Annotated in this window: 56 protein-coding genes and 2 pseudogenes; 18 read left to right on the forward strand and 40 right to left on the reverse strand. The window is 33.9% G+C overall.

What is annotated here, in order from left to right; genetic code table 11:
- The first annotated feature begins 310 nt into the window (after positions 1 to 310).
- Positions 311 to 685, forward strand: coding sequence for a global transcriptional regulator SarA (gene sarA / locus CD127_RS10450; protein ID WP_103297334.1), 375 nt, complete (start codon positions 311 to 313; stop codon positions 683 to 685).
- A gap of 167 nt (positions 686 to 852) precedes the next feature.
- Here sarA and CD127_RS10455 read toward each other — a convergent pair whose 3' ends face one another.
- The 15 genes from CD127_RS10455 to adhP all read right to left on the reverse strand — a co-directional run bounded on the left by CD127_RS10455 (position 853) and on the right by adhP (position 13,939).
- The gene (locus tag CD127_RS10455) at positions 853 to 1,662 is read right to left on the reverse strand and encodes an alpha/beta fold hydrolase (protein WP_103366669.1); all 810 of its coding nucleotides are present in this window, start codon (positions 1,660 to 1,662) and stop codon (positions 853 to 855) included.
- 162 nt (positions 1,663 to 1,824) lie between these two features.
- Positions 1,825 to 2,541, reverse strand: coding sequence for a hypothetical protein (locus tag CD127_RS10460; RefSeq protein ID WP_103297332.1), 717 nt, complete (start codon positions 2,539 to 2,541; stop codon positions 1,825 to 1,827).
- A gap of 300 nt (positions 2,542 to 2,841) precedes the next feature.
- A complete protein-coding gene (locus CD127_RS10465) occupies positions 2,842 to 3,348 on the reverse strand; it encodes an SA0570 family protein (protein WP_103366670.1) in 507 nt (168 codons plus the stop codon).
- A gap of 154 nt (positions 3,349 to 3,502) precedes the next feature.
- Entirely contained in the window at positions 3,503 to 4,297 is a 795-nt protein-coding gene (locus CD127_RS10470) for an alpha/beta fold hydrolase (RefSeq protein ID WP_103366671.1), read from the reverse strand.
- 1 nt (position 4,298) lies between these two features.
- A complete protein-coding gene (locus tag CD127_RS10475; protein ID WP_103297329.1) occupies positions 4,299 to 5,003 on the reverse strand; it encodes an HAD family hydrolase in 705 nt (234 codons plus the stop codon).
- Between the two features lie 54 nt (positions 5,004 to 5,057).
- The gene (locus CD127_RS10480; RefSeq protein ID WP_103366672.1) at positions 5,058 to 6,014 is read right to left on the reverse strand and encodes a FecCD family ABC transporter permease; all 957 of its coding nucleotides are present in this window, start codon (positions 6,012 to 6,014) and stop codon (positions 5,058 to 5,060) included.
- 114 nt (positions 6,015 to 6,128) lie between these two features.
- Positions 6,129 to 7,064, reverse strand: a complete 936-nt coding sequence (locus CD127_RS10485) for an ABC transporter substrate-binding protein (protein ID WP_103366703.1) — start codon at positions 7,062 to 7,064, stop codon at positions 6,129 to 6,131.
- 199 nt (positions 7,065 to 7,263) lie between these two features.
- Positions 7,264 to 7,758, reverse strand: a complete 495-nt coding sequence (locus CD127_RS10490; RefSeq protein WP_103366673.1) for a DUF805 domain-containing protein — start codon at positions 7,756 to 7,758, stop codon at positions 7,264 to 7,266.
- Positions 7,759 to 7,828: 70 nt separating this feature from the next.
- Positions 7,829 to 8,593: a MerR family transcriptional regulator gene (locus CD127_RS10495; protein WP_103366674.1), complete on the reverse strand. Its 765-nt coding sequence runs from the start codon at positions 8,591 to 8,593 to the stop codon at positions 7,829 to 7,831.
- 91 nt (positions 8,594 to 8,684) lie between these two features.
- The gene (locus CD127_RS10500) at positions 8,685 to 9,326 is read right to left on the reverse strand and encodes an endonuclease III domain-containing protein (protein WP_103366704.1); all 642 of its coding nucleotides are present in this window, start codon (positions 9,324 to 9,326) and stop codon (positions 8,685 to 8,687) included.
- Between the two features lie 95 nt (positions 9,327 to 9,421).
- Positions 9,422 to 11,083, reverse strand: a complete 1,662-nt coding sequence (gene argS / locus CD127_RS10505; protein WP_103366675.1) for an arginine--tRNA ligase — start codon at positions 11,081 to 11,083, stop codon at positions 9,422 to 9,424.
- Entirely contained in the window at positions 11,083 to 11,496 is a 414-nt protein-coding gene (locus tag CD127_RS10510; RefSeq protein ID WP_167409910.1) for a YwiB family protein, read from the reverse strand. The genes argS and CD127_RS10510 overlap by 1 nt, the downstream gene beginning before the upstream one ends.
- A gap of 340 nt (positions 11,497 to 11,836) precedes the next feature.
- Positions 11,837 to 11,974, reverse strand: coding sequence for a hypothetical protein (locus CD127_RS12700; protein ID WP_167409911.1), 138 nt, complete (start codon positions 11,972 to 11,974; stop codon positions 11,837 to 11,839).
- 160 nt (positions 11,975 to 12,134) lie between these two features.
- Positions 12,135 to 12,716: an excalibur calcium-binding domain-containing protein gene (locus tag CD127_RS10515; protein WP_103366676.1), complete on the reverse strand. Its 582-nt coding sequence runs from the start codon at positions 12,714 to 12,716 to the stop codon at positions 12,135 to 12,137.
- Between the two features lie 212 nt (positions 12,717 to 12,928).
- Entirely contained in the window at positions 12,929 to 13,939 is a 1,011-nt protein-coding gene (adhP, locus tag CD127_RS10520; protein ID WP_103366677.1) for an alcohol dehydrogenase AdhP, read from the reverse strand.
- A gap of 287 nt (positions 13,940 to 14,226) precedes the next feature.
- On the opposite strand from adhP, the gene larA reads away from it, so the two are divergent.
- The 4 genes from larA (at position 14,227) to larC (ending at position 18,476) form a co-directional block, all read left to right on the forward strand.
- Positions 14,227 to 15,489: a nickel-dependent lactate racemase gene (gene larA, locus CD127_RS10525; RefSeq protein WP_103366678.1), complete on the forward strand. Its 1,263-nt coding sequence runs from the start codon at positions 14,227 to 14,229 to the stop codon at positions 15,487 to 15,489.
- A 179-nt stretch (positions 15,490 to 15,668) separates the two neighbouring features.
- Positions 15,669 to 16,496 (forward strand): ATP-dependent sacrificial sulfur transferase LarE, encoded by an 828-nt coding sequence (gene larE / locus CD127_RS10530; protein WP_167409912.1) that lies wholly within the window; start codon positions 15,669 to 15,671, stop codon positions 16,494 to 16,496.
- 12 nt (positions 16,497 to 16,508) lie between these two features.
- Positions 16,509 to 17,267, forward strand: a complete 759-nt coding sequence (gene larB, locus CD127_RS10535; RefSeq protein ID WP_103366679.1) for a nickel pincer cofactor biosynthesis protein LarB — start codon at positions 16,509 to 16,511, stop codon at positions 17,265 to 17,267.
- Between the two features lie 15 nt (positions 17,268 to 17,282).
- The gene (gene larC, locus CD127_RS10540; RefSeq protein WP_103366680.1) at positions 17,283 to 18,476 is read left to right on the forward strand and encodes a nickel pincer cofactor biosynthesis protein LarC; all 1,194 of its coding nucleotides are present in this window, start codon (positions 17,283 to 17,285) and stop codon (positions 18,474 to 18,476) included.
- 93 nt (positions 18,477 to 18,569) lie between these two features.
- Here larC and CD127_RS10545 read toward each other — a convergent pair whose 3' ends face one another.
- The 5 genes from CD127_RS10545 to CD127_RS10565 all read right to left on the reverse strand — a co-directional run bounded on the left by CD127_RS10545 (position 18,570) and on the right by CD127_RS10565 (position 22,914).
- Positions 18,570 to 19,076 carry a YwhD family protein gene (locus tag CD127_RS10545; RefSeq protein WP_103366681.1) on the reverse strand — a complete coding sequence of 169 codons (507 nt, stop codon included), beginning with the start codon at positions 19,074 to 19,076 and terminating at the stop codon, positions 18,570 to 18,572.
- 69 nt (positions 19,077 to 19,145) lie between these two features.
- Positions 19,146 to 20,450, reverse strand: coding sequence for an HD domain-containing protein (locus CD127_RS10550; RefSeq protein WP_174694743.1), 1,305 nt, complete (start codon positions 20,448 to 20,450; stop codon positions 19,146 to 19,148).
- Positions 20,451 to 20,480: 30 nt separating this feature from the next.
- Positions 20,481 to 20,957: a GNAT family N-acetyltransferase gene (locus tag CD127_RS10555; RefSeq protein ID WP_103366683.1), complete on the reverse strand. Its 477-nt coding sequence runs from the start codon at positions 20,955 to 20,957 to the stop codon at positions 20,481 to 20,483.
- Between the two features lie 123 nt (positions 20,958 to 21,080).
- Positions 21,081 to 21,617: a flavodoxin family protein gene (locus CD127_RS10560; protein WP_103297314.1), complete on the reverse strand. Its 537-nt coding sequence runs from the start codon at positions 21,615 to 21,617 to the stop codon at positions 21,081 to 21,083.
- A gap of 361 nt (positions 21,618 to 21,978) precedes the next feature.
- On the reverse strand, positions 21,979 to 22,914 hold the full coding sequence (locus CD127_RS10565; protein WP_103366684.1) for an aldo/keto reductase: 936 nt from the start codon (positions 22,912 to 22,914) through the stop codon (positions 21,979 to 21,981).
- Between the two features lie 130 nt (positions 22,915 to 23,044).
- Here CD127_RS10565 and hypR point away from each other — a divergent pair, with 130 nt between their 5' ends.
- The 3 genes from hypR to CD127_RS10580 all read left to right on the forward strand — a co-directional run bounded on the left by hypR (position 23,045) and on the right by CD127_RS10580 (position 25,231).
- Positions 23,045 to 23,485 (forward strand): redox-sensitive transcriptional regulator HypR, encoded by a 441-nt coding sequence (gene hypR, locus CD127_RS10570; RefSeq protein WP_103366685.1) that lies wholly within the window; start codon positions 23,045 to 23,047, stop codon positions 23,483 to 23,485.
- Entirely contained in the window at positions 23,472 to 24,794 is a 1,323-nt protein-coding gene (gene merA, locus CD127_RS10575) for a hypothiocyanous acid reductase MerA (protein WP_103366686.1), read from the forward strand. Before hypR ends, merA begins: the two co-directional genes overlap by 14 nt.
- Positions 24,795 to 25,027: 233 nt before the next feature.
- The gene (locus tag CD127_RS10580; RefSeq protein WP_049426256.1) at positions 25,028 to 25,231 is read left to right on the forward strand and encodes a cold-shock protein; all 204 of its coding nucleotides are present in this window, start codon (positions 25,028 to 25,030) and stop codon (positions 25,229 to 25,231) included.
- Positions 25,232 to 25,770: 539 nt separating this feature from the next.
- Here the strand turns inward: CD127_RS10580 and CD127_RS10585 are convergent.
- The 6 genes from CD127_RS10585 to pta all read right to left on the reverse strand — a co-directional run bounded on the left by CD127_RS10585 (position 25,771) and on the right by pta (position 31,890).
- Entirely contained in the window at positions 25,771 to 26,112 is a 342-nt protein-coding gene (locus tag CD127_RS10585; protein WP_103297310.1) for a YuzB family protein, read from the reverse strand.
- 330 nt (positions 26,113 to 26,442) lie between these two features.
- Positions 26,443 to 27,519 carry a phosphomevalonate kinase gene (locus CD127_RS10590; protein WP_103297309.1) on the reverse strand — a complete coding sequence of 359 codons (1,077 nt, stop codon included), beginning with the start codon at positions 27,517 to 27,519 and terminating at the stop codon, positions 26,443 to 26,445.
- 12 nt (positions 27,520 to 27,531) lie between these two features.
- The gene (gene mvaD, locus CD127_RS10595) at positions 27,532 to 28,515 is read right to left on the reverse strand and encodes a diphosphomevalonate decarboxylase (RefSeq protein ID WP_103366687.1); all 984 of its coding nucleotides are present in this window, start codon (positions 28,513 to 28,515) and stop codon (positions 27,532 to 27,534) included.
- A 4-nt stretch (positions 28,516 to 28,519) separates the two neighbouring features.
- Entirely contained in the window at positions 28,520 to 29,443 is a 924-nt protein-coding gene (gene mvk, locus CD127_RS10600) for a mevalonate kinase (RefSeq protein ID WP_103297307.1), read from the reverse strand.
- Positions 29,444 to 30,058: 615 nt separating this feature from the next.
- Entirely contained in the window at positions 30,059 to 30,901 is an 843-nt protein-coding gene (locus CD127_RS10605; RefSeq protein ID WP_103297388.1) for a lipoate--protein ligase family protein, read from the reverse strand.
- A complete protein-coding gene (pta, locus tag CD127_RS10610; RefSeq protein ID WP_103366688.1) occupies positions 30,901 to 31,890 on the reverse strand; it encodes a phosphate acetyltransferase in 990 nt (329 codons plus the stop codon). The genes CD127_RS10605 and pta overlap by 1 nt, the downstream gene beginning before the upstream one ends.
- Before the next feature lie 174 nt (positions 31,891 to 32,064).
- On the opposite strand from pta, the gene hemQ reads away from it, so the two are divergent.
- From hemQ to CD127_RS10625, 3 genes are all read left to right on the forward strand, one after another.
- The gene (gene hemQ / locus CD127_RS10615) at positions 32,065 to 32,814 is read left to right on the forward strand and encodes a hydrogen peroxide-dependent heme synthase (RefSeq protein WP_103366689.1); all 750 of its coding nucleotides are present in this window, start codon (positions 32,065 to 32,067) and stop codon (positions 32,812 to 32,814) included.
- A 1,171-nt stretch (positions 32,815 to 33,985) separates the two neighbouring features.
- A complete protein-coding gene (locus CD127_RS10620) occupies positions 33,986 to 34,753 on the forward strand; it encodes a threonine/serine exporter family protein (RefSeq protein WP_103297391.1) in 768 nt (255 codons plus the stop codon).
- Positions 34,754 to 34,765: 12 nt separating this feature from the next.
- Positions 34,766 to 35,218: a threonine/serine exporter family protein gene (locus CD127_RS10625; protein WP_103366690.1), complete on the forward strand. Its 453-nt coding sequence runs from the start codon at positions 34,766 to 34,768 to the stop codon at positions 35,216 to 35,218.
- Between the two features lie 86 nt (positions 35,219 to 35,304).
- On the opposite strand, the gene CD127_RS10630 is transcribed toward CD127_RS10625, so the two are convergent.
- The 4 genes from CD127_RS10630 to CD127_RS10645 all read right to left on the reverse strand — a co-directional run bounded on the left by CD127_RS10630 (position 35,305) and on the right by CD127_RS10645 (position 38,320).
- Positions 35,305 to 36,783 carry an APC family permease gene (locus tag CD127_RS10630; RefSeq protein WP_103297393.1) on the reverse strand — a complete coding sequence of 493 codons (1,479 nt, stop codon included), beginning with the start codon at positions 36,781 to 36,783 and terminating at the stop codon, positions 35,305 to 35,307.
- 79 nt (positions 36,784 to 36,862) lie between these two features.
- Positions 36,863 to 37,231: a DUF423 domain-containing protein gene (locus tag CD127_RS10635; RefSeq protein WP_167409922.1), complete on the reverse strand. Its 369-nt coding sequence runs from the start codon at positions 37,229 to 37,231 to the stop codon at positions 36,863 to 36,865.
- A gap of 27 nt (positions 37,232 to 37,258) precedes the next feature.
- Positions 37,259 to 37,660, reverse strand: coding sequence for a DUF5327 family protein (locus tag CD127_RS10640; protein ID WP_103366691.1), 402 nt, complete (start codon positions 37,658 to 37,660; stop codon positions 37,259 to 37,261).
- Between the two features lie 3 nt (positions 37,661 to 37,663).
- The gene (locus tag CD127_RS10645) at positions 37,664 to 38,320 is read right to left on the reverse strand and encodes a uracil-DNA glycosylase (protein WP_103297396.1); all 657 of its coding nucleotides are present in this window, start codon (positions 38,318 to 38,320) and stop codon (positions 37,664 to 37,666) included.
- A 152-nt stretch (positions 38,321 to 38,472) separates the two neighbouring features.
- Here CD127_RS10645 and thiD point away from each other — a divergent pair, with 152 nt between their 5' ends.
- From thiD to vraX, 3 genes are all read left to right on the forward strand, one after another.
- Positions 38,473 to 39,303 carry a bifunctional hydroxymethylpyrimidine kinase/phosphomethylpyrimidine kinase gene (gene thiD, locus CD127_RS10650; protein WP_103297397.1) on the forward strand — a complete coding sequence of 277 codons (831 nt, stop codon included), beginning with the start codon at positions 38,473 to 38,475 and terminating at the stop codon, positions 39,301 to 39,303.
- Between the two features lie 560 nt (positions 39,304 to 39,863).
- The gene (locus CD127_RS10655) at positions 39,864 to 41,015 is read left to right on the forward strand and encodes an FAD-dependent oxidoreductase (protein ID WP_103366692.1); all 1,152 of its coding nucleotides are present in this window, start codon (positions 39,864 to 39,866) and stop codon (positions 41,013 to 41,015) included.
- 223 nt (positions 41,016 to 41,238) lie between these two features.
- Positions 41,239 to 41,409, forward strand: coding sequence for a C1q-binding complement inhibitor VraX (gene vraX, locus CD127_RS12705; protein WP_046309718.1), 171 nt, complete (start codon positions 41,239 to 41,241; stop codon positions 41,407 to 41,409).
- 665 nt (positions 41,410 to 42,074) lie between these two features.
- On the opposite strand, the pseudogene CD127_RS10660 reads toward vraX, so the two are convergent.
- The 7 genes and pseudogenes from CD127_RS10660 to hxlA all read right to left on the reverse strand — a co-directional run bounded on the left by CD127_RS10660 (position 42,075) and on the right by hxlA (position 48,119).
- A pseudogene (locus CD127_RS10660) lies at positions 42,075 to 43,480 on the reverse strand (MFS transporter).
- A gap of 193 nt (positions 43,481 to 43,673) precedes the next feature.
- Positions 43,674 to 43,934, reverse strand: a complete 261-nt coding sequence (locus CD127_RS10665; protein WP_103366693.1) for a hypothetical protein — start codon at positions 43,932 to 43,934, stop codon at positions 43,674 to 43,676.
- Positions 43,935 to 44,303 (reverse strand): protein VraC, encoded by a 369-nt coding sequence (locus tag CD127_RS10670; protein ID WP_103366694.1) that lies wholly within the window; start codon positions 44,301 to 44,303, stop codon positions 43,935 to 43,937.
- On the reverse strand, positions 44,275 to 45,417 hold the full coding sequence (locus CD127_RS10675; RefSeq protein ID WP_103366695.1) for a thiolase family protein: 1,143 nt from the start codon (positions 45,415 to 45,417) through the stop codon (positions 44,275 to 44,277). Before CD127_RS10675 ends, CD127_RS10670 begins: the two co-directional genes overlap by 29 nt.
- Positions 45,414 to 46,799: an AMP-binding protein gene (locus tag CD127_RS10680; RefSeq protein WP_103366696.1), complete on the reverse strand. Its 1,386-nt coding sequence runs from the start codon at positions 46,797 to 46,799 to the stop codon at positions 45,414 to 45,416. Before CD127_RS10680 ends, CD127_RS10675 begins: the two co-directional genes overlap by 4 nt.
- A gap of 136 nt (positions 46,800 to 46,935) precedes the next feature.
- Positions 46,936 to 47,484: a 6-phospho-3-hexuloisomerase gene (gene hxlB, locus CD127_RS10685; protein ID WP_103366705.1), complete on the reverse strand. Its 549-nt coding sequence runs from the start codon at positions 47,482 to 47,484 to the stop codon at positions 46,936 to 46,938.
- Positions 47,485 to 47,486: 2 nt separating this feature from the next.
- Complete coding sequence (gene hxlA, locus CD127_RS10690) at positions 47,487 to 48,119, reverse strand: 3-hexulose-6-phosphate synthase (RefSeq protein ID WP_103298238.1); 633 nt, start codon at positions 48,117 to 48,119, stop codon at positions 47,487 to 47,489.
- Between the two features lie 274 nt (positions 48,120 to 48,393).
- Between hxlA and CD127_RS10695 the strand changes: the two genes are divergently transcribed.
- The 3 genes from CD127_RS10695 to folE2 are packed head-to-tail and all read left to right on the forward strand — an operon-like array spanning position 48,394 to position 50,327.
- On the forward strand, positions 48,394 to 48,756 hold the full coding sequence (locus CD127_RS10695) for a YojF family protein (RefSeq protein ID WP_174694744.1): 363 nt from the start codon (positions 48,394 to 48,396) through the stop codon (positions 48,754 to 48,756).
- 13 nt (positions 48,757 to 48,769) lie between these two features.
- The gene (gene bshB2, locus CD127_RS10700; protein WP_103366697.1) at positions 48,770 to 49,435 is read left to right on the forward strand and encodes a bacillithiol biosynthesis deacetylase BshB2; all 666 of its coding nucleotides are present in this window, start codon (positions 48,770 to 48,772) and stop codon (positions 49,433 to 49,435) included.
- Positions 49,436 to 49,448: 13 nt separating this feature from the next.
- Positions 49,449 to 50,327, forward strand: coding sequence for a GTP cyclohydrolase FolE2 (folE2, locus tag CD127_RS10705; RefSeq protein ID WP_103366698.1), 879 nt, complete (start codon positions 49,449 to 49,451; stop codon positions 50,325 to 50,327).
- 130 nt (positions 50,328 to 50,457) lie between these two features.
- Here folE2 and CD127_RS10710 read toward each other — a convergent pair whose 3' ends face one another.
- Entirely contained in the window at positions 50,458 to 51,762 is a 1,305-nt protein-coding gene (locus tag CD127_RS10710) for an MFS transporter (RefSeq protein ID WP_103366699.1), read from the reverse strand.
- A gap of 415 nt (positions 51,763 to 52,177) precedes the next feature.
- Here CD127_RS10710 and sdgB point away from each other — a divergent pair, with 415 nt between their 5' ends.
- A complete protein-coding gene (sdgB, locus tag CD127_RS10715) occupies positions 52,178 to 53,668 on the forward strand; it encodes a serine-aspartate repeat adhesin O-glycosyltransferase SdgB (protein ID WP_103366700.1) in 1,491 nt (496 codons plus the stop codon).
- Positions 53,669 to 53,724: 56 nt separating this feature from the next.
- Here the strand turns inward: sdgB and CD127_RS10720 are convergent, their stop codons facing one another.
- Positions 53,725 to 54,294, reverse strand: a complete 570-nt coding sequence (locus CD127_RS10720; RefSeq protein WP_103366701.1) for a glycosyltransferase — start codon at positions 54,292 to 54,294, stop codon at positions 53,725 to 53,727.
- Between the two features lie 44 nt (positions 54,295 to 54,338).
- Positions 54,339 to 54,778 (reverse strand): annotated as a pseudogene (locus CD127_RS10725) (serine-aspartate repeat adhesin O-glycosyltransferase SdgA); the annotation flags it as partial.

Here is a 54,778-nt window from a genome sequence, read left to right on the forward strand (position 1 = left end):
CTTAATATTCAGACAATTTTTTATTTAATAGAGAGTAACAATAATTGTTCATAATTAATTGGTTATAAAAATTTGCTTGTTTTTTTAAACAAAGTAATAAATAATCAAAATATTGTTTTATTAAGTACTTTTTCGTTTACTTCTTAATTTTATTTAGTTATAATTAACTAAATAATATAGCATTAAATTAATTTATCAAAATTTATTTAATCTAAATTATTAAAAGTATTTTAACGACTAAATGACGTTATATATAGATTTAACGGGCGCACTTATTATATAGAGGATATTAATTAGGGAGGTTTCCAATATGGCTATTTCAAAAATAAATGATTGTTTTGAATTATTAGCGATGATTACTTACGCTGATAAATTAAAGAGTATTATTAAAAAAGAATTTTCAATTAGTTTTGAAGAATTCGCAGTTTTAACTTATATCAGTCAAAGCAAAGAAGACGAGTATTATTTGAAAGATATTATTAATCACTTAAACTACAAACAACCACAAGTAGTTAAAGCTGTTAAAAACTTATCTCAAGAAGATTATTTCGATAAAAAACGTAACGAGCATGATGAAAGAACTGTTTTAATTCTTGTAAATGCGACTCAACGTAAAAAAATCGATGACTTATTAAACAAAGTAAACAATCGTATAGAAGAAGCTAACAAAGAAACAGATTTATAATTTCTTGATGGCTTCATAAAGAATTGTCCGCACAGTTTTCGACTATGTGGACTTTTTTTATGCGCAATTTTCTATATTTTTGCGTATTTGATTTCCTTTTCTACATAAAAAATAAACTATACTCAATGATGTCAGATTGGTATAGTTTATTGAAATATTAATAAGTATTAATCATTTTGTTGTGTAATATGTTCTACATTTTTCAAAAATTCTAAATAGATAGTGAGAAATTTATCTGCCTCTTCTACATAAGGCGCATGGCCTGATGATTCAAATAGAACCTTCTCAACGTGTTGGAAGCGCTCTTCTAATTTATAATGTTCTTTATCATCAATGATTGGATCGTATCGACCATTGATAATAAGCGTTGGGACTCTAACAGAACGCGTGAACTCCCTGTTTGTGTTGACTGTATCTAAAAGCGCTCGACTCGCTATTGCGCTATCTTCAGAACATGGTTTACTATATAAGCGTTGGCGTTGAAACCACTTCATTGCTTCTTTCTGTTCTTTATAAATATAAGGAAATAATAATAATAGCGCTTCAGATTTATTAAACCCGGCGATTTCATCTTGGTGCTCAATCATTAATTTCGTAAAACCATGAACGATATCTTCTGCTTTGGAAGAAATGATGGTTAAAGATAAAACTTTATCTTCATGTTTCTCAGTAAATTCTCTGGCAATAATGCCTCCCATATCATGTCCTAAAATATGCGCATGTTGAACATTAAGTTTATTCATTAAAATATATAAATCTTTAACGTGATCCGTTAAATTATATGAATTCGGATGAGAAGATTTGCCATGACCTCTAACATCATAAGTAATCACTTTATATTGATCTTGCAGTTCCTGTTTTAATTTATGAAACGCAGCTGAATTACCATCTAAGCCATGAATTAATATAATGGGAAGACCTTGTCCTTCTTCTTGATAAGCTATCTTCGTTCGGTTTAACGTTTCGATCTTCTTCATATTGGCACCTCCCTTAGTTGTTACTATACCCAATTCAATAAATTTTACGCTATGAATGTAAATACTATTAATTCTTTTTTTATTTAATAATTTTGAAAATAAAATTCAAAAAAACTCAAGTGTTATCATACGTTAATAACACTTGAGTAATAAATAATCTTATTAAATTTTTGTTCTTGAGGACAGTCGCACAGTATAAAATACTACTAATACAACAATAAGTATCCAAATAATTAATGAAGCTATTTGAGCTATTTCCGGTTTTGTCAAAACAGCATCTATTGTTTTTTGGCAAAGTAATAAACCAATGCCAGTGTATTCTATTTTTTTAATAAAGAGTCCAGTTAAGCTAAAAATAATACCGACAAAAAAGACAAATTGATGACTATAAATAGTGATGGGAACAATGCCCCAAGTGAAATTAAATGCACGCATAATGATTAAAATCAAAGCAATCACTGCAATCACATATCCGATTATAATTTCAAATCGATTGCTATAAAGATATTTTTTCCTATCTATTCGAATATTGATAAAAATAGTTATAGGCAGTATCACAATACAATAAAAGATTGAAATCGCTGTTGCTGCTTGGAATGGCACATATTGTTTATCATATAAATAAGAAATTAAGATGAAATTCATAATAAAAAAGATGACTGGATTCAATTGTAACCCAAAGAGGTTACGTTGAATGATTAAAATAATTTGTGCTGGTGATTTACCTCTATATTCCAAATAATCTTGATCTTTTGTTTCAGATTTTTTTAAATCTGTACGCAAATTTTCTTTTATGTCATCAATTAAATTGGGCGCCATACCTTTATGACTAAAATAATCGTTAATATTTTCAAGTAACACTTTATCGTTAGTTCTCATGAGTTACTCCTTTGTTAGACTGCTAGTAATTTTCTTACTGAATAAGAAATAAGATTCAACTTTCTCTATCTCAATCATAATTGAATGATTCAATTAGAAATTTTATCATACATTTGTGCAATTTTCTTGTATATATCAAGTCCATTTAGATGTGACTCCAGGAAATATCGCTTACAAGACGAATACTATTTATATATAAAAAGCGACAATTCCTACATTATTCAATAGAAATTGTCGCTTTACTTTATTACAAATATTTAACTCTTAAGTGTTCCTTATAAATATTTAGAGTGCTTTTTATTATTGAGTAACATCAATACGGTATAATTTTAAGACTTTATCTTTTGGACCGTTCGAACCGAATTGATAGCTTGTATTACCTTTTTGAATGTAACCGAAGTTACCACTTACTTTGTTATATTGAGCGCGTGTAATCGCATTTTGACCAACACTTTGTTTAACTTGATTATAAGTTGGGCCATTTGCTGCGTTATAAGTCATAGAAATTCTTGTTACGTAGCCTTGGTTTTGTTTACCTTTAGCTGTTACTACAATTAAACCTTTAGCAGTACGATATTCGTAATAGCCTTCGTTAGTGTTTGGATTTTTAGAATAGATCGGAGTGCCATATTTATTATTTACATTTTTAATTGATTCACCAAGTGTAATATTCTCTAATGTTTTTTGTCCTTGAGTTAATTGTTGAACTGTTTGAATTGAATTTCCGCTAGCTGCTTCAGCATGGTTAACGCCTACTCCTGTCATTACTAGTCCTGAAACTAAAAATGCTGCTACTAATTTTTTCATAAGCACTCTCTCTCCTTTATCTCATTCTTCTCTTGTGCTTACTCATAGTATACCCCAATTATTACTAAAATAACACCTTTATTACAGATTTATTACAAATTTTTTCAATTTCTGTAACAACTAAATTTTTAGACTATATAAATCATCAAATTTTTTAGCGTTCAGGCATATTTTCCTTAATAAATGGTACGACATCTTCAACAAATTTTTCTTGTTCTTCTTCAAAAGGATATAAACTTGATTCGGTAAATACATCAAAACGTGCATTACCAATTAAGTCTGCAACTTCTTTTGATTCAATCGTAGTCACACGTTCTCCATATTCACTTGCAACAATGAATGTCGGTTTCATTACATGTTCAAATACTTCGCCAATGCCTTCTTGTTTGAAGACATCTTCAACCGCTTCCGTTTCTTCTTTAGTAGAAATTGCATTTGTATCTTCCACATGTTTTAAAAATTTATTAACTTTACGTGGTTTATAATATCTACGTTTTTCTAAGAATTTATCTTGTTTTTCGTCATCCCAGTTACGAATTTTATGTGCATATTTTCTAAATAAGCGCTCTTCTGGTAACTCTCCATCAATTGAAGTTGGTGTCACTAACACTAATGAAGAAACGTAATCTTTGTAACGATTTGCTAAGTCAGCCACAATATTAGCACCCATTTCATGTCCGATAAATGCTGCCTCATCTATATATAAATAATCTAATAATAGAATAATATCATCTGCAAATTCATTAAATTTGATTTGTCTAGGCTTGTCTGAATACCCATGACCTCTTAAATCCAATAATACTACTTGGAATGATTTTGCCAGTTCTTTTGCTACATTTTGAAAAATTGAAGCATTCTCATATGCAGTATGTACTAATACTACCGGGTAGCCTTCTCCCATCGTATTATAATTTAGAGAAAGTCCTCCTCTTCTAGTAAATAAATCCATCTTAGTTATCTCCTTTCTGTGTTATATCAATCGGTAAGATAGATAATAATTCTTCAACTGTTGTAATAATGTAATCTACCTCTTCTTCAAGAGGTTCTAAATCATCATCGTCATGTTTAAACCATACACTTACCATACCCATTGCGCGGGCTGGTGCAACATCATTTAACGCATCATCGCCAACATACATAATTTCTTCTGGTAAAACGTCTAATTGATCAATCATGTCTTCGAAAATACGCGGATGGGGCTTGCGATATCCTACTGTTTCGGAAGTAGATAAATAATTAATCACGTGTCCTATACCTAAAGAGTGTAAGCGAAATTGCTTAATTTTCGATTTCCCGTTTGCGATGACACCTAAAAGATAGTTACTTTCAGATAGCTTTTCCAACGTATAAAGTGTGTCATAGTATGGAAAGACATAACGGTAAAAATGCATTTCGAAATCGTGAAACAAATCTTTCCAAGTTAATCTATCTATGTGAAATTGTTTAATAATCGCCTTGTATAAATCAGGTTTATCGTTGTCTTCATCATCATCTAATTCGATAAATTTCTTTTTAAAATCAGCTAATTGAACATGCACAAAATAATCGTGAAAACGCTCATACTGCTCTTCAATAAATTTGTCTCTAGACTTTGTTCTATCTAATAAAGTACCTTCTAAGTCAAAGACAATCGCTTTTATATGACTTAAGTCCATTCTCATTTTCCCTCTTCACTATAATAGTATTCTTATTTTAGCAAATCGCGTCAGCTAACGTAATAGTTTGGACTGGGAAATTAAAATATAGAATAAAGCTGGTATTCCGATTAAAGCTAAAACAATACTTGCCGGAATTTGTATAGGATTAATAATAATACTCCCTATCCAATCAGCAAATAACATCATTGTCGCCCCAATCAAAATATTAAGAACCATTTGCGCCCCTATGGTATAACGCCAATAGTATCGGCGTATAAGTTGAGGTATAACCATACCTATGAACCCAATTACACCGACATACGCGACAGCAATAGCAGTCATAATTGAAGCCAATGTAAGTACGATAAATGTCACACGCTGAACATTTAACCCAAGAGATTGGCTCTTCAACTCGCCTAGTTGTAGCAACTTAATGGATGGTATCATGCCGAATAATATAGCTACGCTAGGTATCGCCACAGCACAAATATATATCATCTCTTTCGTTTCAGCTACCGCGAAACTTCCAAAGAAATAATTAGCAATTTGATTCATCTGACTAGGTTTAATTAACACTAGTATATATAACAACGCATTAAATAACGCTCCAATCATTAACCCAGTCACAATTAATATTTTAACGGGATAACCTTTAGAAACCATAGTCGCAATGGTTAAAACGATGATTAACGTCAAGATACTAAAGCCTATTGAAAAAATAGGGATCCAAATAAAGGAAAGCCCTAAAAATAGCGCTAAGCCTGAGCCGAATGTCGCGCCACTAGCTAGTCCAAGGGTAAAGCTATCAGCAAGAGGATTATTCAATACAGTTTGAAACATTTGCCCTGCTAACGTTAAAATAGCCCCGGTAATAAGCGCCTCAAGTGTTCTTGGAATTCTCACTTTATAAAGAATGGTTTGATTAAATGAATCATTTAACGATCCTAATTCCCAACATAAACTTAAACTCGTTATGACACATAAACACACAATCCAAATCATAAATGTAACGTAAATTTTCTTTGTCATAATCTCCACTCTGTCATATGTTTAATATATTGCTCATTATAACTAATATTTAAAAAGCGGTGTAGCTCATCAATACATTGAACTACACCACTTCAATACTTTAGTATTCAATATTTAACGTTTATAAATGGCGTCTCTTAACTGTTTTAATCCTTCATCAATACGTGGACCTGGACGAGAAATTTCATCGCCATTTACAGTTTCAACACGTTCATTTTTTATCGCATTAATTTGGCTGAAACCATCGCGTTGCTTAATAATTTTATAATAATCTGCTTTAGAAATACCTTCTGTCGAAATTAAAATATCAGGATTTTTCTTAATGATACTTTCTTTATCTACAGCTTTCCAACCTTTAATATTTGAAAAGCTATTTTCAGCGCCTAACTTTTCAAGCATATCATTAAAGAATGTATCTTTACCGGCTGTATAAATCTCAGGTTTAGAAGATACTTCCATAAAGACACTTTGTTTTTTATTATGTCTTGGAACTGACTTAATCACTTTATCGACATTTCGTTTTGTTTCATCTACTAAGTCATCGGCTTCTTTCTCACGACCAGTGACTTTACCAATTTGTTTAAATGTATCATATGTTTGATCTAATGATTGCGCATCTTTAACGTAAACTACCTTCACACCACTGTTTGCTACACTATCTAGAATTTTTTTAGAAGAACCTTTTTGAGATTCATGGGCAAGAATTAAATCAGGTTTCGCTTTAAGTAACGCTTCTTTATTTAGGTTCATTGAATCAAACTGTTTTTTCCCTTTTTTAACGTCTTTAGGGTAATCATCTACAGTTGAAACCCCTACAATATTTTTTCCTAATCCTAGTTCATACAAAATTTCTGTGTTACTTGGCATTAAGGAAATGATGCGTTTATATGATTTGTCATTTGCCTTATCATCTTTGGAAGATGTCTGTTCGGTTGTTTTATCTGATTGCTGATTTTGTTTATTTCCTTCTTTATGTTGATTGCTTTGACTACATGCTGCTAACACAAGTACTAATGCTAGAAGTATAAACCACACCTTACTATTCTTCATTGAAACATTAAACATTCCCTTCCTATTTCTATGTATATATTTATCATACCAAATTATTTTTCTCATTAAATTAAATTTTTAATATTTTATTGTATATATTTATATTATTGTTTGTTTTACTTAATTTTCCTGAAAAGAAGGCAAAATAAAGACACCGCTAACTTCTTAATGTAGAAATAGTCGGTGTCATTTCAATCAATTATTCACCTTTAGGATTTGGACCGTATTTATTCATACCTGGTCGACTATATGAAGCGCAATATACAACTGCAATAATTAGTAGTATTAATAAAGCAATCGAGATAGCCACAGATATAATACTTACGATGATGAGTCCCACCCCTGTATAGGAGCTGTCCAGAGAATAATCCACATAATCTTCAGTCAACATGCGTATGTTTTGTAACAACATAAAAATAAATAAAATGAGCGGAATAGTCATCGTCCGACCAACGTCATGAAAACGACGCACTGACATCGTGAAGATTCCTATAAAAATCACTAAATCAATAATGTTATAAATCGTATCGAAAAATGTTTCTGCCCCAAAACTCCAAGACAGTAAATCACAAATTAGACTTAAGACAATTAAAATTAGAGTGGTATCCAAAATCGCAAACCAATAATGGCGACGTCTTGTACGTCCATGAATGTTAAAATAATTCTTCCAAAATAATTGAAATGCTTCAACCATCGCTTAATCTCCTTTAAATATGTGTGTTGTTATTTTAATCATTACACATTTTAGAAGTTAAGCAAATAGTTTATTGAAGATACGCTTGAATTGCATCTGCAATAAATTTATTTAGGTTATCATTGCGTCCTTTATTAATATTTTTCGCAAAGCGTTCATCATTTTCATAAGTGAGAGCCATATACTCTAAAAATTGATTATCTGCATTAGGTACTTGTATGCGTAAAATATCTTTTAATTCTTTAATATATTGATAGACCTGTTCGTCATTAGCTTGATGCCCATTGTCTAAGAAAGTATTCATTTCATCGAAGAATTGATTAAATTGATGGCTTATTTCTTTATCAGTGCGTTGTTTATCTGTTTTATTTAATGTATTACGCTGCTCTTTAAATGCTTGGTAATATTTCGTATCACCATATTTCATTTCTGCTTCTTTATCATACTGTTGTTGAATATCATAATCATCAAATTTATCCATATTAATCTCCTCATTTTTATGGTTTTTGAGATGATGGTCTAGATAGTTAATCATTTGATTAAGTTGATCGCGTTTTTGTACAAGCTGACTAACGTTTTCTTCCAAAATTTTATTTTTTTCAGAAATACTTTTATCAAAATAGCTTTGAATGTCCTCAAGTGATAAATTCAGTTGCCTTAAAAATAAAATGGTTTGAAGTTTGGCAATGTCTTGCGTCGAATAATATCGATAACCATTGTCTGTAACAAGACTTGGCAGAAGTAATTTTATTTCATGATAATAATGTAAAGTGCGTGTGCTGACATCTGTAATTTGGCTAATTTCTTTAGGGGTAAAATAATCTTTCTTCTTCATTTGTTGTTATACCACCTTAACGTTTAATTCTTTATGATTAAATTATAGTCATCATCTACAAAGGAGTATGCGCTATGACGTAACGTTAAGGTCAACCTTTTTCTATAAAATATTTATCTAAAAAGGTATAGCGTTCTTCTCCTTTTCCATTAAAATAATTTTTCCCAAAATTATCCAATAACGCATGGAATTCATTCGCATCTTGATTTGTAAAATGAGAAGGCAAGGTAATTTGCTTTTTAAATTTATCGTAACTTTCTGTATGGGTATAGCCTAACTTACTATACAAACGTCTTGTGTAACTATCAGGGATAAACTCGACACCTTCAAAGACATAGACGAGTAAAACATCAGCAGTTTCGCTACCAATCCCACGAATTTTTAGTAATTCTTTTCTTAAGTTATCGCCATAATATTGAGCAATTTTTTCATAATCAAAATTAAATTGATTTAACCACTGAAATAAAGCGTGAATGGCTTTTCCTTTATTTTTATAAAATCCGCTAGATCGGATGACTTCTTGTAATTCTTCTAATGGGAGATCCAGAATCTTTTGAGGTTCAAATTGCGTTTCCTCTCTTAATCTTAATAATGCCATATCTGCATTCTTCCAATTCGTATTCTGTACAAGAATTGCCCCAAGCATCATTTCCTCCGGTGTTTCTGCTGGCCACCAACCTTGTGGGCCCATGTGCTTCAATAGTTCGTTATAAAGTGTTTCTGTACTAAGCATCTCTATTTCCACTCCATTCATCACATAACAACACCCTCACAAATCGAAATTTATGAGGGTATAACAAAAATATTTAAAATAATTTGATTATATAATTACATAGATTCTGGTGCAGATACACCTACTAATGCTAGAGCATTGTGGAATGTAATTTTAACAGCTTCTACTAATGCCACGTGTGCTTTTGTTTTTTCTGCATCATCTGTTAATACTTTTTCAGCATTATAGAATTTGTGAAATGCAGAAGCTAAATCTTGAATATAATTTGTTAAACGATGTGGTGCGCGACTTTCTGCTGCACTTTCAATTGTTGGTTCAAATTCAGCAACTTTCTTCAATAAGTCAATTGCTTTTTCATTAGTGATTGTTGAAAAGTCTGCGTCAGTTGTTACTTCGACACCTTGTTCTTTCGCTTGTTTCAAGATTGAACAGATACGTGCATGCGCATATTGTGCATAATAAATAGGGTTATCTTGTGATTGTTCTTTCGCAAGTTCTAAATCAAAGTCGAAGTGTGAATCTGGGCTACGCATTGTTAAGAAGTAACGTGCGGCATCAATACCTACTTCATCCATGATTTCACGTAATGTAATCGCATTACCAGTACGCTTACTCATTTTCACTTCTTCACCGTTTTGCATTAAACGTACCATTTGCATAATTTGGATTTCAAGACGATCACTATCTACGCCAAATGTTTCAAGACTTGCTTTAAGGCGATTGATATAACCATGATGATCGGCACCCATTAAGTCGATTAAGATGTCATTGCCACGATTGATTTTATTATAGTGATAAGCAGTATCTGGTGTGAAGTAAGTGTAATTACCATCTTTTTTGATTAATACACGGTCTTTATCATCTTTAAAGTCTGACGTACGTAGCCAAGTCGCACCGTCTGCTTCATATGTGTAACCTAATTGGTTCATTTTGTCTAAAGTTTCTTTAATCGCACCATTTTCATATAAAGATGTTTCACTGAACCAGTTATCGAAATGTACATTGAAATCTGCTAAGTCTTTTTTCAATTTATCCATTTCATAATCGACACCTAATTGTCTGAACGTTTTTAGACGTTCATCATCAGAGTAGTCTTTCATTTCAGGATGTTTATCTGCTAAATCTTTACCGATTTCAATAATATCTTTACCGTTATAGCCATCAGCTGGCATTTCGTGGTTAGTATCTCCAAGCGCTTTAAAGAAACGAGTTTCAATTGAACGTGCTAAGTTAGTAATTTGATTACCAGCGTCATTAATATAGTACTCACGAGTTACATCATAACCAGCAGCAATTAAAATATTTGCTAAAGAATCACCTACAGCCGCATTTCGAGCATGGCCAATGTGTAAATCACCTGTTGGGTTAGCTGAAACATATTCTAATAAGATTTTTTTATTTTTTGGTTCTTCAGAATAACCAAATTTATCGCCTTTATTAATTGCCTCTGGAATTACTGCAGTTAAATATTGATTATCTAAGTAGAAGTTAATAAACCCAGGACCTGCAATGTCTACTTTTTTAACATTGGCTTTACTTGTATCCAAATTATCAACGATCGCTTGAGCAATCTCACGCGGATTACGTTTAGCAATTTTAGTTAATACCATCGCGATATTAGTTGAATAGTCTCCATTTTTAGTATCTTTTGGAATTTCAATTTTAATTTCAGGAATATCTTCAGCAAGTTCAGCTTTTTTAATACTTGTTTCAATCTCTTGTACTAACGTTTGTTTTACTTGTTCAATAATATTCATTAGCCTATCTCCTTATAATTAATTTCATATTGATATGAGCCCATTTTTTCATCATTTTGATGTAACTCGTATTGAATTTTTAACTTTCCACCATTGTCATTAACGAAGTGAAGTATACTACGTGTTTTCACTGTTAATGGAATACGCCCAGCTGGAATGTCATAAAGTGTTGTTGTTTCTTGACCTTCGATAAAGTGGAGATTCATATTAATATCACCTTTGCGTATTAATTTTACACCACTTTCTTCAATCTTAATCGTCACATTAACAACCGCTTCTTCAATTTGTTCTTGATAACGAATGTAGTCAGCATTCTTTTTCTGCCAAGATCCTTGTGCTGCAAACTCAAATTTTTGCTTCTCACCATTTTGTTTTAAGACTTGTTTCGTTTGAATGTTTATATTCTTATCCAACGTTAGACTCACCTTAACTTCTAAATAATACAAATTATTATAGCATAGATTGAGTAGTGCTTGTAGTTGATAGATATAGGTTATTAAGGCATTTTAAAGAAATTTAAATATGTCTTTTTTTACAGCGTAAATTCGGAAAGACAACTGACTTAATAATGATAAATAGGCGACTATAGTCACGCCTAAAAATCCCCTCACTACTGCAATAGTGAGGGGATTGGTGTATTCATACTAGAATTCTTGTTAATTAAATTATAACACTGCTCAGTAGTGAAATGGAAAAAGTTACTTTTAATAGAGTGTATTTTTACAATATTAACTAATGTGGTGTTCTAACTCATTATTTACGTTTAGCTAAGTCTGCTTTAGACTCAATTTCTACAATATCATAATTATACTTTTCCAAAAGTATTGTATATTTCCAGAAATAAATGATGCCGAAAGTCAATGTTGTAACAAATAGTAAGAATTTATACATTTGTGTGTCCTCTTATTTCATATTTTAGTTAATTTAACTACTTTAATTATACCATTAAACTGGAAAATAATTTTTATATCATCGATTAATTTACTATAGAGCAAAATAAAAACACTTGCTTTCTCGTGTAAACGTAGAAAACAAGCATTTTAAACTAATATTAATTAACTTCACAAGCCGTGCCATCTTTGTCACGATCTAAACTATCGTCATAAGCTGGACTTCCTTTAGCAACACCATTTGGGTACACCTGTCTTAAGGCAGTACAATTTGCGAAACTAGTAGTGCTAGCAGATTCACTGGCATTTGCCACACTTTCTTCTTGAGTAGATTGAGGTTCATTACTATTTACTTCAGTTGAACTATCTTGTAAATTAGTATCTTTATTCTCTTCTTTAGTTAGTGGCTCTTTATAATAAGAATCATTGTCCTTTTCATTATTTTGAGAATTGTCATTCTCCTCGTTCTGCTCATTATCGTTTTCTTCAGCACTTTCTTGCGTTGCAGTTTCTTGACTGCTAACCTCTTTTAAATTGTCTTCTGAAGTCTCGTCTTCAACTGTATCTTCTTCAGTACTTTTTTCTTGAGTTCTTTTTTCAGAAGTAATTTTATCTTCATTATGAGTATCATCTTTTGGTGTAACAAATATAGCGTTACATCCACCTATTAACATAATTAATAATATTAAAACTCCAAAACAACCTAAACACCCACAACAACCTCGAGAACCGTTATTATCCATTTTTTATTCTCCCTTTAAAATAATATTATGTATAAATTAATTGTAAAATACATTATAATTAGTTTCAATTTTAATTTTACAAACGAAAAATTTAAAAAATGGATAAAAAGTATAGCTTTAACAAATAAAAATTAGCTCGTAAGAATATGTTTTTTAATCAAGTCTTACGAGCTACCACAATGTGAGTGAGAACTAATTATTTATATCTTCATTTAAAATTTAATTACCATGCGTCCGGTAATTGTTCCTTCTTCCATTTCCTCAAAAATGTCATTAATTTCTTCTAATTCACGAGTTTGAACTTTTGGTACAACTTTTCCTTCTGCAGCAAATTGGAAAGCTTCTTTCAAATCTTGTCGTGTACCCACTAATGAGCCAATGACTTCAATGCCATCTAGCACTAAACGTGGAATTTCTAAATCCATTTTTTCAACTGGTAAACCAACCGCTACGACACGCGCCCCTGCCTTAACAACATCTACTGCTTGGTTAAATGGTGTTTTAGCAACTGAAGTCACCACTGTAGCATCTAACCCTTTATTATCTGTTGCTTTATTGACTTCTTCAACGGCATCTTGATTAAGTGTATTGATTACTACATCTGCCCCTAATTCTTTAGCGAAATTTAATTTATCATCGTTGATATCAAATGCTACCACTTTAGCGTTAAACACATTCTTCGCGTATTGAAGCGCTAAGTTACCTAAACCACCCACGCCAAAGATACCAATCCATTGACCTGGTCTAATATTACTTACTTTCACCGCTTTATAAGTTGTGACGCCAGCACATGTAATAGATGAAGCTGCTGCTGGATCTAAATCTTCAGGAACTTTGACTGCATAATCCGCTGTAACAATTACTTGCTCAGCCATTGCCCCATCGACTGTATAACCAGCATTTTTCACGTCACGACATAGCGTTTCACGTCCTGTCGTACAATATTCGCAATGCCCGCAGCTTTCGAACATCCAAGCGATGGATACACGGTCACCTACTTTAAGTGACTCTACATCTTCTGCGACTTCAACTACTCGTCCAATACCTTCATGACCTAACACGCGTCCTGTAACATCACCAAAATCTGCATTTTTAACATGTAAATCTGTATGACACACGCCACAATATTCTGTCTGAACTAAAGCTTCACCAGGTTCTAATTGACGTAATTCTTTGTTCTCAACACTTACTTTATGATCTTGAGTTACTACTGCTGCTTTCATGGTAAACCACTCCTTGTTCAATAATTAAGATATTTTCAATGTGATTATATAATGAAAGTACGCTTACAAATTTGTAGATATTTCATCTTTATATTGTCTAAATTAGTAATTTTTATTTTGAAAATTAAGGCAAAAAATTCCATCATTTATTTTCAAAAATAATTTCCTAAGAAATATACATCTACTTACGGTTTAAGAAAAATAAATATTTAATATGATATAATTTAAAATGTAAGAAATATAGTTGTATTTACTAAAATACACCATAATAAAGGGAGGGATTAGCTGTGAAGACACACGTTTTATATGGTAAGTCTGAAATAGCAGTTAATGTACCTGATGATAGTACAGTCATTGAACCACAAAATATTGATGCGCTAGAAGATTATACTTCAGCGATTCAAGATGTTTTAAGACATCCTACTGGTACTAAACCATTGAAAGAATTAGTTAAGAGTGACGATATTGTTTCTATTGTAATTAGTGACATTACACGTCCAACACCTAACCATATATTAGTACCTTTACTTATCGAAGAGTTAAACCATGTACCACGTGAAAATTTCGTTATTATTAATGGCACTGGCACACATCGTGATCAAACACGTGATGAACTTATTCAAATGTTAGGTGAAGACATCGTTGATAGCGTAAAAATTGTTCATAATCATTGCGATGAAAAAGAAAGTCTAGTTAAAGTTGGACACAGTAAATATGGTTGTGACGCTTATTTAAATAAAGATTATGTAGAATCTGATTTTAAAATTGTCACTGGCTTTATTGAACCTCATTTCTTTGCAGGCTTTTCAGGAGGCCCTAAAGGCATTATGCCTGGTATCGCAGGACTTGAAACAATCAAAACTTTCCATAATGCGAAAATGATTGGCGACCCTCGATCTACATGGGGTAACTTAGAAGATAATCCTGTACAAGATATGGCTCGCGAAGTGAACAGAATGTGTAAACCTGACTTTATGCTTAACGTAGCTTTAAACAAAGATAAAAAAATCACTGCTGCCTTTGGTGGTGAAGTGTTTGAAGCGCATAAAGAAGGCTGTGCTTATGTTAAAGAACACGCCATGTTTAAATGTGATGACCGCTTTGATATCGTTATTGCTTCAAATTCTGGTTATCCTTTAGACCAAAACTTATACCAAACTGTTAAAGGTATGAGCGCAGCTAGTAAAGTTGTTAAGGAAAATGGAACAATTATCATGGTATCTGAATGTGCAGATGGCTTCCCAGACCATGGTAAATTCGCTGAAATATTTAAAATGGCGGATACGCCACAAGGTATCTTAGATCTTATCCATGATCCTAACTTTTCAGAAGTGGACCAATGGCAAGTTCAAAAACAAGCAAGCATTCAAACATTCGCAAATGTCTACGTTTATTCACAACTGACAGACCAACAATTAAAAGATTCAATGTTGAATCCAACTTCAAACATCGAACAAACCATTGCAGAATTAGAAGAACAAGCAGGACGTAAACTAAGTATCGGCGTTATGCCACAAGGACCATTAACAATTCCATACGTAGAAGAATAATTAGGCGTGTTGTTATATTAATCAAAAATAACAAGACGGATAGAAAGCCCTTGGCAATCGAGAAAATGCAATGTGTAATGAAGGGAATTTACTAGACGTAAATGAGCAATTTACGCATAAATTGCCGAAGAGTGAAAGGGCTTGTCTATTGTCTTGAATAATTGGAAGGAATGATAAACATGACTGAATTAAACAATAAAGAATTAAAATTAGACACATTATTAAAAGATATGAAAAGCGTTGTAATCGCCTTTTCAGGTGGTGTAGACAGTAGTCTAGTTCTTAAAAAAGCAATTGATGTATTAGGCACTGAAAACGTTAAACCAGTTGTTGTGAAATCTGAACTTTTCAGAAACGAAGAATTTAACCAAGCGATTGAGTTAGGTCGTGAGCTAGGCGTTGAAGTGATGGAAGCTGAAATGGCTGAATTAGAAGACGAAAACATCGTGAAGAATACGCCTGAAAGCTGGTATTACAGTAAACGTTTAATGTATGGCAAACTAGATGAAATTAAAGAACAATTAGGCTTTAATTACGTATTAGATGGCATGATTATGGACGATTTAGAAGATTTCCGTCCAGGTTTAAAAGCACGTGAAGAATTTGGCGTTCGTAGTGTCTTACAAGAAGCAAGCTTATATAAAACTGAAGTGCGTGAATTAAGCCAACAACTTGGTTTACCAGTATGGAATAAACCTGCATTATGTAGCTTAGCTTCACGTATCCCTTACGGCGAAGAGTTAAGCTTCACTAAAGTAAACAAAGTAAATGAAGCTGAAAAATATATCTTAAGCTTAGGCGTAAATAACGTACGTGTACGTTATCACCACAACATTGCACGTATTGAAGTAGCAGAAGATGATTTAATGACAGTGATTAACAACAATTCAAATATCACATTACGCTTAAAAGAACTTGGTTTCGACTATGTTACTGTAGATTTAGAAGGTTACAGAACAGGTAGCATGAACGAAGTGATAGATACAGATACAACTAAACTAGTATAAGGAAGTATACACATGAGTAAAGATTCTAACTTTATTAAAGACTTGCTCGAAAGTGTAAAATCAAATCAAATATCTATTGATGAAGCTAAAGCCCAACTCAGTCATTATGACGAATTGGGCTTTGCTAAAATTGATTTACATAGAGCAAAGCGCCAAGGCTTTCCTGAAGTCATCTTCGGTCAAGGGAAGACAAAAGAACAAATTAACCAGATTATTACAAGTTTACTTCACCATGAAACTACTATACTTGCTACACGTGTAAACGAAGCTAAAGCATCCCATGTTTTAGAACATCATCCTGAATTAGAATATCACCCTGAAGCGCAAATCATATGTACACCGATTGATACCATCAAAAAATCAAATCACTATATCTCAGTATTATGTGCTGGTACATCTGACTTTCCTATTGCTGAAGAAGCTGCTATTACTGCTGAAGTCATGGGGATACAAGTGAAACGTTTTTATGATGTGGGTGTTTCTGGTATTCATCGTTTATTTGAACAAATCCAAGAAATTCGTCGCGGTAAAGTTTCTGTGGTGATAGCCGGAATGGAAGGCGCACTCGCAAGTGTAGTTGGTGGATTAGTTGACCATCCAGTTTATGCAGTCCCTACAAGTATAGGTTATGGCGCCAATTTAAATGGTGTCACTACCCTATTATCAATGGTTAATTCATGCGCCCCAGGTACTAGTGTTCTTAATATAGATAATGGATTTGGCGCTGGCTATAACGCTGCAATGATTATTAATATGTTAGAAAATAACTAGAATGGAGTTATAAACATGAGTAATGCATTATATTTAGACTGTCATGCAGGTATTGCTGGGGATATGTTACTGTCTGCTTTAGTAGATTTAGGAGCTAATCCTCAAGCTATTGAAGATGAACTAAAAACATTACCTATCGATGATTTTAAGCTTCATTTTGAAAAGAAAATTAAACAAGGCATTCATGCTATGACTTTAAAAATTGAATTCCACGAACATCATCACCATCGCAAAGCTGCTGATATCTTTAAAATGATTGATGAAAGTAACTTAGCAAATCGCGTTAAAGAACGTAGTAAAGCGATATTTGAAACAATTGGCTATGCAGAAGCTAAAATACATGGCATGACAATTGAAGACGTTCATTTCCATGAAGTAGGCGCAATGGATTCTATTATAGATATTATCGGTGGCTGTATCGCATTGGAACAATTAGGTATCGATACATTATACTGCTCACCTATTCCTACGGGTAATGGCAAAATTAATATCGCTCATGGCATTTATCCAATACCTGCTCCAGCAACGGCTGAAATCTTAAAAGGTATTCCGTTAGCTGAATTCGATGTAGCAAGTGAATTAACAACACCAACAGGTGCTTCATTCGCTAAAAGCTTAGTGACTCAATTTGGACCATTTCCAGCTGCGACTATGAAAGAAATTGGATATGGCGCAGGAAATAAAGATTTCGACTTTCCAAATGTACTACGTGTTATTCAATTTGAAGATGCATCGCAACATACCAATGATCAAGTACAAGTCATTGAATGCCAAATTGATGATATGACTCCTGAAATGCTAGGTCACTTTATGGATACCGCCTTGCACGAAGGCGTATTAGATGTATACTACACACCTATTACAATGAAAAAGAACCGTCCTGCTGTTCAACTCACTATTATTTGTAAAACTAGCGATAAACAACACATTGAAGACTTAGTGCTAACACATACTTCTTCTCTAGGCGTACGTAGCTATTCAGTTAATCGCCAAATTTTGAGTAGAACATTTCGTAAAGTGAATACGTCATATGGAGAAATTACGATTAAATTTTCTTTAAAAGAAGGAAAAATATTAAAAATGAAACCTGAATTTGAAGATTTGAAACTAGCAAGTAAACACGCTAACCTACCACTACAAAGCGTATATAACGAGATTATGAAGACCGTTTATAACCAATTTAGCATTGAAGATACATTAGAAGAATAGAATTCGATGCAGTCTGGCTAACAAGCGACAATAAATACTATAAGTCTCCCCACCATTGCTCTATCAATGATGGGGAGTTTTAATATGATTTATCTACTCAAATGCTTTAAATAATTCATCACTTGAATTATTCCACATTTCTTCGTTATGTGAGTGTAAAAAGTCTTTGAGTACTTTTTTATTATCCTCACCGATTTGATCGATGATAAATTTATGTTTCATAGATTTATCCATCATGTTTACGTGTTCAGGCATACTTTTATATCCTCTACGGATACTTTTGTTAACAAGTAAATAACAAGCAGTAACGCCAGCATAATATGGACCATTTTCGCCACGTTCAGTAGTTACCCAACAAAGCCAATATTCCTTAGCTTCGTCACCTTCAACTTCTTCTTTCTCATTAATCCATTTTACGCCTTTTTCAACTTGAGCACGTGCATGCATGCCGCCAATATCTATAAATGCTTCTTTATTTGCTACATCTATAAACACAGGTGCAATATTATCTAAACTAATTGAGCCGATATTTGTACCTTTATGACCATCTAGAGGATCATTCTTAATAATATTAAATTTAAAACCTTTGTTCTCAGACACGTGTTACACCTCCAACAAACTTAAATTCCATAGCATATCATACGTGTTATATAAAAAAGTTTCAATTTCCTAATTTAGTTCGTTCAATAAATTGATAATTGAGCCTTTAACTTGTGGGTCTTCAATATTAAGTATCATTTCTTTAGGATAATACAGCTTATAATCTTCTCGGTTAATACCTGTAATACTTGAAATGACTAGAGATTGACTACTGATTTCCTTAATACTGCCATTTCGTCTTAATAAATGAATTGGCTTACGGTTAGAACCCGGACGGTCATAATCATATGGTAAATCAGAAAAAGCTTCACTAACAAAGTAATAATTCGGGTCTATGCCACCTTCAATAAATAATTCTTGTAGTTCAGTAATTGTAATAATTGAACCATCAAATGGAATATATTTAAATAAATCACGATTGATAAATCGTCGTGCTAAATCACTAAGGATGGCGTCTTCTTCGTCAATCCACTTTTTCAAATAATATAAAACTACAACTTCATCCAGTTCAACATATTGTTCAATCGTAATATTTCCTTCAAAGAAAGGTACAAAATCTTCTGGATACATCTTGAAATGATAACCCTCTTGATACAAGTGTTTCACTCGTTTCAAGCAATTATTTAAAAGCACCTCTCCCCCTCGACTAACCGGGTGGAAATAAATTTGCCAATACATTTGATAGCGACTCATAATGAAGTTCTCTACCGCATGCATCCCACTTTCTTTGATAAGCACTTCTTTTTTAGAAGGTCTCATTAAACGTAAAATACGTTCCATATCGAATGTGCCATAAGACACGCCTGTGAAATAGGCATCGCGTTGCAAATAGTCCATGCGGTCAGCATCAATTTGTGAAGAAATCATAGAAATGACCAATTTATTCTCATGTGTCTTATTAATGACATCAGCCACATCTTGTGGAAATGTCTCAGATACACGACTTAAAACTTCATTAACTTCAGTACCACCAGTAATAATTGCTTGCGTAAATGCTTCATGGTCTGTGTTAAATATCTTTTCAAAACTATGAGAAAAAGGACCATGCCCTAAATCATGTAATAAAGCTGCACATAAAGCTAGCGGTCTATCCTCATTATTCCAAGCTTCACGTCCTACAAATGACTCATCAATCATACGACGCACAATCTCATAAACACCTAAAGAATGACCAAAACGACTATGTTCCGCAGTATGAAAAGAAAGATAAAGGGTGCCTAATTGCTTAATGCGACGTAAACGTTGAAATTCTTTTGTCTTAATTAAATCCCAAATAAGCTGATCTTTAACATGAATATATTTATGAATCGGATCTTTAAATACTTTCTCTTCAGCTAATTTCTGTTCAACATAAGGTGTTTGCGTCAATGTCATCCTTCCTTTCATAAGAACATGCGCTTTTCTTTATAAATTTTTCTTCATTAAGGCTAAGTCTAATTGTTCACCGTACATTTCTGGTTGATAAGAACGTACAATTGCAAAACCATGATTTTGATAATATTTAATTGCACCTTCGTTCTTATTATCAACTTCAAGGTAAACAACATCATATTTATCTTGGAAATGTTCTAAACCTTTCTCAAGTAAACTTATACCATAGCCTTTGTGCTGAGATTCTGGATGAACGTAGTGTGCTGATAAATATAATTCTTTACCATAAATAAAATTAGCAAATCCTACGATTTCCTCTTCTTCTTCAGCTACTAAGAAAAGTTGTTCTTCTAAACGTTTTTTCAAATGTGTTTCATTATACGAAGCAGCAAGTAACTCGTTAATTGTTGATGCAGCATAAATGTTTAAATAAGTGTTATACCATGCTTTAGTAGCAACATCTCTGATAGCTACAACGTCATTTGCTGTCGCTTCTCTGACTTTAAACATACTTGATTCTCCTGACTTTACAATGGAATTAATAATCGAATTATATCATAGTCTGTAGTTAAACGCTTATTATGTAAGTGAACCTCAGACTTATAACTAAATATGAAATTACCTTTCTTTCACTTAGCCTAATGTCTCATTCCACTCTTTAGCTCTTCCTAAGGCGAAGGTATCTTTCATAATATCTCCTGGTCTTTCAGCCGTACCAATGATATAACCATTTAACTCGGCTCCTATAAAGTCCAACGTGTATTTCATTTGAGTAATACAAGGTTTAGCTTTAACTTTAGGACAGTCTCCCCCTACTAAAATTAGACGAAAATCTATTTTAGCCATCTTTTCCTTAAAGTCTTTATAGTTAGGATCAATGAGTGTTTCAGACCAGTGATCAATAAATGCCTTTAATGAAGCAGAAACACTATACCAATAAACAGGTGATGCGAAAATAACTGTATCACTCTCTAAAACTTTATCGATAATTTCTTTATAATCATCAGGATACGTTTCAATATCTTCATTCTCATGACGTAAATCGCGAACCGGATTTAATTGATATTGCGTTAAATCGATCCAATTATAATCTAAACCTTCTAAAGCATATTTCGTAATTTGTGCCGTATTACCTTCTGGACGACTTCCCCCAAATAAGACAGTTATCATCTAACATTCCTCACTTTCTTATAAACCCATGAACTTATTAATTAAATTCCTACAACATATATAAATTAATATAATTATTTTTAAACAAAATACTAAACTTCATTTATTTTACTATAAAAATAACAATAATTCGCTTCAAAAAATTGTAAATTCAAAAAATAACTAAAGTAAGTTTAAATTAACTTAATATAAAGTAAATAATTCTACAATGGTTTTGTACCCTGTTACTGCATTTTTATGTAATAAATTAATAAAATATTTAATCAGTCCTTAAAATTATCTATATTTAAAAGCTCCTACACCTTTATAAACGGGGCAGGAGCTTAAATTACTTTAAATCATTTAAATTTTTTCACCATTTTTATTCAATAGGGAAGAGTTCATCAATTTTTTTGATTTCCTCGTCAGTTAACTGCACATTCGCCGCTTCAATATTTTCCACAACTTGTTCAGCACGTTTCGCACCAGGAATTACAACATCTAGAGCTGGACGTGTTAAGTAAAACGCTAATACCACATTAGCAATTGAAGTATTATGTGCTTCAGCAATACTATTCAATTCTTTGACGCGACGTACATTATCTTTAAACACTTCTGGTTGGAAATCACGACGTCCCGCGCGATGATCATCAAATGTTTGGTTTTCTTCATATTTACCAGCCAAGATACCAGACGCTAATGGGAAATATGGCACAAATGTAATGTTATTTTCCGCTGCATATTTCATCACTTCTTCATTTTCACGATGCAATAAATTGTATTCTAATTGCACAACATCAACGTAGCCTTCTTTATTCGCTTCTTTAAGTTGATCTAATGTGAAGTTAGAAACGCCAATCGCTTTAATTTTACCTTCTTCTTTTAATTCATGTAATGCAGCGACAGCTTTATCTTTAGGCGTATCTTCATCTGGAAAATGAATATAGTATAAATCAATATAATCGACTTGAAGACGTTTTAAACTATTCTCAACTTGTTGTTTTAAATATTCAGGATCGTTGTTTTGAACAACCTCATCATTTTCTTTAATAACGTGAGAACCTTTAGTCGCAATTTGAACTTTCTCACGAGGATATTCTTGAACCACTTGTCCAACCAATTCTTCAGAACGTTCAGGTCCATAAATATATGCCGTATCTAACAAAGTAATGCCATTATCAATCGCTTTACGTACAACTTCCTTACCTTGTTCTTCATCTAAATTCGGATATAAATTGTGTCCACCTACCGCATTCGTACCTAATGCGATTGGAAATACACGTACATCTGATTTACCTAATTGTACTAAGTCTGCCATTCAATATCGCTCCTTTATCTTCAATTATCTACTAATAGTTTACCCCAATACCCATGATACATTCATCTTGACTAACTTGTAAAAATATACTTTAATGTAACTAATCAAGTTACATTAAAGGAATGACAATATGAATCTAGAATTTAATATCGCAGTTCACGTTCTAACTTTTCTAACTAAACATAAAGACCAACATTTCAATAGCCAAGACCTAGCCCAGCTTACCTGTCTCAACCCAGTCCAACTACGTCGCGTCACCACTATATTGAATCATCATGATTATATAGACACCCTTCGCGGAAAAGGCGGAGGCTACCGAGCTAACGATAGAACCCCCTCTATCAAGCTCTCTACACTTTATCAGCTTTTCGTGTTAGACAAAGCTAACACACAACGCATCTTTACAGGTAACGAGCAGAGTCATTGTAAAATATCAAGAAACATTGCCCACACAATGAATCGCTACAAAGAAGAAGAAATAGCTTTAGCCCTCGACTTTTATAGTAACTTGACGATTAATGATGTACTCAAAGAAACACTCCAGGAGGAAACAACAAATGACACATTATAATTTATTAATCATCGGTTTTGGTAAAGCCGGTAAAACACTCGCCAAATACGCTGCATCACAAGGACAACAAGTCGCTTTAGTAGAACAATCATCAGATAACTATGGCGGCACATGCATCAACCACGGATGTATAGCTTCTAAAGTACTCGTACATGACGGTATTGATGGTGCCGAATTTGGTCCTGCATTTTCTAGAAAAAAAGAAGTCATTAGTGCTCTAAATAAAAAGAATTACGCTAATTTAGCAAACGACGCAAATATTGAAGTTCTCGACTATAAAGCTCAATTTAAATCAAATACTGAAATTGAATTATTGAATGAAGATGGCACTGTTGCGCAGATAGTCACAGCAGATAAAATCGTGATTAATACCGGTGCGAAATCTAATATTCCTAAGATTGAAGGCATTGATACAGCGCAAAACGTGTACGATTCACGCGGTTTATTAAATATTGCGTTTCAACCTAAAGATTTAGTAATTATTGGTGGCGGTTATATCGCATTAGAGTTTGCATCGATGTTCGCAAACTTTAGCTCAAACGTTACTGTCGTGGAATATGGCAAACAAATTATGCCACGTGAAGATAGCGAAGTTGTGGAATACGCATTGAAAGATTTGAAAGAAAAAGGAATTACGTTTGTCACAGAAGCAGAAACACACGCGTTTAAAAATGCAGGTCCTCATACTATTGTAGAAACTTCGAAAGGTACATTTACAGCTGATGCAGTCTTACTAGCCACAGGACGTGTACCAAATACAGACTTAGCACTTGTAAATACTGACCTCCAACTTGGAGAACGTGGTGAAATTAAAGTTAATACGCATCTTCAAACTTCAGTCGAACATATCTACGCAGCTGGTGACGTTAAAGGTGGCCTGCAGTTTACTTATATTTCATTAGATGACTTCAGAATTTTAAAATCTGAATTATTTGGTAGTGGCGAGCGTACAACAGAAAATCGTGGTGCCATTCCGTATACTGTTTTTATTGATCCACCGCTCTCTCGCGTCGGATTAACTGCAAAAGAAGCAGAAGCACAAGGCTATGATTATATTGAAAATAAATTAGCTATTAATACCGTACCTCGCCATAAAATTAATAATGACCCACGTGGTCTGTTTAAAGTGGTTATCAATAAAGAGAACAATGAAATTTTAGGGGCTACATTATATGGCAAAGAATCTGAGGAAATTATTAATTTAATTAAATTGGCAATTGATCAACATATACCTTACCAAGTTTTAAGAGATGGCATTTATACTCATCCAACAATGGTAGAATCTTTTAACGATTTATTTAATATTTAAAAAAATTAATACTCGATAAACCCTGTTATGACAGTGTTATGCCAATAATAATTTTAATTTATCAATTTCTAAGAAAATAAAAAGCTTTACTTATTAAACGTAACCAGTTATAGTTAACCTTACGTAATAAAAGCTCGTGAATTTAATTGTAGTGTGTTTGTCTAGAATACTCTCTTTTTTATAAATGAATTTGTTACAAATATTTCGTGCAAAAGCACATGGAGGTATTCTATATGAATAACGGTACAGTAAAATGGTTTAACGCAGAAAAAGGTTTTGGTTTCATCGAAAGAGAAGACGGAAGTGACGTATTCGTACACTTCAGCGGTATTGCTGGTGAAGGTTACAAAACTTTAGAAGAAGGCCAAAAAGTTGATTTCGATATCACTGAAGGTCAACGTGGCGAACAAGCTACTAACGTAGTTGTAATGTCATAAGATTAAACTATAAGTTGAACGCTAGGAAGATGTTTGAATCTTCCTAGCGTTTTTTGTATTTATATAAGAAGTAAAACTCAGACTTTCTAAGATAGATTTTCACTCACTTAAGTTGTAAAGAAATTCTTAGATGGACAGTCACTTATTCTGTTGTGATGCTTGCCCAGGGTACAGTTTCAGCCAGAAATGCCTCACAGATAAATCTGTGGGAATTTCTAAGGTCTTCAACTTGTACTGTTCCCTCGGGCGTCACACAACGTCACTCGTTGCCCATCTTTAGAATTTCTTACCTAAGTGCTTTAGCACTTAGGTTCATTAAATTTATTGTTCCACTATGAGTCTTCATAATTCCACTTAGTAATCTATCATCAAGTGCCTTAAGTGAAAGCATGCAAGCTTATATACAATAATATGACTAACTTAATAACAAAAATAAGGTACCTCGTATAGTTTAATAAATATCATTAAACTATATGAGGTACCTTTTTGCTAAATTTTGTATGATATAGCCTAACTAGCTCTAATAATCTAAAATAATATTATTTAGCGGCTTTACGTTTGGCTAGTTTTTCTTTTAATTTTCTGTCTTGTTCTTCTTTGCGTCGTTTACGTTCTTCGTTACGTTTACGTAATCGCTCTTCTTCTTCAGGATCACGTGGTTTTTTCAGTTGTGCTGTAACTTTTTCCATTAATTCATCTTCAGTGAGTGCAGCTAGTGGGCGGTTGTTTACGAATGCGAATGTTTTACGACGTCCTGGGCCACAGTAAGACTGGCAACCCACTTCGATTTCCGCTTCTGGATCTAATTTTTCTAGTTTTTTCTTTAACGATTTAAGATTTACTGCTTGGCATTCGTCGCAGATAAGGAATTTGTTTTTCATTTTCCACCCACCTTTCATTCAGACTGTAGTCAAACCCTTTCCTCTTTGTCACCTTATGCGTGCCTAGGTCATTTACCTATAGTAAACTCCCGTCGTTACGCATTTCATTTCCTCGATTGACAAGGGTTTTCTCTCAGTCTTTACACTTTAAATTATTTTATGAACAAGCTTTCATTTTTATAATTAGTTATCGTTTAATTTAACTCTAATTATTTTACTCTTTTTATTGGAAAATTCAAGCACTGGTTAAAAAGTCCGACATTTTCCCAATAAAAAAAGCAAGACACTAACTTCCAAATCGAATTATGTCTTACTCGTTTATCTATTCTTTTATTGACCGTGATAAATTCTAAATTTAAGTGGTTTAATACCTTTAGCTTCCCATTCATCGTAAATGCGCTGTTTATCAATACGGTTATCTATGATTGTAATACCGCAGTCGCCTCCACCAGCGCCAGAAGTTTTCGCAGCGCCACCAAAGCGTTCTCCAATATCACATAATAATTTTAAATTCTCTGTTTCAATATCTACCGTTGCTTCATTATCCATTTGTTGGATAATGCCACGGTTTTGACGTATCATCTTTTGCACGCCTTTAATATTGTTTGTTTTAAATGCATAAATTAAGTTTTCAACGCATGTATGCGATTGGTCTAAGAATTTCCCATAAAAAACAGGGTCAGATTTAAGGCGTTTCACTTCACTTACTAAATGAGGTGAAGATGCAGGTGAACCCGTCCAACCTATTAACACTTCCATATTCTCAGGTGCTTGAAGTGGTTCAATATGAAGACCTGGCCAATTCTTCTCTAAAACATCTGTGACAGACGTTTCTTCCATCTGTTGTTTCACCCATTCATGATCAAAGGTGCTATACGCTAACCAGCCACTATACACACTTACAGCGATATCTCCGCAAGAACTTAAACTTTGAAGACGCATGTTCGCAATAACAGCTAATTTATAAATATATAAATTAGATAATTGCATATCATAAAATTCATTTAACACTTTCACGACAGAAACTAATACTGCAGCACTTGAACCTAAACCATATTTTTGACCTGAAGCATCATCTAAATTGCTATCAATCGTCAAATGGAAATGCTTTAAGTGGATATTACAACTTCTAGCATACTGTTCAAAGACTTCAATCGCCGTTACCACGTATTTCAATTGGTTTGCGGCATGTGCATCAGATATTTCAATTTTATCTTCATTGCGATAGAACGTTACTGGTTCGTAATGTAACGTTTTAGAATGAATGGTCCCTGACACTTCATTTGAAGCTTCAATTGCAGCCGTAACAAATCGGTCTACAGCAATTAAGACAGACTTATAGCCTGGCTCAGTTACTGCATATTCACCTGCTACATATAGTTTCCCGGGTGCTTTCACCTGAATCATTATATCTCTTCCTTACTTAATTATTTCGACGCCTGAATGTGTAATGTCGCTTGTGATGATTTGTGCTTGGTCAAATGTTTCTAAAAATTTATCTACAATTGCTTGTTGGTTTTTCTTTTCAATTAATACTTTTACATTAGGGCCTGCGTCCATTGTAAAGTAACAAGGTAAGTCCGCTTCTCTACATTCATGTACAATACGCATTGCTTCATAGCTTTCTGGTACTAAATATGTAAATGGAGGTTGTGCACCTAAATTAGTTGCGTGCATACGTAAGCCATTTGCTTCAATGACTTCACCCATACGTTTAAAGTCTTTCTTAGAAATCGCATCTTTAGTTTCTTTTAAATCTTCATCAACATGGTCTAACCAGTATTGGTAGAAACGAGATGTGTCACGTGTTAATGACATTCCTGAACGACTTGAAACTTTTTTAGATTTATTATTGATGACAACAAAAATCATGGCTAGGTCGTCTTCCCAACCATTTGCATCAATACTATGCGCATATGATGTAGCATCATCATGTCCCTTTTCCCATTCAGCGAAGCCACCGAAAATACTACGTGAAGCTGAACCAGAGCCACGACGTGCTAAACGTGATAAATCTTTATCAGATAAACCTAATTGTAGTGCTTCATTACAAGCACCAGCTAAAGCAGCATAAGCACTAGCTGAAGACGCTAAACCTGCAGCTGTCGGTACGAAATTCTCACTTTCAATTAAAGCATGCGTTGTGATTCCTGCTTCTTTACGAATCATGTCCATATAACGTTGAATCTTTGCGCTTTCTTTCGCATCTACTTCTTCTCCGTTAAGGATTAATTGATCATGAGATAATGTTTCGTCAAAGGTTACTTTCGTTTCCGTATAAAAACGGTCTAACGTCACCGATAAACTGTTATTCATTGGGATGATTAACGCTTCATCTGCTTTGCCCCAATATTTAATCAGTGCTATATTCGTGTGTGCACGTGCTTTACCACTTTGTTTCAATGGTTTATCCTCCTAACTTTTCAATCCACGTATGTTGTGCGCCAGCTTTCTCAGCTGCTGAAACAATCGCTTTCGCTGTATTTAACTCTTTAGCTAAAATCAGCATACTGCCTCCACGACCGCCACCTGTTAATTTACCTGCCACAGAGCCATGTTGTTCACCTAATTTCAACAACATTTCAATTTTATCATGACTCACTGTGAGCGTGCGTAAATCTGATTGGCATGCGTTAAATACTTCTGCTAATTGATCAAAGCTATGATGTTCAATTGCTTCACTTGCCGAATAAACTAAACTTCCAATATGTTCAACGACTTTCATATACTCTTCATCGTTATCACATAAACGATGAACATCTTCTACGGCTTGTTTTGTAGAGCCCTTAATTCCTGTATCAATGACTACCATATAACCATCTAAATCAAGAGATTTTAAGATTTCAACTTCGCCTTTTTGATACCAAACTGGCTGATTAGTTACAATCGTCTTCGTATCGATACCGCTTGGTTTACCATGCGCAATGCGTTCTGCCCAATCCGCATGTTCCAATAATTCTTTATCTGTTAACGGTAAGCCTAAATAATCATAACTTGCTCTGATGAATGCAACTGCTACTGCAGCACTTGAACCTAAGCCTCTTGAAGGCGGTAAATTAGCTTGAATTTTAACTAACAACGGTTCTTCAACTTTTTTATTTTCAACAAAATGCCCAATTAACGATTTCAAATGTTCTGGCGCATCATATAATGGACCATCGTATACATCACTTTGAATCGCTGAATAGTTACCTTTTTCTAAACTTTCAATAAGCACTTTGACTTTTCCTGAAGTAAATGGGATTGCAATTGCCGGTTGCCCGAAAGTGACCGCATGCTCCCCGATTAATATTATCTTCCCGTTAGACTCCCCATAGCCACGTTGTACCATGATATCTCACCTTTAATATTCTTTCTGAAAATTATTTCGAGGCACGCATACGCATTTAAATGGCATATAACCTCAATTATGATAACGTACTCTTACGTTTTTTTAATTACCGTCAATCTATTTTCTGTTCTATAACAATTATGTTTTATGCCGGTATAGTAAGTTCAAATATCCAAAATAAATTTAATAAAAATTTATGTTATAAAACTCATATCAATAAATAGTATAAAACTTTGTCAAAATTAGTTCAAAACTTAAAAATATTTATACCCTAAAAATCGATTTTATTAACATCGTTACAACACTTATTCTGTGTTAAACACTACTTTTTTAATTATCTTAGAGTTAATCATTGGAATATTATGATGATTTCAATTCATCTTGAAAACACGCGATGACATTGTATTTATGAGTTTTCAAATCAGAAATTCCAATTTAACTTAAATTAGTCCACCTAAATAATATTACTATAAAAATAGGTAGGAATATAGCACTTTATAATAATTCCAATATATTATTCTACTTATTTTAACTTTTTCCTCCATTAAAAAAAGAGGCTAATTATTACCTCAAAAGTAATAAAAAACCTCTTTTTTATATCTATTCAATTAACGCTTACTTCTTATCCATTGAACGTGTCATTTTTTCATTACGATCAATCATTTTATCGAAATAACCTTCGTAACGTGTCCATTCATCATTAGTAATCTCATCCATATTGAGATTACCGCCTAAATCTTTAATGGCATGCAATAATTGGAACATCACATCTTGAACTTTAATTTCGCGTCCAAGTAATGTTTCCAATGAAGCCATACATTCAGGTTGAATATCTGGATATATAAACTTAGTTGTTTCACCTTTAAGCGCACGTTCATAAAAGACACGCATCATTTCAGCACGTTCAGAACCAGAACCTTCAACACAAAGGTAGATTTGAACGGCTATACCGCCACGTACACGACGTTGTGAAATACCTGCAAATTTCTTGCCATCAATGCTTAAGTCGAACTTACCTGGACAATACGAATGTTCAATTTCTTTCGTATCAATTTCGATATCTTCATTCTCAAACATTTTACAAATCAATAAATACATTACAGTGAATGCTTCATCAATTGTCGTTTCAGTTTGACCTTTAAAGATAAGTGAAATATTTAAAACACCTTGATCGAGTACTACACCAAGGCCTCCAGAGTTTCTAACTATCGCATTATAACCGATTTCATCAGTTAAATACTGAATACCATCTTTAAGAAATGGCAAACGTGAATCATGAATACCTAGAATAACGGTATGTTGATGAATCCAAGTTCTCACAACATTACATGACAGGTCTTTACCTACGCTTTCTGAAAACGTGTCATCAAATGCAAATGACTGCATTGGCGCTAAACCAGAAGTATGGTCAACATAGCGCCAATCAATGTCATTAAAATATTTGCTTGCTAAATCCATTATTGTAATGTTTGAGCAGCTGTGATGATTGATAAGTTATAAACGTCTTCAGTTGAGCAACCACGAGATAAGTCGTTAACAGGTGAATTTAAACCTTGTAATACAGGACCAACTGCGTCGAATCCGCCTAAACGTTGTGCAATTTTGTATCCAATGTTACCAGCTTCTAAGCTTGGGAATACGAATACGTTTGCATCACCTTGGATTTTAGCGCCTGGTGCTTTTTTCTCAGCAACAGCAGGTACGATAGCAGCGTCGAATTGGAATTCACCATCGATAACTACGTTGTCTACTCCTTCAGATTCAACTTTTTCTTGAGCTAATTTAACTGCGTTAGCAACTTTTTCAACATCGTCAGATTTCGCAGAACCTTTAGTTGAGAAGCTTAACATAGCTACGCGTGGGTCCATGCCAAAGCTTTTAGCAGATTTAGCACTTTCAACAGCGATTTCAGCTAAATCAGAAGATTCTAATGTTGGGTTGATTGCGCAATCACCAAATACATATTGTTGGTCATCTTTAATCATAAAGAAAATACCAGAAGTTTTAGATACACCTGGTTTTGTTTTAATGATTTGTAATGCAGGGCGAACAGTATCACCAGTAGAATGTGCAGCACCACTTACTAAACCTTCAGCATGACCAGCATAAACTAACATTGTACCGAAGTAGTTAACGTTATCTAATAATTCTTTAGCTTGTTCTTCAGTTGCTTTGCCTTTACGACGTTCAACAAAAGATTTAACTAATTCAGGTTTTAATTCGCTTGTAGAAGGATTGATTACTTCGATATTTGAAATATCTAATCCTTTTTCTTCAGCTAATTGTTTCACTTTGTCATTGTCACCTAAAACGATTGGTGTTACGTAGTCAGTTGCTTGTAATTTTGTAGCAGCTGTTAATACACGTTCATCTTCACCTTCAGGTAATACGATTTTTACATTTTTTCCTGAAAGTTTTTCTTGTAATACATCTAATAAACTAGACATAATGCCCTCCTAAATAATTTCATAATAATATTTTGCAACCTAATTATACTGCATTTGTAGCGAGATTTCCATTTCACCAATTTGTAATCATTTAGGTATGTTTAACATTTCTCTTTATGATAAAATTTAACCTGTATTAAATGATAAATATCATATTTAAAGGAGCGATATATTATGAGTGAAGCAGCCGAAACATTAGATGGTTGGTATAGTCTTCATTTATTTTACGCTGTAGATTGGGCAACTTTCCGATTAGTGCCTGAAGATGAGCGTGAAGCAATGATTAAAGAATTTAAATCATTTATTAATGATAAAGCAAGTGCTAGAGATGAACATGCTGGCGATTACGCGTTATATAACATTACTGGACAAAAAGCTGACATCTTATTATGGTACCTACGTCCAGAAATGAAAGAATTAAATGCGATTGAAAATGAATTAAACAAACTTCGCATTGCTGATTTCTTTATTCAAACTTACTCATATGTATCAGTTATCGAATTAGGTAACTATTTAGCTGGTAAATCTGACGAAGATCCTTACCAAAATCCACATATTAGAGCACGTTTATATCCAGAATTACCTAGATCAGAATATATCTGTTTCTATCCAATGGATAAACGTCGTAATGAAACATATAACTGGTATATGTTACCAATGGAAGAACGTAAAAAATTAATGTATAACCATGGTATGATTGGCCGTCAATATGCTGGTAAAATCAAACAATTCATCACTGGTTCAGTAGGTTTCGACGATTTCGAATGGGGCGTAACATTATTCGCAGATGACGTTCTACAATTCAAAAAAATCGTTTACGAAATGCGCTTTGATGAAACAACAGCACGCTACGGCGACTTCGGTAGTTTCTACATCGGCCATATCTTAAAAACAGACGACTTCGAAACATTCTTCTCAATTTAATAACATGTATAAGTTGAGACTAACCTCTCAAAAATAATTGCATATAAAGTTTGATTTAAATGGTTTCTATCTTAAGGTAGAAACCATTTTTTATATTGAACATAAATATTTTAAGTTTCTAGGTAAAGAATTCTAGAAACGAACTACAAATAATGATGGATAAAAGTTGCGTCGTCTTGGATTATTGATAAATTTAATTGTTCACATACTTAAATACGTAGCTCTAGATGAATAATGAATGACTTGCTCGACTCTTGGCTTATTTATATATATTGAATACGCGTACAATTGTCCATGTGTTAGGCGTTCTAAGATAGATAACGAAACGTAGTTGCGAAGACTCCTATGTTGATTATTAATGAACCTAAGTAGTTCTAAATGGATAATGGAACGTAGTTGAGCGACGCCTGAGGGGTTTTTATTGATGAACGTAAGTGTATAAACACTTACGTAAGTAGTTCTAAGATGAATAACGAATGTCGTTGCGCGACTCTTGGCGGAAAAGAAAGAGCCTCAAGACTACAGGCTTGAGCCTTTCCCGCAAGAAAGCGTCGCAACAAAATGAGTAACATTCATCTAAGAACTGCTTTAGAAGACCTTAGAAATCCCCACAGATTTATCTGTGAGGAATTTCTGGCTGAAACTGTACCCTAGGCAAGCGCCTCAACTTAAGTGAAATGACAATCCATTTGAGAACCACTCAACTTAAGTGAGTGAACATCTATCTAAGAACGCCTTTTAAAGTAAATAAAATCACAATAGCCCGTAGATTCTGCATCTACGGGCTATATCCTATAATCTATATATATATAAGTATTATTTGTTAAAGGAAAGTACACTTCTATCTCAAAGTGTACTTCGTGTAGTATGTTTGGGAGAACTTAATTACTACTCTGAACGTTAACACTATGAAAAATATTGTCGCTACCCAATATTATTCACAAATTGTTAACTAATTATTATTTAACCGAATTGTAATATTTTGAAACATTATAGAGAAATGTTGTTAATTATTTTTTAATTAAGTATATTACAACATTATGTTATTACCTTCTTATTAATTGTTGTTAACGAATTGTAATCATTTTATTTTTTAATTTTTCGTTAACGTAGTAGTCTTTTCAGTAGGCATCAACTATAATTATGTTACATAAATACGAATGGTGATGAAATGAAACATATAGATACAAATGAAAACGCAAATGAAAAATTAATAAAAGACGTGGTTATGATCGCTGGACGTATTTTACTTGAATCCGGCGCTGAAGGCACACGTGTTGAAGATACAATGACCCGTATTGCACGCAAATTAGGTTATTCTGAAAGCAATAGTTTCGTTACAAATACAGTCATACAATTCACATTACATAATGAATCTTATCCGCGAATTTTTAGAATTAATTCCCGCGACACAAATCTAATTAAAATTTCACAAGTTAATGAAATATCACGACAAATTACAAAAGGCAAAATCTCGCTCGAAGATGCAAAGGCCAAACTCGAACATATTTATGTGGCTAAAAGAGATAGTAGCCTAACGTTCAAAGGTATTGCCGCTGCCATTATCGCTATCAGTTTCCTTTATTTACAAGGCGGCCAACTTATCGATGTGATCACTGCCCTATTAGCTGGTGGTTTGGGTTACTTAGTAGTTGAAATTTTAGACCGTCGATTACATGCTCAATTTATACCTGAATTCATAGGTTCATTAGTTATTGGTGTTATTTCAGTTTTAGGGCATTCTCTCGCCCCTAGTGGTGATTTAGCAACGATTATCATCGCTTCAGTAATGCCTATCGTCCCTGGAGTACTTATCACAAATGCCATCCAAGATTTATTTGGTGGGCATATGTTGATGTTTACGACGAAATCACTTGAAGCACTTGTTACCTCCTTCGGTATCGGTGCAGGTGTAGGTTCAGTGTTAATTTTAGTTTAGGAGTGTACACACATGTTTTGGTTATTAAATTTACTTTTTAGTTATACCGCTTCACTGTTTTTCTGTGTTATATTCGACGCTCCTAGAAGATTATATCTTTCCTGTGGTTTTGTAGGGGCATTTGGTTGGATGGTTTACATCCTTTTCTATCAAGGACTTAGTATCCATACGATTTATTCTAGTTTCTTTGGTAGTTTTGCTTTAGGCCTTATCAGTCACTATATGGCACGTAGAAAAAGAGAACCTGCAATTATATTCATGGTGCCGGGAATCATCCCTCTCGTACCTGGTGGTCTCGCATTTGATGCCACTAAGAATTTAGTATTATTGCAATTTGGTAGAGCCATTAATACGATGCTCGAAGTAACATTAATTGCTGGCGCCATTGCGCTTGGTTTATTATTTGCTGATCAAATTTCTAAGATTGTCGTATCAGGATTTGATCGTCGACGTAAACGTATTTAATATATAAAAAATAAGTGCATGATATTGAACGTAGTGTTGTTCAACATCATGCACTTTTTATTTGTGATTTAACAATGTCACAATATTTATTTGTTTGTATCTTCTATCATATCTTCGACCTCATTTTCAGAGCGGTTTAAAATCAAGCGACTTAATTCATCACTATCAATACGTTTCAACTTAGGATAACGTATAACGAAGAAGATTAAGCCAATGATTAACCAACCACCTAATGCGATATATGATGGCATTGAAAGTGAGGCTGGTGAACCTGGCACTAATAATAATAGAAGGAATATGAATGATACGATAGAACCTAAAATTGCAAACGTCTTGTAAACAGGGCCGTACGTATTACTATTCTTATCGTAGCTAAATAATTTAGCTGCAGATAAACATGTAATAAAGTAAGCAATTGATACACCTGTTGAAGACATATCTACAATCCAAGTTAGAGCTGTACGGCCTAACCAAGGTGCGATAAGCGTTACTGCGACTAAAAAGATAATCGCAACATAAGGTGTTTTGTATTTAGGGTGCAATCTGCTAAATGCTTTAGGCATAATGCCTGAACGTCCCATTGAGAATAACAGACGACTTGCACTCATTAAGAAACCATTTAAACCTGTAAAGATTCCCATAATAATCGCAATCGCTAATACGCCTAAACCAATGTAACCGAAGGCCGTTTGTGTTTCAGAGCCAGTTAACCATAAATTACCGTTAAGACTAGCATTATTAGTACTTAACCAACCTGTATAAAGAATCATCACTACATATGTTAATGATGCTGCTAATAAACTATAAACGATTAATTTAAACGTTTTATTAGGTGAAAAGTTAAATTCCTCTGCAGTTTGAGGAATGTTATCGAAACCTACATAAGCCCACGGTGCTACCGCGACAATCATAATGATAGATGTAAACCATCCGGACTTAGGATTCGCTAATGGCTGTAAATTACTAAAACTAAAGTTATGGCCAAAGAATGAGCCAAAGAACATTAATAAGACTACAATCACCATTGCTACACAGAAATAATATTGTAGCGATCCTGAAACGCTTGCACCACGAATAGCGATAAACATAAATACAAGTAATAAGACTGTTGCAATAATAATTTCAGTGATGTAAACATCCCATCCAGCAACTGTATAAAGCTTTCCGTTATTCAATAAATTAGGTAATAAGAATTTTACTAACAAACTAAATGCCGTAGCATTTAAAGCAACTACACAGACATATCCGAATGTTAAAAACCAAGATGAGAAGAAACTCACATATCTTCCGAAACTTAAGTAACTGAATGCAAATGCGCCACCTGATACAGGAAATTTCTCAACTAGCGCGCCATAACTTACCGCGATTAAAATCATCAGTAATGCACCAATGACAATCCCTATTGATGCTGCAATAGGGCCAGATTGTTTAATCCAATCCCCTGGTAAGATAAATGCGCCCCAGCCAATACAGGAACCATAGGCAATCGCCCACACAAACTTTTCTGAGAGGTTCTGTTTTAAATCTCCTCTATCTATATTCTGATTTTGATTTTTATCTTCCATAAAATAAACTCACCTCAAGTACCCTATATACCCTTGAAGTGAGTTTTTTAATCTACGAATATTCAATTTAAAAATGAATTTAACCTACAAATTTAAATGTAGAAATGATTAACATTAACCAACCTGCAATGAACAGTACCCCACCAATCGGTGTTATAGCACCTAATATGCGAATTTGTGTTAATGCTAAAATGTAAAGTGAACCACTGAAGAAGACTACGCCTAAGAATATAAGCCATCCAGCCCAATTAACATTAATTGAAGTAGTACCACTGATTACACCAATAATTAATAAGCCAAGACCATGATACATTTGGTAATTCACAGCTTTTTCCCACACAGACATATATTTGTCTGATAGTTTACCTTCTAAGCCATGTGCACCAAATGCGCCAGTACCTACTGACATCATCGTGCATAAAGCCCCTAAGATTATAAATACTTTCATCATTTATCTTCAAACTCCTTATTTCTTTTAGAAATCAAATATAGATTCGCCATTACCGATTTCATCATCTGTAACCATTGTATCCGATGGCAAACTATTATTTTGTGACGATTTCATTGAATTTGGCACCTTGCCACCCATCGCTTCAATTTCCGCTGCAGTAACCGTTGACTTACTTGATGAAGCAGAATGACTCATTCCCGAGCTAGTCATTGTATTATTATTTTTTGAAAACGAAGGCGCCGTTACTGTATCAGTAAAATCGTGCGTTTTATTGCGACGTGTACTTGGCGCACTTTCCTGGTTAGCATACAGGGATGTCAATGTGTGAATCGCATACATATGCTTTTCAAATTCGTGATTATTGTTAGATTCATCCGCTTGTACAAGTTCACGTTCGATTAATTGAATAATTTGTTCTTTATCCATCTATTATTCCTCTCTTTCACACCAGTGAATTGGAGATTTCCCTTTCGATTCTAGAAACTCATTGGCACGTGAGTATGGTTTCGAACCGAAGAAACCACGATGCGCTGACAATGGACTAGGATGCGTAGATTTAATGATATGGTGTTTAGAAGTATCAATTAATTTTAACTTTTGTTGGGCAGGTTTACCCCACAGAATAAATACTACATTTTCTCGATGGTCTGAAATCGCTTGAATCACTTCATCAGTAAATGTTTCCCAACCAATGTTTTTATGAGAATGCGCTTCGCCTTGTCGTACTGTTAATACAGTATTTAACAATAATACACCCTCGCGCGCCCAATCTTGTAAATGTGGCGATGTTCTATGACAACCAATATCATCCTCTAATTCTTTATACATATTTCTTAATGATGGCGGGAATTTCGCATTTGGTTGTACAGAGAACGCTAAACCGTGCGCTTGATTAGGTCCATGATATGGATCTTGTCCTAAAATAACTACCTTTATATCTTCAAATGGCGTTAAATCAAACGCTTGATAAATATTCTCTCTATCTGGATAGACGATTTGTGTCGTATATTCTTTTTCTAAAAAATCATGCATTGCTTTAAAATCATGTCTTTCTGTAATGTCATGAAATATTTCTGACCATTCCATCGCTTTCACCTCATGCCATATTTTAACATAATGTGCATATCATCAGTTATCAATTTCCTACTATTATATGTATTAACGCTCGCGCTAGTACCCTTTGTAAAAAACATGTTATGATAAGTAATAGATTAGAAAACTGTCGGGAGTGAATCAATATGGCTTTAAAAAAAGTTTTAACTATTGCAGGTTCAGATACTAGTGCGGGAGCTGGTATGCAAGCGGACCTTAAAACGTTTCAAGAATTAGATACTTACGGCATGGTAGCTTTAACTGCTGTCGTGACAATGGATAAAGAAACTTGGTCTCATGATGTGACACCTCTTTCAATGGATTTATTTGAGAAACAATTAGAAACAGCTATCTCAATTGGTCCAGATGCTGTTAAAACTGGTATGTTAGGTACGCAAGAAATCATTAAACGTGCTGGCGAAGCATTCGAAGAATCAGGCGCAAAATATTTCGTAGTTGACCCAGTAATGGTTTGTAAAGGGGAAGACGAAGTACTTAACCCAGGAAATACTGATGCTATGATCGAATATTTATTACCTAAAGCAACAGTAGTTACACCAAACTTATTTGAAGCTGGTCAACTTTCTGGTTTAGGAAAATTAACTTCAATCGAAGATATGAAAAAAGCAGCTAAAGTTATCTACGATCAAGGTGCAAAACATGTCATCATTAAAGGTGGTAAAGCGCTAGATCAAGATAAATCTTATGATTTATACTTCGATGGCGATAAATACTATCAATTAACTACTGACATGTTCCAACAAAGTTATAACCATGGTGCAGGTTGTACATTTGCAGCTGCGACAACAGCTTACTTAGCAAATGGTAAATCACCTAAAGAAGCAGTTGTAAGTGCGAAAGCATTTGTTGCTTCAGCAATTAAAAATGGTTGGAAAATGAACGATTTCGTAGGTCCAGTAGACCACGGTGCATACAACCGTGTTGAACACATCGACGTAGAAGTAACTGAAGTTTAAGGAATCTATATTTTAACTGTCCTCAAAGTCTATGACTTTGCGGGCAGTTTTTTTATTTTTGTATATAGAGAAGTTCTTAAGGGGGCTAGGTTGTAAAGAAATTCTTAAATGGACATTTACTCATTTTGTTGTGTTGCTTGCCCAGGGTACAGTTTCAGCCAGAAATGCCTCACAGATAAATCTGTGGGAATTTCTAAGGTCTTCAACTTGTACTGTTCCCTCGGGCGTCACACAACGTCACTCGTTGCCCATCTTTAGAATTTCTTACCTAAGTACTTTAGCATTTAGATTCATTTAATATTCATACTAGGTGTCTTCACAACTACACTTCGTAATCTATTTTAGAACTACTTACTTAAGTGTGTAAGCAGTTAAATTCATCAATGATTCTAACCTCCTTATTATCTCCAACACTCAACGTCATTCGTTGTCTTAGAACTATTTACCTAAGTGTTTTAGATTTTCTACCCATTAGTGGGGGTTAAATATGTTTAAAGTATATATTTTTGACGTAAACTATGAGCGTATTGAAAACTTTTTAAAAATAAGGAGTTAATATGATGAGTGAATTAAATAAAGATGTAGAAGTAAAAGAACCTGTAACAATTATTGGCGGGGGCATTGGCGGTTTAACGTTAGCGCGTGTACTATATGTTAATGGTATTCCTTCAAAAGTATATGAAGCTGACGCATCACCTGAGGCACGTACGCAAGGTGGTCAATTAGATATTCATGAATATAATGGTCAAGTCGCTTTAGAAAAAGCTAATTTAATGGATGAATTTCATTCAATTATCCATGAAGGTGCTGACGCAGCTCGTATTGTTGATGAAAATGGCAAGTTATTATTAGATGTTCCAGCTGGTGAAGATAATGGACGTCCTGAAGTATTACGTGGAGATTTACGTCAAATTTTATTAGATTCTCTTCCAGATGAAACAATCGAATGGAATAAAAAAGTGGATCATGTAGAAGAAATTCAAAATGGTCAATATCGCGTTGTCTTCAGAGACGATAGCGAGGTTACTACTAGCAAATTAATTGGTGCTGACGGCGCATGGTCTAAAGTACGCAAGCTATTAACAGATGTGACACCAGACTATGTTGGTACAACATTTATCGAAACTTATTTACATGATGTAGACAACAAATATCCTGAAACAGCTAAATTAGTTGGTCAAGGTGCTATGTACGCTTTAGCTCCAGGAAAAGGCTTTGTAGCTCACCGTGAAGCTAACAACATCATTCATACTTATATCGAAATGAATCGCGATTTAGAATGGATTGATAGCATTGATTTTTCAAATAAACAAGAAGCTATCGACGCAATTAAAGCAGAATTTAAAGGTTGGTCACCTGAAATTACTGCCCTATTAACTGAAGCAGATTCAGATATTGTCGCACGTAAAATCAACGCTTTACCTGATAAACATCGTTGGGAACCTAAATCAGGCGTAACATTAATTGGCGATGCTGCACATTTAATGGCACCATCTGGTGAAGGTGCTAACTTAGCAATGTTAGATGCTGCTGAATTAGCAGAAGGTATTGCTAAAAATTATGATAATATCGACGAAGTAATCAAAGAATATGAAAGTCGCATGTTCCCTAGAAGTGAAGAAGAACAACAAGAATCTCATGAAATTCTAGATATTTGTTTAGGTCAAGATAGCCCAGACAGATTCGTAAAATTATTCAAAGGTGAACTTTAATTTTCATAAATACTAAACTCTAAATTTTAATTAACCTCCCTATCAAGCACTAGATAGGGAGATTTTTTATGTTCAAAATAAAGTATTTTTAAAACTACTCATTTAGTCGTAGATACATATCGGTTATACGTCGTATGAAAAGTTGGTACTTGGGGCTCATGTTTTCAGTAGAAAAATCTATTACTATATTAAGTGTAGAGAGACAAAGGAGGTAACACACATCATGATAATCTACAAGCAAAATATAGAAAACGGTATCCCAATGTATGAAATCATTACAAAAACCTTCAAGACGATTACGGTAAAATTTGATGAAACGTTTAACAAGAATGAAATCTATAAATTGCTCTCTCTACTAGAGAATGATCTTGATAATATGAAATTAAGTTATTAAGACATTTTCACAAAAAATAAAAAGTGTTTTTCCAAATGAGAATTCAAACAGAAGTATATTCCCAAAATTGATTTTTTAAGTGCTTGGCCCCCTAATATAAAGTAACTTTAAAGGTCATAAATCATTCCTAAACTCACCTTATTCAATATAGCGTCAATGTTAGCCAAAGATGTCCCACTTTGAAAGCTTAGAGAGTACCTTTAAGCCCAGCTAACATCGACGCTATTTTTGTTTATACATATTTGTGCTACAACAATTTAAAATAGTCGAAATGTCAAAAAATAATAAAGTAAATTAATGAACTCAAGTGCTTACACACTTAGTAAGCAGTTCTAAAATGGATAATGAAACATATGTGTTCACTCGCTTACGTAAGATATTCTAAGATAGATAACGAAACGTAGTTGTGATATTCCTATGCTAAATAATAATGAACCTAAGTGCTTTAGTATTTAGGTAAGAAATTCAAGAGATGAACTACGAGTGTTGTTGCGCGACTCTTGGCGGAAAAGAAAGAGTCTCAAGACTACAGGCTTGAGCCTTTCCCGCAAGAAAGCGTCGCAACAAAAATGAGTAAATGTTCATCTAAGAATTTCTTTTCATTTTCCCCAAAATAAAAAAACGCATTGATGAGGTTGCTCTCAACAATGCGTATAAAAGTTATATTATGCTTTTCTATTTTTCTTCTCTTTAATCCACCATAATGCTTTTTTAGGATGCTCTTCAAAGTAATGAAGATCTTTCTTATTATCAACATTAGGGTAAGAACCTTTAAGTGATTTACCTGCAGTACTTGTATGAAGTGCCGCAATCACGATAAAGCCGATTAAACTAATGGCAGTTAAGTAGTAAGCTGGCGCATAAACATTACCAGTTGATTCTACTAACCAAGAGTTAATTAATGGTGTTGTACCTCCAAATAATGATACAGACACGTTAAATGTTACCGCTAATGTACGATATCTAATATGTGTAAAGAACATTGTTGGTAATGAACCAGGCATTGTTGCTTCGTATGTTGATAAGAAGAAACCTAAAATAAATACACCTAAGATAATAAGTGGTAATGCTTTAGTATGAATTAAACTAAATGCCACAATACTTAATAAAGTAAGACCACCTGTACCGATTAAGAATACTTTCTTCTCACCAATTTTATCTGCCATTTTACCAAAGAATAAAGCTAATGGAATCATAACAGCCATAACACAAGTAATTAAAACACTTGTAGTTGTTTCATCAATCTTAACGATTTGACCTAAATAAGTAGGTAAATAAGCTGTTACTGTATAGTTTGTTACATTAAAGAATACAACAGCTACGAAACATACTAAGATGTCTTTAAAGTGATAACGTAAAATAGTAAAGAAACCAACATTATCACGTTCTGGTGTTTGAACATCATTTTCATAAACTGGAGATTCTTCAAGTTTACGACGTAAATAAAGACCAAATAAACCAAGGAATAAACCTAGAATAAATGGAATTCTCCAACCCCAAGCTTGCATTTGCGCATCTGATAAGAAGAAACTTAATAATGCAATCATAATTGAGGCTGCAATGTAACCAGATAGTGTACCAATTTCAAGACCACTACCTAATCTATTACGTTTTTTATCTGGTGAAATTTCTGCAATATATGTCATTGCACCTGCATATTCTCCACCAGTTGAGAAACCTTGTAAGACCCTAGCGAGTAACAAGAGTGCGGGTGCCCATAAGCCGATCATGTCGTAGTTCGGTAAGATACCGATTGTCAATGTTGATAAGGCCATAAGATAATTGTCGTTGTTAATACAACTTTACGTCCGTATTTATCCCCAATAATACCAAATACTATTCCGCCAATTGGTCTAAGTAAGAACGCAATGGCTAAAGCAGCAAATGTAAATATTTGTTGAATTTGAGGGTTCTGAACTGGTGAAAAGAAATTCGCTCCGATATATGCTGTCGTATAAGCGTACACACCAAAGTCGAACCACTCCATGGCATTACCGATACCCGTAGCAAATACTGTTTTCTTCGCTGTTTGAGCATCGACCATGTTAATTTTATCTTTCTTAAAGTTCATGACCTGTAACACTCCTTCTATTTATGTTACATAATTATACAGAACTAATGCATGTTGTCAAACTTATTAAAATTAATTTAAATTAAGAAATACAATTTTATTCAATTGACAGAATTTAACAATAATTAAACGAATACGCTTTCAGATTAAATTCCAAAATAAAAAAAGTTATAATTAAGAAATAATTTTTTTATCAATTCTCAATTATAACTAGTTTTACCCCATTTTCTTCAGAACAAACCACAATTTCATTTTCCGACTTTACTAAAACGTCTACAACCTCATCAACACCAATGGTTTGAAGGTATTTAACTTTATAACTCTGCCACTCAATTCCATATACATTCATCACATAATCTATGACAAGTTGTCCAGGAACGATAGTATTATGAAATGGATTTTGATCATTAACAATAGTTAAATATTGGTCAACTTGTGATTGACTAAACTTCATTCACTCTCTCTCCTTAATGAACGTTTGTTCAATAATAATACAAGTTTTGTTATTTTTATTTATTTTCAATTCAAAAATATATTGGTCAAATTGCTTTACCTTATTAGTGCGTTTATGCGTTAAATATACACAATACTGTATGTTGCATTCCAACTTTTCATACTGATTTACTCGGGTACGCTTTAACATTATCTTTTTCCCCGTAAATGATTGAAAAAGATTAAATTCTGGCCAAAGTTTCGCACACATTAATGGTGGCACAGTGCCATCATAGATGCGCCCTATCAAATCACAATAATGTCGCACATCTTCTTCATGAAAGGCGACATGACGGGTTTCACTAGTGCCACTTTTCAAAGAGAATTGCATTACCCATACCTCCTCCAATACCCATCGTCGCAATGCCTAGTCGCCACGTAGTTAAATTGAACAAACGTGCTACTAACGCTGCGCCACTAGCTCCATAAGGATGGCCTGATGCAATAGCGCCACCCCATTGATTCACGCGCGCTATATTTAGATGCAACTCATTTATTGAAGCTAGCACTTGCGAGCTAAATGCCTCATTTAATTCCACCGCATCTATATCCTCGATTTGTAACGCCTGTCGCTCCAATAAACGTTTCACTGCGGGCACTGGGCCGATGCCTAACAACATTGGATCTACTCCCGTTGTGACCGCATCTCTAAATGTTAATCCTTGCGTGAAGCCATGTTCTATCGCCAGATCCTTCTCCATGACAAGCACTAGGCCCGCCCCATCATTCTTCATGCAACTATTACCCGCTGTCACTGTTCCACCAGCCAATAAAGGACGTAGTCGATTTAAACGTGCCTCCGTCAATGTCGACTTAATGCTCTCGTCTCGCTCAAAATATTGCCCTTTCACCTTTAACGGCACAATCTCACGCTGAATATTGCCATCATCAAAGTGCTTCGCCGCTAACTGATGACTTCGAATCGCAAACGCATCTTGGTCCTCTCGCGACACACGATAGTGCTTCGCCACGTTCTCAGCCGCTTCAATCATGCTCGGATCCTGACCTTCTGGCGCAAACGACGCACGCTCATAAAATTGCGGCAACTGCGTCTCATAAACCGACTGCGGACGCTTAATCTTCCACGGCGCCCGACTCGTACTCTCGACGCCACCTGCCACATACACACGCCCCGCACCACACTGCACCATCCGACACGCATATATAATGCTTTCCAGACCCGAACCACACTGCCGATCCACCGTTAAACCCGGCACCTCATTAGACAGCCCTGCTTCCAACAACGCCTTACGCGCAATATTACCTCCATTCCCCACAACATTTCCTAATATGACATCCTCTATTTGCTCCATAACCTCAGGAAATTCATTTTTTATTTTTTGAAAAAGGGGTAATAATAATTGCTCAGGTTCTAAATGTCTTAGCGCCCCACCGTACTTACCAAACGGTGTCCTTTTAGCCCACACTATGACCGCTTCTTTCATATTTCTATCTCCCCCTTTAAATAAAGCTCTCGCAATGTGCCACGCGCCACTTTACCACTATTGGTAAAAGGCATCGTACTTACTTTCAAAAGCTTTGAAGGCACCTCATATCGCGACAATGTTTGTAATAAATAGCGTCTTAAACTCAAATAATCAAGTTCGCGATGCCCCATATAAATAAGCACTGCAATTTCACCGAAGCGAGTATGCGGTTTCCCAATCATCACTGCTTCGTCAATGCCATCCAACTGCTTTACACGTTGTTCCACGGCAATCGGGTAAACATTCTTACCACCTATAATAAGTCGCTCACTTTTGCGACTCACTAAATAAAGTTTTTGATCTTTTACGTAGGCGTAATCGCCTGTCTCTATCCAACTTTCTGGTTGAATCACTTTACGGTTCACATAACCTGAAAACGTCATATTGCTTTTAACATGCAAGAGGCCGATTTGATCACTATCTTGTTCTTCTAATTGATACGATACATTAGGGAACAGTTGGCCAACTGAGTCTATAGGTGCCGTTTGATTAAAGTTATAACTAATAAAACTCGCTTCAGAAGTACCAAAAAACTCTATGATATTCGCTCGTGAAAATGTAGTAGTGACATCTTGAAATAATTGAGGTGAAAGTTTAGCTCCACTACTTAATATAGACGTAAGCATCTTCGTTTCACTTGGTATATGAACGAGTTGCGACAACATTGTTGGAACGAGAAACAACGCTATCGATTGTGTTTGTTGTTGGATATGTTGCATTAATTGTTGGGCATCAAAGTGTTGTTGGCCGATGAATGTTCTTCCTGACCATAAAGCATAAATGCAAGTGTACAATGACAAAGAATGTGCCAGTGGACCCGGCGCGATGAAGATAGATTCGTTGTGATGTAATAGCTTTTCATTTTCAATATAAGAGGCAAGCCACGATGGTTCGTTACGATAATATGCCTTAGGAAGCCCCGTCGTGCCTGAAGTAAAACCAATATGTAATAAGTCATCCACTTGCGACTGTTCTTCAAAGAATGATCCTTCCAAATTCAGCGACTGTGTTTTAAATAACTGTGTCTCACCGTTAACAATATATTGAATATTGTAAGTGTCAACAAGTTGATCAATCGTTGATGTCGGCCAACTCGCATCTAAAAAACACGGCACCGCCTCTTGCATCAACACAGCAAAATAATGAATCATATTCATCAATGGCGAGTCACTCAATAACCCCACTCGCGTACCAGATGAAATCTCTTGAAAGTTGTCTAGTGCATCTTTAATAGCTTTATAGAATTCGGCATAGGTTATCTGCTCATCATCAAATTGTAGTGCAATAACGTTTGGCTGTTCTTCTGAGTAAATTTGTAATTTCTTCACAATCTCTAACATGATTCTAACCTCTTAATGTTAACTAATTTAAATATAATGTTAACATTTAATTCAACATAATTCATTTATAAAATAAATAATAAAAATCCAGCCTTCCCTAAAAGCTGTAGGAATGGCTGGATGAAATTTCAATTATCTATTCTAAGTTCGCATGATTTTGTTGCATTGTTTCTTCATCTATATTGAACGTACCCATTAAACCTAGTACGACACTATCTAAGAATAATAATGACGCTTGTTCAAATAAACTACCTAATGGTTGTTCAGAACCTTCCGCATCATGTTTCGTACCAGCAGGAAGTTCAATTACAGTTTCAGCTAATTCACCGATAGGAGATTCCGGTTTTGTTGTTAATAACACTACTCTAGCTCCTACTGATTTAGCTTTATCAGCTAATAAGCGTAAATGCTCAGTTGAACCTGAACCTGATAAGATAATGAATAAATCATGTTCTTTAATAGATGGCGTTGTAGATTCCCCTACAACAAATGCTTCTTTACCTAATTGATTTAAACGCATAGCAAAGCTATTAGCGATAAACCCTGAACGACCTTTACCAGCTGTGAAAATGCGTTGCGCACTGTTCACATCATTGGCAAAGCGGTCATACTCTTCATCTTGTACGTGAGATAACGTACGCTCTAATTCCTCAAGAATAAGGCGATAATTAGTAAATTGAGACATCATTACTTACCTTCAATCGCTTCACGACATTGTTTAGCCGCTTCTACAGGGTCATCTGCGTTAGCGATACCGCCACCTACGATTACTAAGTCAGGTTCTTCAGCTACGATGTCTTTAATAGTTTCTGGTTTAATACCACCAGCTACAGCAACTTTAGAGTTTTTAATAACTGATTTCACTGTACGTAAGCTTTCTAATGGAGATTGTCCTTCAGCTTGTAAGTCATAACCAGTGTGTACTGCGATATAGTCAGCACCCATTTCATCTAATTCTTTCGCACGTTTTTCTAAATCTTGAACTGCAATCATATCAACTAATAATTGTTTGTCATGTTTATGCGCTTCTTCAACTGCTGCTTTGATTGAAGCATCTTCAGCAACACCTAAGATTGTTACAACGTCAGCGCCAAATTTGATTGCTTGGCTAACTTCGTAGTCTGCTGCGTCCATAATTTTAAGGTCAGCTAATACTTTTGCGTTATTAATATTTTCATTTAAATGTTGAACTGCTGGTAAACCTTCATTGATTACGATTGGTGTACCAATTTCTACGATATCTACATATTCCTCTACTTTTTTAGCTAATTCTGCTGCTTCTTCTTTATTTAATAAATCGATTGCTAATTGTAATTCCAATGCAAACATCCTTTCATTACTAAAGTATTTCATTCACTTTAGTTCGCGTTTTTATCTTTCACATTTGGTTATTTACCCATCTAAGATTTTTTTAAACGATAGAATATTTTTCAATGTTCTAATATCCCTTTTTTTGAAAATAAAGATTGTAAATCAACTCAAATGTAGTATTAATACCATTTTTTCTAAATAAATTGAGCAGAGATATACAATTACTCCTATCTTTTTAGTAAAATAAATAGATAAACACATTGTATGGTTGCAAGGAGTGAAAGTGTTGGAACTCATTAATGCTGAAGAAGTACAACGACTATTAACATCATTTGAAAATAAACCAGTATTCCTACACGTTGAAACGACTAATGGTGCATATGCTAACCATTTCGATCAACGTGTCTTTAATGCGGGGACATTTTTAAGAAATATACAAGTCACTTACGAACATGCACAACTTAAAGGCGGAGAGAAAGACCCTTATCGTGTTGGGTTAAAGCTACGTGATGGCGGTTGGGTGTATGTTCAAGGATTGACACATTACGAAATTAACGACAACGATGAATTTTTAATTGCAGGGTTTAATTACGAAGGACAATTGGCTGCTACACTCGAAATTAGTGAAAAGCCATTTACAATATAGAGGAGGCTTATTCATGAAAGATGAAAGACATGTATTAGTGATATTTCCACATCCTGATGATGAGACCTTCTCATCGGCAGGCACCATTGCAAGCTATATCGAGAATGGCGTACCAGTAACTTACGCTTGTTTAACATTGGGGCAAATGGGACGTAACTTAGGGAATCCCCCTTTTGCAACAAGAGAATCATTACCCAATATTCGCGAACGTGAATTAGAAGAAGCGGCGAAAGTGATCGGTATCACTGATTTACGCAAGATGGGGTTACGTGATAAAACCGTAGAATTCGAACCGCATGAGCAGATGGATGATATGGTGAAGAATTTAATTGAAGAAACGAATCCTTCAGTAATTATTTCATTCTATCCTAAATTTGCAGTGCATCCTGACCATGAAGCGACAGCAGAAGCTGTAGTTAGAACAGTAGGTCGCATGCCGAAAGAAGAACGTCCACGCTTACAACTCGTTGCATTTAGCAATGATGCACCTGAAAAATTAGGTGAACCAGATATATTAAACGATATTAGCCAATATAGAGACCTTAAATTAAAAGCTTTCGAAGCGCATGCTTCACAAACTGGACCTTTCTTAAAACAAATAGCTAGTCCAGAAGTAGACGGAGAAACTCAAAGTTTCCTAGAGGTTGAGCCATATTGGACATATCATTTTGAATCTTAAGGGGAGGTAAATGATGACTGAATTTGATTTATCTACACGCGAAGGTCGCTGGAAGCACTTTGGTTCAGTTGATCCAGTAGAAGGAACAAAACCTACAACTAAAACAGAAATGACGGACTTACAAAGTACGCATAAAAACTTCTTATTTGAAATTGAAGAAGTTGGTATTAAAAATTTAATTTACCCTGTGAAAATTGATCGTTACCAAACGGCGGGTAAATTTAGCTTTTCAACGAGCTTAAACCAAGATGAAAAAGGAATTAACATGAGCCGTATTTTAGAAAGTGTGGAAAAACACTACTCAAATGGCTTAGAACTTAATTTCGATACACTTTATCAAGTACTACGTACATTACAAGGCAATATGAAACAAAATTCTGCAGGCGTAGATGTAACAGGTAAATGGTTCTTCGACCGTTATAGCCCAGTGACAAACATTAAAGCAGTAGCAAACGCTGATGTAACGTACGGTTTAGCGATTGACAAAGACAACGTAACACGCAAAGAAGTTACAATTGAAGCGACTGTCACTACACTATGTCCTTGTTCTAAAGAAATCAGTGAATATTCTGCCCACAACCAACGTGGCGTAGTCACTGTTAAAGTATATTTAGACAAAAATAGTGATGTCGTTGATGACTATAAAGAAAAAATCTTGGACGCTATGGAAGCAAACGCAAGTTCAATCTTGTACCCTATTTTAAAACGTCCAGATGAAAAACGTGTCACTGAACGTGCTTATGAAAATCCACGTTTCGTTGAAGACTTAATCCGCTTAATCGCTGCAGATTTAGTAGAATTTGACTGGATTGACGGCTTTGACATTGAATGTCGTAATGAAGAATCTATTCATCAACACGATGCATTCGCTAAATTAAAATATCGTAAATAATTGTTTTGAAAAATAAAGCAGTTGTCTCTGATTTATGTTCATGAGACAACTGCTTTTTAATATGTGTAAAATTTTATATTGAATTAAATTATATGAGATTATAGTTAGGTCGTTTTACCGTAGCTTTAGCTTAATTATGTTTCGCCATACGCTTTTCACCAGGTTTAACGAAGCACATCGCTACAATACTGATTAGTGATGCAACTACTGCTGAGATAAACATAGAAGAATATCCGTAACTTGCTACTAAATATCCTGTTAATGTCGGCGCAATCACCGTTGCTGTATTAACGAAGAAATGCGTAATACCACCATATGTACCTGTTTTACTAGGTGCCGTATCAATAATAACAGACCAGTAGACACCGTTTGGTAAGAAAATAAATGCATTTCCTATCATCATTAATATCATGATAGCTACAATACTATGTGTAAATGGAATGATTAAGAAACAAATCGCCGCACAAATCATCCCTACTATCGCAAAGTATGAACGTGCTATACGTAAACTGCCCGTTTTTTTACGAAGCCAGTCTGAGATATGTCCTCCAAAATAGATTGTGAAACAAGCACCAATCCACGGCACCATACCTAAATACCATAATGAATGAATTTCAAAATGATATTCATCTTGTAAATATTTAGGCGTCCAAGTTAGTATTAAAAAGTTTACATATTGGAAACCAAAATAACCAAACATATTACCTACTAATGTAGGACTTTTAAAGAAATGATACCATTTTTCATTTTTAACATTTTCAGTGTAAACCGTCTTCTCAACATTTAAACTATGGTCCGTCGCACGAATTTCTTCAAGTTCCTCATGTGAAACACGTTTGTTATCTTCAGGATAATCCGTGAATACAAAAGCCCAAATGACTACCCATACTAACCCCAGCGCTCCTAAAATAATAAACAGTAATCTCCAACTTGCTACTGTAAGGAAACCAGAAACGATAGGTGCTGTAATTAAAGCGCCAAGTGGCACACCAATTAATCCTAATGCAGATAGTAAACCACGCTCTTTTGGTGCTGCCCAGTTAGCATTAGTCTTACTAATAATTGAAAAGACCGGACCTTCTGCCACGCCAAATAATACACGTAATAGACCGAAACCAATAATCGCTGACCCACCAAATAATGCCATACCAAGTTCTCCAGCAAATGCCATTGCTATTTCAGTAATAGACCATGCCGTTCCAGCAATAATCCAAACAAATTTAGGACCCCTTTTATCTGCCGTTAATCCTCCGATTAATGAACCAAACATGTAACCATAACCAAAATATCCTAAAATCTTGCCCCAGGCGATAGTATCAAAGCCATATTCACTGATGATATCTTTCTGTGCATAGGAAATGGCCCCTCTATCGATATAATTGATCATCGTCATTACAATAATCATCGCAATAATAAAGTAACGATATTTCTTCATATAAATCCCCACCCTTTGTCACCAAGTTACTTTACTATTTAAGTTTAGCACACTTTGTGTAAGCGTTATCATAATTAAATATTATTATTTATGCCTATTTATATATTTTGGTAATATTTAAATGAATTTGTTTATTTTATGTAATGTTTTATTATATTTATCTATGGAAGAGAGTAAAGCTACTACATTAGAAGAATACGATTCCTATTTAAATACAACTTTTGTAAATATTAAAAACGTTTTAACCATTTTTTAGAACTAATAGATTAAATGTTAAAAGCCAATTTACTTTTGATAAAAATGATAACTTAATAAATCTATAATTATTATTATTCTTTTTTCTCAATATAAATATAATTAATTCAAATTGATATGTTATACTTATGTAAATTCTATATTTATTATGAGGTAATGTATGTATTATTTTGTAGGCTATAATTTAGGTAGTAGTATTACTGGCATTGAGAAGGCTATGATCAACAGACTAAAACTATTTAAGGAAAGTGGCAAAAAAGCGAAGTGTTTATTTTTATCATGGAATAGATTTATTTCAAAGTTTTCGGCTCAATTCATGGAAAAACAAGACTATATCAATATGTATGATTATTTTCAAGAAACAATTAGTACTGTAAAAGTGGAGCATATTGATTATATTACTTATTGGGAACACGAATGTAATTATACTGTTAAGTACGTGCCAAATTCAAAAGACATTCGCGTTTATGATAAAAATGGTATATTCTTAATGTATGTGAGATTCTTCGATTCACAACGTAAGCAACTAGATTATATAAACTATTTTGATATAAATAGAAGAAAAATTAAAAGAGAGTTTTATGATGTTCGTGGCTTTTTAAGTTGTTCTCGTATTCTTACAACAAACCAAGCTGTCTTAACTGAACAATACTTCAATATTAAAGGTGAAATTGTTATTGAAAAATTTTTTAATATTGAAACTAATGATGTTGAAAGAATTATTTTAAATTATGCTAACAAACAAAGATTTTTCAATGATGAAACCTCACTTCAAGCGTATTTTTTTGAATCTATTTATCAATATGGCGATCTATTTTTTAGCGATAAGAATATACACACATCACCTGCTTTTAATATAACTAATCCAAATATTCCAGTCATAGCTGTTTTACATAGTACTCATGTTAAAAATATTGATAAAGTTGCAACATCAAATTATAAAAATGTATATAAAGAACTTTTCAACAATTTAAATCGATTCAAAGCTATCATTGTATCTACCCATTCTCAAAAAGTTGACGTCTCACAACGTATTAATAATCAAATACCAGTGATTAATATCCCTGTAGGCTTTTCAGAAGATCACAAGATTAATGATTCAAAGAAAACCCCACCAAAAAAATTGATTTCTGTCGCAAGATATTCACCAGAAAAACAACTTCATCAACAAATTAAGCTTATTGATTCATTAAAAGCTGAATTTCCAGAAATACAATTACATTTATACGGATTCGGCTCTGAATATGATAAATTAAAACATCTTATTAAAGAAAAGCATTTAGAAGAAAATGTATTTTTACGAGGATTTGTTACTGATTTATCAAAAGAATATGAAGATGCTTATTTAGGTATCATTACAAGCAATATGGAAGGATTTTCTTTAGCTTTATTAGAATGTCAATCATATGGCGTGCCTATTGTGAGTTATGATATTAAGTATGGTCCTAATGAACTAGTTAAAGACCAAGTTAATGGTTATCTAATCACTAAAAATGATGAAAACAAACTAACAGAAAAAGTTAGATACCTCTTAAACAATCCTCAAATTCAGCAAAAATTTTCTCAAAAGAGTATATCGTTAGCTCAACAATACTCAAAAGAAAATATTATTGAAAAATGGGATAACACATTAAGATTTTTAAATACCTAAACACTTAATTAATATTAAAACAGACTCCCTTCAATGGAAAAAGGAGTCTGTTTTTACTAATTAATTGTATTAATTAATTGTTCCCATTTTAAAAATATACTATGGCCTAGATATTTCTCAGTTGATTTAATGCTATTTTCCGATAATGTTTTCAACAGTTCCTCATCTTGTAATATTTTAATTATTGTCTGAGCCATCATCGTTTCATTACCAGATTCAATTAAATAACCGTTAACACCATTCTCTATCATCTCACTCGGACCATAATCTACATCGTAACAAATCACTGGTGTTCCTTTTGCTAAAGATTCAAGTATAGCTAGAGCAAATCCTTCTTTCTTGCTAGTAAAAACCTTTAAATTGGCAGATTCAAGTTGTCTCTCTACATCATTAGAAAATCCATGTAATGTAACATTATTTTCTAATTTATATTTTTGTATTATTTCATTTAAGTCATTTATTTGACCACCATGTCCATATATGTCTAGAGTCACATTAGGGATGGCCTTTTTAACCTCACTTATAATTCTAATTTGATGTTCTACTTGTTTATCAGGCACTAATCTTGAAATTGAGATTAATTTTTTGTTTTGGAAATTTTTATTGTCTATATTGGCATATGTCATATCTATATATCCGACACTTATATTGTATACAGGAATTTGATAATTTAATAGTTGAGATATATCTTTTTTTGTTTAGCTGTAGAGACAATAATTGCTTCATAATTATCTATATAGTTTAAGACATTTGTATAAATGGATTTAACCTTTCCTTGATAGGAATGTGTGCTATGCAAAATTGCTACAAAAGGCATTTTTGCATTCATTTCATTAACAATACCACCATGTTCATGCGGTCTATCAATATAATAAATGTCTCCTTTTTCATATAAATCTTTAAAGAAAAATTTCTTCAATTCATTTTCATTATTGAATAACAAATCTTTATCTTCTTTCTTAACAATAATTTTGCTTAATTCATTACTTTCAGAATTTGTATCATAAAATTTTTGTATTTTAATAATACCATTAGGGGCATGATAATTTTCCATTACAACTTTTTGATTCACATCTAAAATACATGTACAGTTTAAAAACCCCCTAGTAT

Origin of the sequence: Staphylococcus petrasii (assembly GCF_002902565.1) — a bacterium.
Classification (GTDB): domain Bacteria; phylum Bacillota; class Bacilli; order Staphylococcales; family Staphylococcaceae; genus Staphylococcus; species Staphylococcus petrasii.

Bases quoted from the DNA above. Each gene is read 5' to 3' on its own strand.
- CD127_RS10665 (WP_103366693.1), bottom strand. From the start codon at position 43,934: ATGAAGTTTAGTCAATCACAAGTTGACCAATATTTAACTATTGTTAAT.
- CD127_RS10590 (WP_103297309.1), bottom strand. From the start codon at position 27,519: ATGATTCAGGTGAAAGCACCCGGGAAACTATATGTAGCAGGTGAATAT.
- folE2 (WP_103366698.1), top strand. From the start codon at position 49,449: ATGACTGAATTTGATTTATCTACACGCGAAGGTCGCTGGAAGCACTTT.
- CD127_RS10455 (WP_103366669.1), bottom strand. From the start codon at position 1,662: ATGAAGAAGATCGAAACGTTAAACCGAACGAAGATAGCTTATCAAGAA.
- CD127_RS10475 (WP_103297329.1), bottom strand. From the start codon at position 5,003: ATGGACTTAAGTCATATAAAAGCGATTGTCTTTGACTTAGAAGGTACT.
- larE (WP_167409912.1), top strand. From the start codon at position 15,669: ATGACTGAATTAAACAATAAAGAATTAAAATTAGACACATTATTAAAA.
- argS (WP_103366675.1), bottom strand. From the start codon at position 11,083: ATGAATATTATTGAACAAGTAAAACAAACGTTAGTACAAGAGATTGAA.
- CD127_RS10470 (WP_103366671.1), bottom strand. From the start codon at position 4,297: ATGGATTTATTTACTAGAAGAGGAGGACTTTCTCTAAATTATAATACG.
- CD127_RS10500 (WP_103366704.1), bottom strand. From the start codon at position 9,326: ATGCTTAGTACAGAAACACTTTATAACGAACTATTGAAGCACATGGGC.
- sarA (WP_103297334.1), top strand. From the start codon at position 311: ATGGCTATTTCAAAAATAAATGATTGTTTTGAATTATTAGCGATGATT.
- CD127_RS10480 (WP_103366672.1), bottom strand. From the start codon at position 6,014: ATGACAAAGAAAATTTACGTTACATTTATGATTTGGATTGTGTGTTTA.
- CD127_RS10495 (WP_103366674.1), bottom strand. From the start codon at position 8,593: ATGAAGAAGAAAGATTATTTTACCCCTAAAGAAATTAGCCAAATTACA.
- sdgB (WP_103366700.1), top strand. From the start codon at position 52,178: ATGTATTATTTTGTAGGCTATAATTTAGGTAGTAGTATTACTGGCATT.
- larC (WP_103366680.1), top strand. From the start codon at position 17,283: ATGAGTAATGCATTATATTTAGACTGTCATGCAGGTATTGCTGGGGAT.
- bshB2 (WP_103366697.1), top strand. From the start codon at position 48,770: ATGAAAGATGAAAGACATGTATTAGTGATATTTCCACATCCTGATGAT.
- CD127_RS10680 (WP_103366696.1), bottom strand. From the start codon at position 46,799: ATGTTAGAGATTGTGAAGAAATTACAAATTTACTCAGAAGAACAGCCA.
- CD127_RS10605 (WP_103297388.1), bottom strand. From the start codon at position 30,901: ATGGATTTAGCAAGCAAATATTTTAATGACATTGATTGGCGCTATGTT.
- CD127_RS10635 (WP_167409922.1), bottom strand. From the start codon at position 37,231: ATGAAAGTATTTATAATCTTAGGGGCTTTATGCACGATGATGTCAGTA.
- CD127_RS10670 (WP_103366694.1), bottom strand. From the start codon at position 44,303: ATGCAATTCTCTTTGAAAAGTGGCACTAGTGAAACCCGTCATGTCGCC.
- CD127_RS10580 (WP_049426256.1), top strand. From the start codon at position 25,028: ATGAATAACGGTACAGTAAAATGGTTTAACGCAGAAAAAGGTTTTGGT.
- CD127_RS12700 (WP_167409911.1), bottom strand. From the start codon at position 11,974: ATGTATAAATTCTTACTATTTGTTACAACATTGACTTTCGGCATCATT.
- CD127_RS10485 (WP_103366703.1), bottom strand. From the start codon at position 7,064: ATGAAGAATAGTAAGGTGTGGTTTATACTTCTAGCATTAGTACTTGTG.
- CD127_RS10565 (WP_103366684.1), bottom strand. From the start codon at position 22,914: ATGGCAGACTTAGTACAATTAGGTAAATCAGATGTACGTGTATTTCCA.
- CD127_RS10460 (WP_103297332.1), bottom strand. From the start codon at position 2,541: ATGAGAACTAACGATAAAGTGTTACTTGAAAATATTAACGATTATTTT.
- CD127_RS10675 (WP_103366695.1), bottom strand. From the start codon at position 45,417: ATGAAAGAAGCGGTCATAGTGTGGGCTAAAAGGACACCGTTTGGTAAG.
- CD127_RS10560 (WP_103297314.1), bottom strand. From the start codon at position 21,617: ATGATAACTGTCTTATTTGGGGGAAGTCGTCCAGAAGGTAATACGGCA.
- larB (WP_103366679.1), top strand. From the start codon at position 16,509: ATGAGTAAAGATTCTAACTTTATTAAAGACTTGCTCGAAAGTGTAAAA.
- CD127_RS10585 (WP_103297310.1), bottom strand. From the start codon at position 26,112: ATGAAAAACAAATTCCTTATCTGCGACGAATGCCAAGCAGTAAATCTT.
- mvk (WP_103297307.1), bottom strand. From the start codon at position 29,443: ATGGTACAACGTGGCTATGGGGAGTCTAACGGGAAGATAATATTAATC.
- CD127_RS10490 (WP_103366673.1), bottom strand. From the start codon at position 7,758: ATGGTTGAAGCATTTCAATTATTTTGGAAGAATTATTTTAACATTCAT.
- adhP (WP_103366677.1), bottom strand. From the start codon at position 13,939: ATGAAAGCAGCAGTAGTAACTCAAGATCATAAAGTAAGTGTTGAGAAC.
- hypR (WP_103366685.1), top strand. From the start codon at position 23,045: ATGAATCTAGAATTTAATATCGCAGTTCACGTTCTAACTTTTCTAACT.
- CD127_RS10710 (WP_103366699.1), bottom strand. From the start codon at position 51,762: ATGAAGAAATATCGTTACTTTATTATTGCGATGATTATTGTAATGACG.
- CD127_RS10720 (WP_103366701.1), bottom strand. From the start codon at position 54,294: ATGACATATGCCAATATAGACAATAAAAATTTCCAAAACAAAAAATTA.
- CD127_RS10555 (WP_103366683.1), bottom strand. From the start codon at position 20,957: ATGTTTAAAGTCAGAGAAGCGACAGCAAATGACGTTGTAGCTATCAGA.
- CD127_RS10625 (WP_103366690.1), top strand. From the start codon at position 34,766: ATGTTTTGGTTATTAAATTTACTTTTTAGTTATACCGCTTCACTGTTT.
- CD127_RS10655 (WP_103366692.1), top strand. From the start codon at position 39,864: ATGAGTGAATTAAATAAAGATGTAGAAGTAAAAGAACCTGTAACAATT.
- CD127_RS10620 (WP_103297391.1), top strand. From the start codon at position 33,986: ATGAAACATATAGATACAAATGAAAACGCAAATGAAAAATTAATAAAA.
- CD127_RS10630 (WP_103297393.1), bottom strand. From the start codon at position 36,783: ATGGAAGATAAAAATCAAAATCAGAATATAGATAGAGGAGATTTAAAA.
- CD127_RS10640 (WP_103366691.1), bottom strand. From the start codon at position 37,660: ATGGATAAAGAACAAATTATTCAATTAATCGAACGTGAACTTGTACAA.
- merA (WP_103366686.1), top strand. From the start codon at position 23,472: ATGACACATTATAATTTATTAATCATCGGTTTTGGTAAAGCCGGTAAA.
- thiD (WP_103297397.1), top strand. From the start codon at position 38,473: ATGGCTTTAAAAAAAGTTTTAACTATTGCAGGTTCAGATACTAGTGCG.
- vraX (WP_046309718.1), top strand. From the start codon at position 41,239: ATGATAATCTACAAGCAAAATATAGAAAACGGTATCCCAATGTATGAA.
- pta (WP_103366688.1), bottom strand. From the start codon at position 31,890: ATGTCTAGTTTATTAGATGTATTACAAGAAAAACTTTCAGGAAAAAAT.
- CD127_RS10465 (WP_103366670.1), bottom strand. From the start codon at position 3,348: ATGAAAAAATTAGTAGCAGCATTTTTAGTTTCAGGACTAGTAATGACA.
- CD127_RS10550 (WP_174694743.1), bottom strand. From the start codon at position 20,450: ATGACATTGACGCAAACACCTTATGTTGAACAGAAATTAGCTGAAGAG.
- hxlB (WP_103366705.1), bottom strand. From the start codon at position 47,484: ATGTCTCAATTTACTAATTATCGCCTTATTCTTGAGGAATTAGAGCGT.
- CD127_RS10515 (WP_103366676.1), bottom strand. From the start codon at position 12,716: ATGGATAATAACGGTTCTCGAGGTTGTTGTGGGTGTTTAGGTTGTTTT.
- CD127_RS10645 (WP_103297396.1), bottom strand. From the start codon at position 38,320: ATGGAATGGTCAGAAATATTTCATGACATTACAGAAAGACATGATTTT.
- hemQ (WP_103366689.1), top strand. From the start codon at position 32,065: ATGAGTGAAGCAGCCGAAACATTAGATGGTTGGTATAGTCTTCATTTA.